The organism is Bacillus sp. N6, assembly GCF_052805735.1.
Window position 1 is genome coordinate 4,475,347 of sequence record NZ_CM127843.1, and the last position, 57,671, is coordinate 4,533,017.

The following is a 57,671-nucleotide window of genomic DNA, read 5'->3' on the forward strand; positions in this document are numbered from 1 at the left end:
AACAACGCCTCCAGCCGGTGTATATACGATCGCGTTATTTATTAAATTAATAAAGATTTGTTTCAAACGACTTGGATCTCCAATAACAGAAGCACGTTTTAATACATTCACTTGTAAAGAGATTTCTTTTTCTCCTGCTTTATTATCAAGCACCATATGAATATCTTCAAGCAGCCCCTTCATGTCAACGGTTCCCATATTTAATTTAAATCCTTGTTGTTCGATCTTTGACAAATCTAATAAATCTTCAATTAATCCTTGCATGCGCTCACTTTCTTTTAAAATAATGTGCAAGAAATGTTCGCAGAATTTTTTATTATCCATCGCTCCGTCTAAGAGTGTTTCTGAAAAACCTTTAATAGAAGTAATCGGTGTCTTTAATTCATGAGAAACATTCGCTAAAAAGTCTTTTCTCATTTGTTCTAATTTCTTTAACTCTGTTATGTCATGGAATACGAGAACAATCCCTTTCCATTCATGGTTTGTCCCGATAATCGGCGCTCCATATACTTCGAAATGCTTCCGCTCAATTCCAAGTGGCAATAACATTTGTTTACGCACTTTCACTTCTGTCATAAAGATTTCTTCTACAAGCTCAATAATTTCTGTATGATGAAACGATTCATAATATAAGCGATCTAAATATTCTTCATCTGTTACGTGGAAAGTTTCCTTATAAGAGCGGTTTACAAGGTTTATATACCCGCGGCTATCAATTAAAATCATTCCGCTTCCCATATTTTCAATTAACGTATGCAGACGATCTTGCTGCATTTCTTGTTCAAGTGTCATCTCTTGTAAGTTACGAGCTAAAATATTAATTGCTTTACTCAGCATTCCTGTTTCATCCGAATGACTTTCGTATGCACGTGCTTTATAATTACCCTTTGCCAATTCAATTGCAACTTTTGTAACCGATTCAATCGGCCTAATATATTGCCCTGTAATTTTCATACCTAAAAATACAACTACGAGACAAGCAATAACAAATCCGATAATTAATAATCCCCACGTTTTTTGATGTACGTCTTTTAAAGGATCGATTGTACTTTTCACCAAAACGTATCCTTGTTTTCCTTCTACATCTTGAACGAACACCGCATGATAAAATTCATTCTTTCGATCTGTCTCTTTCGTAATCACTTTACTTCGTTGTTTTGCCACTTCCGAAGAAAGTTCTTTAATCGTTTCTGGACTAAATGCCAATTCTTGTCCTTTTCTATATTGAACTTTCTTTTTTTCATCCACAAATACGATAGAAGCTGGTATTTTTTCTTCTAACTTTTCAAATACGTATGGATTTTTTAAGACATTATCAAAACCTTGCTCTTCTGCTAACGCCGCGACATACTCCGTCTCTTTTACCATTCTCTCTTTAGCATGATCTATATAGTAGTTTTCAAACACAGTTTCTAGCAATAAACCTAGTCCAACTAAAATAAATACAATAAGAGAAACAAATGTAAAAAGAAGCCTGGAACGAAATTTATTCATTCCCTTTTGGCTCCTCTAATTTATATCCTAAACCACGTATCGTTTTAATGTACGTCGGTTTTTTCGTATTTTGTTCAATTTTATCGCGCAAATGGCTAATATGAACATCAACAATTCGTGTATCACCAGCAAAATCGTAATTCCATACAGCACTTAATAATTGATCACGCGTCAACACGCGACTTTTATTTTTCGCAAGATACACAAGTAGTTCAAATTCTTTTGGTGTTAATTCAAGCTTTCTTCCTTGGAAATAAGCCTCATAAAACTCCGGTAAAATTTTAAGTTCTGCAATTGTGATGCTATCTTCATCTGGCGCTTCTGCAACTTGTTCTTCTTGTTGTAATTTCGTGCGGCGCAAAATCGCCTTCACACGAGCAACAACTTCCCTTGGACTAAATGGCTTCGTCATATAATCATCTGCCCCAAGTTCAAGGCCTAGCACCTTATCAAACTCATCATCTTTTGCCGTTAACATTAAAATCGGCGTCATAACGCGCTGCAATCGTAATTCTTTACACACTTCCATACCATCCATTTTCGGAAGCATTAAATCTAATATAATTAAATCTGGGCGTTCTGTTGTCGCTTTTTGAAGCGCCATTTCTCCATCCATCGCTGTTATAACTTCAAACCCAGCTTGTTGTAAATTAAATTCGATTAAAGTTAAGATAAATTCCTCATCATCAACTACTAAAATACGATTGTTCATTCTTTTCCTCCAAGTTATAGACTTGAAACCTTCTTCATCCTAGTATTTTCCCCGTTATTCTCATCATACTAGAAAACAAGGTCCCTCTCAATATAATTGTCTATTCATGGAGATCGTTTGTGTAGAATTGAGAAAATAGAAGTAATTACGATTCACCTGCAACTACACAGGATTTTGCCAAACTTTATAGATTACTCTCTCTTCTTTAAAGCTCACTTCCGTATGAACTATAAAATCTTGATTTTGTGCTAGGAAAAACGAAAGAGCATACGCTATTTTATAATCCGGTGTTTCATATCCATCAAATACTCTCCCGTACATTTCATTCGCAACCCCGTCTGCCCACACTTCAGCTTCTCTTACCGTTTCAAAGATAACGTTTTCTCCTTTCCACCTCACCTTAAAGAATCACTCCTTCCATTGACTTAAATTATCAAATTATAATATAGTAAATATTGTTAATCCGATAATCCGAATATAAAAAGAGGTCTATTATGCGACTATTACTACCTATTTTAACTTTAGTAGTAACATGTTTCCTTACTTTTAACGTACCGAGCTGGGATACGATTAAAACGGGATGCTCAGAATTTGCTGAAGGGTTCAAAGAAGGATTTTTCAACTAAAAATAGCGCTAGCATCCTTATTCAAGGGATGCTAGCGCTATTCATATTTTCATCTTTTAAAAATTATCTAATGCTTTTTCCATAATGGAAACAGATTTAAAAGGCGGCGTGACTGTTAATGAACCTTTTACAACAGTTTCTCCTTTTTCATCATGAGCAGATACAAGCATATCAATTGTATGTTCCTCCTCAGAAACAGCCACAACTTCAAAGTGGATTTGTAACGTTTCATAATGGTGAACATGCTTCACGAACGTAAGGTCCTTCCTAGTAATATGACTTCCTGGACCCGGTAAATATTTCGTAACTGCCGTTGTAATCATTCCCGTTAGCATAATGCTTGGTACAATCGGCTTTTCATACGGAGTTTGGGATGCGTAATCATGCTGAATATATAATGGATTGGCATCATTCGTTAACCCTAAGTACAATAACAAATCTTTATCCTCAATTTTTTCAGTGATAGATAATTTCTCTCCTACTGTAATTTCATCCATTTTACGACCAATTTGAACTTTTTTCTTTAACATGTTACAACCCCCTCCGATTTTTTCACCTTATTATCCTACTAAAAGCGATACCTTATCCGAAATTTACTATGATGAGGGCAATGTATAGTATAAATCTATAGTTTCATTATAGGATACTACAAATGATAGCGTTTTCATATTATTTCAAAAAAACAATTCGGTAAATAGTAGAAAAAGATTCGGAATCCCGAATCTTTTTCACTACTATTCAATTATTAAACAAGAACTTTCATTACGTTACGTACAGATTCTACAGAGCGATCTAACGCTTCTTTTTCATCTGCAAGAAGTTCTAATTCAATAATTTTTTCAATTCCGTTACCACCTAGAATTACTGGTACCCCTAAGTAAAGGTCACTATAACCATACTCACCTTCAAGGTACGCAATAGCTGGTAATACACGGCGTTGATCTTTTAAGATTGCTTCTGTCATTTCAACTAAAGAAGCTGCTGGTGCGTAATATGCACTACCGTTTCCTAATAAGCCTACAATCTCACCGCCACCTTTACGTGTACGTTCTACGATTGCTTCTAAACGCTCTTTCGGAATTAACGTTTCTAACGGAATACCGCCTGCATAAGAATAACGCACAAGAGGTACCATGTCGTCACCGTGTCCACCAAGAACAAATCCTGTAATGTCTTTCACAGAAAGATTTAATTCTTGTGCGATGAATGTACGGAAACGAGCTGTATCTAATACGCCCGATTGGCCAATTACACGCTCTTTCGGGAATCCTGCTTCTTTAAATACAGAATATGTCATTGCATCAACTGGATTTGTTAACACAACAATAATTGCATTTGGTGAATGTTTTGCAATGTCGCGCGTAATACTTTTCATAATTTTAGAGTTCGTTGCTACTAAGTCATCACGGCTCATACCAGGCTTACGTGCAATACCTGCTGTAATAACGACAACGTCAGAATCAGCAGTATCTGCGTAATCAGATGTTCCAATAATGTTAGCATCAAAACCTTGTACTGGGCTCGCTTCTAACATATCTAACGCTTTCCCTTTTGTTGGATTTTCCAGTTGTGGAATGTCCACTAATACAACATCTGCAAGTTCTTTTTGTGCTAATAAGAATGCCGTTGTTGCTCCTGTAAATCCTGCACCGATGACTGAAACTTTCTTGCGTTTGATTGTCATAATTTACCCCCCGCTTTAATTATGCGTTTTTGATTATCGCTACATCCATGTTTTTAATAAGCTCATTAGCAAACTCAGAACACTTCACTTCTGTTGCGCCTTCCATTAGGCGAGCGAAGTCATATGTTACTACTTTTGATGCAATTGTTTTCTCAACTGAATCTGTTACTAATTTCGCTGCTTCATTCCATCCTAAGTGTTCTAATAATAATACACCTGAAAGAAGAACTGAAGATGGGTTTACTTTATCTAAACCTGCATATTTTGGAGCTGTACCGTGTGTAGCTTCAAAGATAGCATGTCCAGTCACATAGTTAATGTTTGCACCAGGTGCAATACCAATTCCACCTACTTGTGCAGCAAGTGCATCAGAGATATAGTCACCATTTAAGTTCATTGTTGCAACAACATCGAACTCACGTGGACGAGTTAAAATTTGTTGTAAGAAGATGTCTGCAATAGAATCTTTTACGATGATTTTTCCAGCCACTTCAGCGTCTGCCATCGCTTTATTTGCTGCATCTTTACCATCTTTTTCAACAATGCGATCATATTCAGCCCAAGTAAATACTTTGTCGCCGAATTCTTGTTCCGCTACTTCGTAACCCCAGTTTTTGAAAGCACCTTCTGTAAATTTCATAATGTTTCCTTTATGAACTAATGTAACAGAAGAGCGTTTTTCATTAATTGCATATTGAATTGCAGCACGAACAAGACGCTTTGTCCCTTCTTCTGAGATTGGTTTAATACCAATACCAGATGTTTCTGGGAAGCGGATTTTATTAACACCCATTGCTTCTTTTAAGAAAGCAAGAACTTTTTCTGCTTCTGGAGATCCTTGTGCATATTCAATTCCAGCATAAATGTCTTCTGTATTTTCACGGAAAATAACCATATCAGTATCTTCCGGACGTTTTACAGGTGAAGGAACACCTTCAAAATAACGAACTGGACGTAGACATACATATAGATCTAATTCTTGACGAAGTGCTACGTTTAGAGAACGAATACCACCGCCAACTGGAGTTGTAAGTGGACCCTTAATTGCGATTAAATATTCGCGAATTAAATTTAAAGTTTCTTCTGGTAACCACTCGCCTGTTTGGTTGAATGCTTTTTCCCCTGCAAGCACTTCTTTCCAAACGATTTTCTTCTCACCATCATAAGCTTTTTCAACTGCTGCTTCTATTACGCGAGATGCAGCTGCCCAAATATCAGGACCAATTCCATCTCCTTCAATAAATGGAATAATCGGATTGTTTGGTACATTCATAACACCATTAGTTACAGTAATTTTTTCACCTGTCGTCAATGTGATAACCCCCATGTTTGAAATTTCATATGTATGAAACTGAGGGAATAACCCCTCAGTTCAAACCGTTAGTCAAATTAAAATATTCTAATCATTACATCTTTCCGAAAAAATCAGACTTTTGAAAGCGTATTTTCACTATCGAAATAGTGTTTTTCGCTTATCTTTGTGCGATTGGAACATACACTTGATGCGTTGGTCCATTATAATCAGCACGCGGACGGATTAAACGGTTGTTTTCATATTGTTCTAGAATATGAGCTAACCAGCCTGACATACGGCTAATTGCAAAAATAGGTGTAAATAAGTCATGGTCAATTCCTAAACAATGGTATACAGAAGCTGAATAGAAATCGACATTTGGTGGAAGACCTTTTTCTTTTGTTACAATGTCTTCAATTTTGATAGACATATTATACCATTTGTCTTCTCCTAAAAGCACGCATAATCTCTTAGACATTTCACGTAAGTGTTTTGCACGTGGATCACCTTGCTCATACACACGGTGGCCAAAGCCCATGATTTTCACTTTATTTTGAAGAGCATTATGAATATATGACTCTACATTTTCTTCTTCGCCAATTTCAGTTAACATCTTCATTACATTTTCATTTGCCCCACCGTGAAGAGGACCTTTTAATGCACCGATTGCTGCTGTAATACCAGAATATACATCTGACAGTGTAGCTACACAAACACGTGCAGTAAATGTAGAAGCGTTTAACTCATGATCTGCATGAAGTACAAGTGCCTTATCAAAAGCTTCAATTTCAACTTCATTTGGCTCGCGATCATTTAACATGTACAAGAAGTTTGCAGCTAATGATAAATCTTTTCTTGGCTCAACAATATCTAAACCTTTACGGATTCTCGCGTAAGCAGCAACTAAAGTTCCCACTTGAGCCTGTAATTTAACCGCTTTCAAATAATTGGACTTTTCATCCATAATTTCAGCGCTCTCATCGTATAATGATAGCATGGAAATTGCAGTTCGTAAAACAGACATCGGATGTGCAATTTTTAAATCTACTTGTTTCAAATATGTTAAAATCTCACCTGGAACTTTATAGTATTCAGATACAATTTCATTAAATTCCGCTAGTTCTTTTTCATTAGGAAGCTTGCGGTGCCATAATAAGTACACTACTTCTTCAAACGTAGCATTCTCAGCTAAATCATCAATATTATACCCAACATAAGTTAATGTATCATCAATAATAGAGCTCACAGATGATGTTGTTGCTACTACCCCTTCTAAACCTCGAATAACAGTCATGACATTCTCTCCTTTTCCTGAAAATTCTCCCAACCTTGCTCCTTATATCTATTTGCTCCCCTTATGAATTATGAACGCCCGTTCACTCTTTAGGCAAGCAAAATGCACGATCATGCAAATTTGTTGCGATGTTCCCCTCTTATTGTCCACTGTTTACATGGAAAGCATGAGCGTGAATGTCTCCCCGAATCCTCACGCTCAAAACAACAAGTTAGTGAGGAAAATACATTCCGAAGAGTTTTATGATAAAAACAACATAAAACAATATCATTATAAAATTGTTTTATGTTGTTTTTATTTTATCTGGTGTAAAGTCTCTGCTGTTATGTAACTTTTCAAAGTTTCTAATCCTATTATAAACAATTATCTGACTTTTGTGAACAGAAAGAATTCAAAAATTTTATATTACTATAAAATTCCTTATTTAAACATTTGTATAATACTCATAACCGCATAGGCAATTCCAGCCCCAATTAACGGACCAACAGCAACCCCATTAAATAGCGCAACCGCTATAATTGTCCCAAAAACAAGCGCAGTTGTAATGTGAGGATCCGTTGTCAACAATTGTACGCCGCCTTTCGCTAACAAAGCGACCGCTACACCTGAAGCTAAAGCAATCCACGCATAATAAGATTTTGCCGCTTCTCCAAGTTGTTTAAAACCTATTTCCCCCGTCGCAATCGGTACGAGCACCGCTATTGTAATGACCGTTACACCTAGGTTAATTCCTTTCGTTTGTAGATAAGGAAAGACCTTATCTCCTAAAAACGTAAACTTCAATAAAAATAACACACCAATAGCCACAGTAAGCGATTGGTTTTTCGCAATAAGTCCTATAATAAGTAGTATGAATAAAAATAACGTCGACTGACTAATCATGTTTGCACTTCCTTTCTGAAAATAATGAACTCATTTCCAAACAAAAATACCTTTAAACCTATCGTTATACATGATATATCGATGCCTATTCAACATGAATCACTTCATTTTTTATGTATTTTAAAATGATAAATTGAGACTTTCACCATAAAAATTTAAGCATGTATACATTTTAAAAAACAGGCGTCTCTTCTTTCTTTTCTAATTAGAAACAGGTAAAATAAAAAGAAGAGAAAATGAAGTTTTTACCATATAGTAGAAGCATCAACACCAAGCTTTCACAGTCACTCACATACTGAAAAAGCAGGAAAAATCCATCATTCCACTATAACATAAAGTGAAACTTTAATCAGTGGGGCATTTTCCACTGATTATTAGTTGAACCAATCGGGCTTTTACGGGCAGTTTATCTCCATCTAACTCCTTTGATCCAGCCGCACTTCGGGTAGGAGATTTACTGCCCGTTAATGCGGGGTAAAGTGAAACTTTAATCAGTGGGGCACACTCGTTATAAGTTGAACGAATTAGGATAATCCAAATTGGAATGGGAGGTATACATCTTTGAACCGAAACTTACTATATATGATATTGCGACTCATATTTGTCATTGTAGCAACGGTAGCTGGGTTCTATGTATTACTATACATGTCAGGGCTTATCTATCCTTTTATTATCGCTTTTGCATTTGCTTATTTGATTAATCCTGTCGTCAATTTCCTTAATCAAAAACTACAATTTCCTCGCGCACTAGCAGTACTCGTTAGCTTAATTCTCGTATTTGGAGCTATCGTTGGACTTGTTACATATCTTGTGACTGAAGCAATATCTGCCACAACATACTTACTACAACTTGTTACAGTAAAGTTTCCAGATATCGTTACATTCGCTCAGCAATTTGCACTTAATCATATTATGCCTCTCTACGATGATTTAATCTCTAAATTTAATCATCTTGGAGAACCACAGCGCTATACAATTACACAAAACATTCAAAACTTAGGAACAGAGGCAACAACACAAATGAAAGAACTTTTAACCGCCATTATAAGCGGGTTAACGAATTTCATTAGTGCACTGCCAACAACTTTAACTGTCCTTGTATTCATTTTATTAGCCACTTTCTTCATTAGTTACGATTGGCACCGTCTTGCTCAAAAAGCAAGAAAATTACTACCAAATCGTGTACATGGCTACGGAAAAACTATTTTTGTCGACTTAAAAAAAGCTTTATTCGGTTTTGTGAAAGCACAACTTACACTCGTATCTATGACAACCGTTATTGTACTGATCGGACTTTTAATATTACGCGTACCATACGCCATTACTATTGCGATTATTACAGGAGTTGTAGATTTACTACCATATTTAGGAACAGGCGCAGTCTTCGTTCCATGGGTTATATACGTATTTTTCACTGGCGATACCGCATTCGCCATTGGTCTTCTCATTTTATACATCGTCGTGATTGTCCAAAGACAAATTATGGAACCGAAAGTACTTTCATCTAACATCGGTCTCGATCCACTAGCAACACTCGTCGCTCTATTTGTCGGCTTTAAACTTTTTGGCTTTTTAGGATTAATCATCGGTCCAGTCACCTTAGTACTACTTAATACATTACACAAAGCTAATGTCTTCCATGACTTGTGGAAATATATTAAAGGTTCACCTTCAAAATAACAGTTTCTAATTCATACAAAAAATCAAGCTATAATCAGTGGGAAATTCCTACTGATTATTCCTTTTACCTATTTTTCACACTACTCACACGCAACAAGAGCATTACCCAGAAACAGGATAATCCTCTTGTTTTTTTGTATAAAAAAACACATATTCTAGCTAAAAATACATTTTTATTCTATTTTCTCTATAATTATTACTTACATTTATTACTTTTTATGTAAATGAATAAATATACAAAATAGCATAAAATAAGGCTTCAAGTAACAATCACCACCTTTTATATGAATTCTTTACACCAATCGCTCCTTTATATGCAAAAGCAAAACTTTAATTTGGCTGCATTTCGCACCATCTTATTCATCCAAATTAATAGCACTAAAAAATCACACGTTTAATCGAAGCACAACAAGAGTTCAAACGAAAATTATATAGCAAATATAATAAGCGGACGTTTTGTTCATCCCCACTCATCATTCGCCCCCCACAAATAGCGCGGTAAAGCAAAGCCTCAATCAGAAAGCTCCCCTCCTCTTACAAGACAAAAAAATAGCACTTAGATCGTTATAATCTAAGTGCTACTTCTGAATGATAATAGTAGAATTCTTTCTAAATTTCCATTCCATCCACTTCATAATAAGTGGCTTCAATAAAGCTCTCGTAATAGGGATCACGCAGATAAACCCTAGCACATCCGTCACATACCCAGGAAGCACCAAGAGAATACCTCCTACAAATACAAAAATGCCATCTAGTACTGCCTCACCTGGCATTTCCCCTCTATTCAACTTAGATTGAATCTCTCCAAGCACTTTAAATCCTTGTCTTTTCGCCAAATACACACCTACTACACCTGTAAATACAATCATAGCGAACGTAGACCATAAACCTATTACATGACTTGATCCGATTAAGACCGTAATCTCAATCGCCGGTATTAAAATAAACAAGAATAGTAACCACTTCATAGTTCTACACCTCTCTCTCAACTCACTTTTAACGCCCTCACAACGCCTATATACATCATATGCAATATAAATACCCTTTCATATTAAAACCCATAACAAACAGCTTTTAAAAGCAATTCTAGGCGTTTTAAGCTAATTCCATCTCGTTTTTGTGTAAAAAAAAGAGAAGGACTCCGATCCTTCTCTCCGTATTACTTATAGCACTTCCGCATGTCCATTATAAACAATTCCGCGTGCTGCATCAACTGTTACTTCTTGGCCATTTTTTAAAGTTGCTGTTACGCCGTTTACACCAACGATAACAGGAATACCGATTGATACGCCTACAACAGCTGCATGGCTTGTTAAGCCACCTTCTTCTACAACTAAAGCAGCAGCTTTTTCGATTGCAGGAATCATATCTTTATCAGTGCTTGTTGTAACAAGGATATCACCTTCGTTTACGTTCGCTACAGCTTCAGCAGCTGTTTTTGCTACAACTACTTTACCTTTTGCAGCTTTACGACCGATCCCTTGTCCTTTAGCAACTTCTTCACCAACAACGTGGATTTTCATTAAGTTTGTTGTACCAGTTTCAGCAACTGGTACACCAGCAGTAATTACTACAGTATCTCCAAGGCCGATTAGACCTGCATCCATACCTGTTTGAATTGCTGTATCTAACATTTCGTCAGTTGAAGCTGCGCGCTTCTCAGCCATAAATGCTTGTACACCCCAAACAAGTGCAAGACGACGTCCTACTTGCTCGTCAGATGTTACAGCTACGATTGGAGATTTTGGACGGTATTTAGAGATCATTTTCGCAGTATGTCCACTTTCTGTTGGAGCTACGATTGCAGCTACATCAAGAGCAAGTGCTGTATGCGCAACAGATTGGCTAATTGCATCTGTAATTGTTGGAGTGAACTCTTTAATACGTTTTTTGAACATATCTTCGTATTGTAATGATTTTTCAACACGTACTGCAATGTTAGCCATCATTGTTACTGCTTCTACCGGATATTGACCAGCAGCTGTTTCACCTGAAAGCATGATTGCATCTGTACCATCGAAGATTGCGTTAGCTACGTCACTTGCTTCCGCACGAGTTGGACGTGGGTTACGTTGCATAGAGTCTAACATTTGTGTCGCAGTAATAACTGGTTTACCTAACACGTTACATTTTTTGATTAGACGTTTTTGTACTAATGGTACTTCTTCTGGTGGAATTTCTACACCCATATCACCACGAGCTACCATTAAACCGTCAGAAACTTCTAAGATTGAATCGATGTTGTCGATACCTTCTTGGTTTTCGATTTTCGGTACGATTTGGATGTATTGAGCGCCATGCTCTTCTAATAATTCACGGATTTCTAATACGTCAGACGCTTTACGTACAAATGAAGCTGCGATGAAATCAACTTTTTGCTCGATACCGAAGATGATATCTTTTACGTCTTTTTCAGTGATACCAGGAAGCTTAATGCTTACGTTTGGTACGTTAACACCTTTTTTATTTTTTACAGTTCCGCTGTTAAGAACTTTTGTACGGATGTTTCCATCAGCTTTTTCGATTACTTCTAGTTCGATAAGACCGTCATCGATTAGAATGCGAGAACCTGGGTCTACATCGTCATAAAGACCAGCATAAGATACAGAGAACTTCTCTGCAGTACCTAATACTTGCTCAGTAGAAAGAACTACTTCTGCACCTGTTACAAGCTCAGCTTGTCCGTCTACGAAGTCGTGAGTACGGATTTCTGGACCTTTTGTATCAAGTAAGATACCAACTGTTTTACCAGTTTTCTTTGAAGCTTCACGAATGTTTTTAATACGAGCTCCGTGCTCTTCATGGCTACCATGAGAGAAGTTTAAACGAGCAACGTTCATACCTGCTTCGATTAATTGCTCTAATTTTTCAATACTTTCACTAGCAGGACCTATAGTACATACAATTTTAGTTTTACGCATATTGCACCTCCGAAAATTATGAAACCGTTCCCAAATATCTGACATTACGCCGATTAGATGGATAATTCTTTAGATAATTGATACATATCTTTATCGATTGTATGCTTTTGAGCTAACGCTTCGATAATATCATGATCAACAAGTTTGTTATCTTGAATACCTACACAACGTCCACCTCTACCAGCAATTAATAATTCAACTGCTCTTGCGCCAAGACGACTTGCTAATACACGGTCTTGTGCACTTGGTGATCCGCCACGTTGTACGTGACCTAATACAGTTACACGAGTATCAAAGTTTGTTGCTTCTTCAATGTGCTTACCGATGTCAATTGCACTTCCAACACCTTCAGCTACAACGATAATACTGTGTTTTTTACCACGTTCACTACCGCGCTTCAGACGAGCGATAACATCATCCATGTCATACTCTTCTTCTGGAATTAAGATTGTTTCTGCACCATCAGCTAAACCAGCCCATAATGCGATATCACCAGCGTGACGTCCCATTACTTCGATAACATATGTACGTTCATGAGATGTAGCTGTGTCACGGATTTTATCAATTGCATCAATAACAGTGTTTAAAGCTGTATCGAAACCAATTGTGAAGTCTGTTCCAGGGATATCATTGTCGATTGTACCTGGTACACCAACACATGGGAATCCTTGTTCAGTTAATTTTTTAGCGCCTTGGTAAGAACCATCTCCACCAATAACAACAAGTCCTTCGATACCATGTTTCTTTAATTGCTCGATACCTTTTAGTCGTACTTCTGGGTCTTTAAACTCAGGACATCTTGCTGTATATAATTTCGTACCACCGCGGTGGATAATATCGCCAACAGAACCAAGTTCTAATTTTTCAATGTGACCAGAAATTAATCCAGCGTATCCATGGTAAATACCATATACTTCAATATCATGGAAAATCGCTTTACGAACAACTGCACGAATGGCAGCATTCATACCAGGTGAATCTCCACCACTTGTTAATACACCAATACGTTTCATTTGTACTCACCTCATAAAGATTATTTGCCTTATAATAAAATAACACGAAAAAATATAAAAACACAATGGAGAAGATGTGTCTTTTCATAATAAAAACGTGCATTCGCGAAGAGGAACGCACGCTTTTCTTATTTTATCCCAATGGAAGCGTTTGAAAACGAAACTTGCCCAATTTTCATATATTTTTCATAACGTTTTTCGATTAATTCATCTTTCGAAATTCCGTTTAATTGTTCAAAAGTTTTTCTAATCATTAAGTCTATATTTTCTGACTGTTTTAAAAGATTACGGTGAGCTCCACCTTTTGCCTCTGGAATAATTTCATCAATTACACCTAATTCTTTCAAATCTGCTGCTGTAATTTTCATTGCTTCTGCAGCTTCCTTTGCTTTTCCTGCATCTTTCCAAAGAATTGCCGCTGCACCCTCTGGTGTAATAACAGAATAAGTGGAATTTTCTAGCATATGAATGTAATCTCCTACTCCAAGACCTAGCGCACCACCACTACCGCCTTCACCGATAACGATACAAATAACTGGTACCGTTAAACCTGCCATCTCAAATAGGTTGCGGGCAATAGCTTCACTTTGTCCACGTTCTTCAGCTGCTTTACCAGGATAAGCTCCCTTCGTATCGATGAAACAAATAATAGGACGATTAAACTTTTCCGCTTGTTTCATGAGACGCAGTGCTTTTCGATATCCTTCTGGATGAGGCATTCCAAAGTTACGGCGAATATTTTCTTTCGTATCTTTTCCGCGCTGATGCCCAATTACAGTTACAGGCATCCCTTTATATTTCGCAATGCCGCCGACAATCGCTGCATCATCGCCAAATAGACGATCTCCATGACATTCGAAAAAATCAGTAAATAAGTGCTCAATATAATCGAGCGTTGTCGGTCGTTCTGCATGACGAGCAATTTGAACACGGTCCCATACTTTTAGATTGCCGTATATATCTTCCTCTAAATTTTCTAGCTTTTCTTCCAAAATACGAATCTCCTCACTGAAGTCCATCTGGCTGTTTTTCGTATAGTCTTTCAGTTCACGAATCTTATTTCTTAGCTCAACAACTGGTTTTTCAAATTCTAGCTCTGCCATACAGCCATTTCCCCTCCTTGATGAACTTCTAAAATCTTGCGAAGCGATTCTCTCATATCATCACGATGCACCACCGCATCTAATTGACCATGATCTAGTAAGAATTCTGCCGTTTGGAAATCTTCCGGTAGTTTCTCACGCACCGTTTGTTCAATTACACGTCTACCAGCAAATCCGATAAGTGCACCTGGTTCTGCAAGATTATAATCACCAAGTGAAGCGAAACTCGCTGAAACCCCGCCCGTCGTTGGGTGAGTCATAACAGAAATAAATAACCCTCCTGCATTACTATGCTTTTTCAAAGCTACGCTTGTTTTTGCCATTTGCATTAAACTTAATATCCCTTCTTGCATACGGGCACCACCCGAAGCAGTAAAGATAATAAATGGAACTTGTAAGTCGTACGCCTTTTCAACCGCACGGGCGATTTTTTCTCCTACTACAGAGCCCATGCTCCCCATTCGAAAACGAGAATCCATTACTGCAACAACAACAAGCATGTCATCAATTGTTCCTTCACCAGTTACAACCGCTTCGTTCAATTCAGTCTTCTTACGATCGCTCTCTAGTTTCTCTTCATAACCTGGAAACTCGAGTGGATTTAATGAAACCATTTCTTTGTCATACTCACGGAATGACCCTTCGTCCAATATACTATCAAGACGTTCCCATGCATTCATAGGATGATGATATCCACAATTCACACATACTTTTAAATTTTTTAGAAGTTCTTTCGTATACATGATTTTTTTACATTCCGGACATTTTGTCATAACGCCATCTGGCACATCTTTTCGTACTTGTTCTGAAGGTATTGCAGCGTACTTTTTCTTTTTCACGAATAAATCTCTTAGCACAATTTGACCCCCTTCGTTGAGAGCTAAGGTTAGCGTAAGAAGAAAATGGGGCTAACACCAAAGTTTGATGTTAGCCTTATCTTCTCAATCTGTCTAATAACCTCACTCTTTACGTTTAACTTTAACCGCTATGCGGTAGAATGTTTGTCATAACGTGTCATGGTCATTTCGACAAATTTTATACATTACGAGTGAAACTGTATATTCTCTACTAATTCATCGTAAATTTTTAGTGCATCATTTTCTTGTTTTTCTTCCAAAGTAGCATAAAGCTTTCTATACATATCGATAGAATCTCTTGAAACTTTACAAGAAAGAGTTGCTACGTAATCATTTACGATCATCCAAATGCGATATAGTAAATAATTATCGACTTGTTCAATAAGTGTTTTAAAGAACGTTTGATGAAGCGTTGGGATTGAGCTTTCATTTTCTTCAAGTACTTGGTGTAATCTACTTAGTACTTTAGAAAACGTTTCTTTCGGTAAATTACATACAATTCGAATCATATCTTTCTCAAGCAATCGTTTTGTTTGTAATAAATCACGAATTGTTTTCTCATCTTGCAGTAAGAACGGAGCAATTAATTGTACAAGACCGTTATCATAAAAGTTTCGAATAAACGTCCCTTCACCACGTCTCGTTTCAATCAATCCTACCAGTTCTAAAGCACGCAATGCTTCTCTTACAGAGGAACGTCCTACGTTTAAACGTGAACTTAACTCGCGCTCAGACGGCAAACGATCCCCCGCTACCAATCCATCCTCTTCCATAATGGAACGAATTTTTTTTACAATTTCGAGATATACTTTTGTATTTGATGATGTCAATGGAAATTCCTCGCTTATTCTTTACCAATCAGCGCTAATTGTTTTGTTTTTTCAGCGATCTCATTTGGATCTACTTGACGGCGAGCTACTCCTGTCTCCATTGCTGCTTTTGCAACGTAAGCCGCTACTTGAGGCGCTACACGCGCGTCAAATGGTGCCGGAATGATATAGTCTGCATTTAACTCGTCTTCTGCTACAAGCTCAGCAATAGCCTGTACAGCTGCCATCTTCATTTCTTCGTTAATTTGTGTCGCATGTACGTCAAGTGCACCGCGGAAAATACCAGGGAACGCCAGTACATTATTTACTTGGTTCGGGAAGTCAGAACGACCTGTTCCAACAACAGCTGCGCCCGCTGCTTTTGCCAATTCTGGCATAATTTCTGGAACTGGATTTGCCATTGCAAAAATAATCGCATTGTCATTCATTGTACGAACCATCTCTTCCGTTAATGCACCTTCTGCAGATACACCAATGAATACGTCCGCACCTTGTACAACATCAGCTAAAGAACCTTCTATACGATTCTTATTTGTATATTTTGCAACTTCATCCTTCACCGGATTCATACCTGTAGGACGACCATCATAGATTGCCCCTTTACGGTCACACATAATAATGTCGCGTACACCATAGCGATATAAAAGTTTAATAATTGCAATACCTGCTGCACCTGCGCCATTTGCGACAACTTTAATGTCAGACATTTTCTTTCCAACTAATTTCAGTGCATTTACAAGACCTGCTACTGTTACGATAGCTGTTCCGTGTTGATCATCATGGAAGATAGGAATATTTGTTTCTTTTTTCAAACGCTCTTCAATAATGAAGCAGTTTGGTGCTGCGATATCTTCTAAGTTAACGCCGCCAAAAGTTGGCTCCATTAATTTTACAGTTTCAACAATTTTATCTACATCGTTTGTATTTAAGGCAATCGGGAATGCATCTACACCAGCAAAGCTCTTGAATAATACAGCTTTACCTTCCATTACTGGAAGAGATGCTTCAGGTCCAATGTTACCAAGACCAAGTACAGCTGTTCCGTCTGTCACAACTGCTACCATATTTCCCTTCATCGTATATTCATATACCTTACTTTTATCGTCATAAATTTCTTTACAAGGTTCTGCAACCCCTGGAGAATATGCAAGACTTAAATCTTTTGCATTTTCTACTTTTACTTTTGATACAGTTTCTAATTTTCCTTGATGCACTTTATGCATGTGAAGTGCTTCTTCACGAAGTGTTGACAAACTATCCACTCTCCTCAAATTATTCTTGCTGATATCAATTTCTCCAAGTGGTCTGACCACGAACACTACTACTATAATAATCGAAGTGTAGGGAAATTGTCCATTATATTTTCACAACTACATTTTCTTCCCCGACAATTTCACGAAGTGCTCCTAAACATTCTTCACTTGGATGAATCGATAAACTTCGAGATAATTGTACCATTTTATGTTCCTTTTCATAATAAATTAGTACTTTCGCAAAACCTGAATAGTCGAACAATATTTTCGTAACCTGATTTAAAAGCTTTTTCTCATACTGAGACGGCAATTTCACGTAAACAGATGCGTCTTTCTTTTCTTTATAAACATCCATTTCCTCTAGCGGATATAGTCCATTTACAATCCATTGCAGCTTATGATTTCTTAGCTCAATCATGCCGTCAACTAAAACAATTGCTCCTTCTTGTAACTTATCCGAGAAATGTATATATGTTTCCGGGAAGAGGACCGCTTCCATTTCATCATTTTGATCACAAAATGTAATAAATGCCATCTTTTGAAACTTTTTCGTACGAATCACTCTCACACTTGTTATATACACAATAGCTCTTTGTACTTTTTTCTTGTGTCGCATCGCCTGAGCGAGAGATGGAATTTCTAATTCTTTTGCTAACTTTACATACTGCGCAGTCGGATAACTTGATAAATAAAAGCCAAGTGCTTCTTTCTCTTTATTTAGTTGTTCAATAAAAGATAGCTCTTCTCCTTGTACGTATTTTGATTTTGGAACAGCATCTCCTAAATCACGCGCGAGATTTGCGTACTCCAACGCCCCTTTAAGACTTTTCCATAAATTTGTTCTCGAAACACCAAAATCATCAAAACATCCCGACCAGACGAAAGCTTCTAAATTGCGCTCTGTTACAAACTTGGACGGCATACGGAGACAAAATTCAAATAAATCTTCGAACATTTTTTTCTCTCGTTCTTCTAATAATGCCGTCACTGTAGCCATTCCAATATTTCGAATCGAAAGTAAACTGTAACGTATCGCATTCCCCTCTATTTGGAAGTTGTAACCACTTTTTTGAAGAGACGGCGGCAAAACATGAAAACCCTTTCGCTTCGTTTCTCGTATATACTGTACAATTTTATCTTCATTTCCAATTGCACTTGATAATAGTGCCGTCATAAATTCCAGCGTATAGTTCGCTTTTAAGTAGGCAAGCTGATATCCGATCATACTGTAAGCTACAGCGTGACTTCGGTTAAAACCGTAATTCGCAAATCTTACAATTAAATCATAAATTTTCTCAGCAGACGTCTCATCGTAACCGTTTTGCAAACAACCTTGGACAAAATGCTTACGTTCCTGATCTAAAATATCACGATTCTTTTTACTCACTGCACGGCGCAATAAATCTGCTTCACCAAGCGAAAACCCTGCTAACTTCGATGCAATTTGCATAATTTGTTCTTGGTATACAATGACGCCGTATGTTCTTTCTAAAATTGGCTTTAAATCCGGATGTAAATATGCAATTTTTCTTTTTCCATGTTTCGATTCAATAAAGGTCGGTATCTGTTCCATCGGTCCCGGTCTGTATAATGAGTTAACAGCTACGATATCTTCAAACTCATTCGGTTTTAACCCGCGAAGTACATTTCGCATACCACCTGACTCAAGCTGGAATACACCTGTTGTATCCCCTCTCCCTAATAATTGGAACGTCTTTTCATCTTGAAGAGGTAAGTTTCTTATATCGATTTCTTTCCCTGTTTTGTTCGCGATAAATTTTATAATATTTTCAAGTAACGTTAAATTACGTAATCCTAAAAAGTCCATCTTAAGCAACCCAAGTTCTTCTAGCGCATCGGCTGGATATTGCGTAACATAAACATCGTTATGTCCTTCTTGAATTGCTACACTGCCTGTTAGCGGTTCTTGACTCATAATAACGCCAGCCGCATGAATAGACGTATGACGTGGTAAACCTTCTACACGTTTTGCGATTTCAAACACACGCTCATGCAGAAGATTCCCTTGTATAAACTCACGAAGTGATTGTGATTCTTCATATGCATCTTTTAACGTTATACCAAGCTTTGATGGGATAAGTTTTGAAAATATATCAATATCTCGCGGCGGAAGCCCCATTACGCGGGCAATGTCTCTAATTGCCGCTTTTGCTGCAAGCGTACCAAACGTTACAATTTGCGCAACACGGAGCTGACCGTATTTATCTTTCACATAGCGAATCATCTCATCACGTCTTACGTCTGGAAAATCAATATCAATATCGGGAAGCGTCACACGTTCAGGATTTAAAAACCTTTCAAATAATAGATCGTATTCAATCGGATCAATATCTGTAATTTCTAATACGTATGAGACGAGTGAACCAGCTGCCGATCCACGACCTGGTCCTGTTAAAATATGATTTTCATGTGCATACTTCATAAAATCCCATACGATGAGGAAATAATCACTAAATCCCATACGAGAAATAACATTTAATTCATGATTTAAACGCTTTATATGCACTTCTTTCGGCGCACCATATCGTTTCCGCAAACCTTCTTCACAAACACGACGCAAGTATATATCACTCGTTTCATTAGACGAAACAGGAAACTTCGGAAGTTGATTTACATGGAACGGTATTTCTACTTGGCAACGCTCTGCAATTTTCATTGTATTTTGGATTGCTTCCGGCGCATGGGAAAATAGTGCTTCCATTTCATCCGATGACTTTAAATAATATTGATCTGTTTTCAGCCTCGGCCTATCTGGATCAGTCATTTTCGTTCCACTTTCAACAGATAGTAAACATTCGTGAACAAGTGCGTCACTTTGATTGATATAGCGCACATCGTTTGTTGCAACGACTGGAATATTAACCCTACTAATAAATTCAGGTAGTTTCTCTTGTAAAAGCAACTCATCTTGAATCGCATGATGCTGCAAACTCATATAAAAATGGCCGAACATATTTTGATATGTGCGAGCTACTTCTTCAGCCTGACTCTCATTGTCTTCTAGTAATAATTGCTCAATTTCGCCATCTTTACCTGGTGAAATAGCAATTAATCCTTTCGCATAATGCGCAAGCCACTTCTTAGGAATACCTTCTTTGGATTTTGTCATAATACTGCTAGAAATCTTTAATAAATTTTGGTAGCCTATTTCATTCTCAGCAAGTAATACAAGCGGATAAGACCTTTCTTCTTCTTCACTAAAAATAGAAGCGGTTAATCCAATAACAGGCTGTATACCATGTTTCTTACATGCTTTATAAAACGGAATAACGCCATACATAACATTTTCATCCGTAATAGCCAGCGATGAAAAACCAAGTTCTTTCGCCCTGACTACAAGCTCATCAATTTTACAAGCACTTTTTAATAAACTAAAAACGGTTTGACATTGTAAATGCACAAACTTCACTGTTGTACCCTCTCTTTACCTATTTGACTACTTTTATTATAGGTGATGAGGAAAGCGGAAATCAAAACATACTTCTTATACTTTGTCCATATATATGAAGAAGAAAGGGGAATGACGATGGATGTAAGAGAACATACTTTTTTCTCTCTGCTTATTATTAGTTATTTTATTGCCTTTGGGGTTATACTTGGCGGTTCATTAATTGGTGGATTTGGTGCGTTTCTTATCGGAAAACCAGCTCTAACTTACATTAATCAATTCGCCCAAAATTTAAGAATTTGGGCACTCGTTGCAGCAATCGGTGGAACATTCGATACCTTTTATAGCTTTGAAAGAAGTTTCTTTGGCGGAGATATGAAAGATATCGTAAAACAAATTCTCCTTATTTTTTTCGCAACTGGTGGTATGCAAACAGGTCTCATTATTATTAAATGGCTAACGCAGGAACATGTATGAGAGTACCAAGTGCCAATACAGCAAAAAGATGGTACTTAGTATTAGCTGGTGCTGCTGTTGGAGGCGTGTTGAGCTGGTTTATTTTTTTGTACATATACGGTGTTTTTCAAGAAGAACAAGCTAGTAAAATAGCAGAACAAAGAGAAATTATAGAAAAACAAGAAGCAAAACTCCACGTCCTTCTCGAAGATCAAGAAAAATTGAACACTGAAAATAAACGGCTCTTAACCATTCAAGAGATTAAAATAAAACTTATCAATCGAGAAAAATACGATTTAGACAATCTTACACTCGAAAATATGACTACATCTATCCATAATGATCTCCAGCATCTTTTAACGAAAAACATTCAAAGTATCGCAAAAAATAAAGACCTACTCAAAAAGGTAATCGAAAACAAAACGTACAAACATTACGATCGACTATACCGTTTTAAAGTCGATACAATATCTTTTGATACAGTGCTTGAAATTAGCATTACTATAGAAAAGGAAAAATAAAGAAGGAGGGCTTTAGCGCCGCTCCTTCTTTTCGTTCTAACATATAGTCCCTTATTTACAAATCTCACGTAAATCAGCAAAAAGACGATCCGCTTCTTCCCAAGAAGATGCCTTGGCACCAGAAGCCATCGGATGTCCTCCGCCGTTATATTGCATTGCCAATTTGTTTATAACTGGTCCTTTTGAACGAAGACGAACACGAATTACGTCGTCTTCCTCTAAAAATAGAACCCACGCCTTTAATCCATCAATATTGCCAAGCGCTCCAACAACACCAGATGCTTCAGAAGGAAGTACATCAAATTCTTCTAATACTTCTTTCGTTAATTTAATGTAAGCTGCTCCTTCTTCTACCATTGTAAAGTTTTGTAAAATATAACCGTTTAAACGAGCAATTTTTTCTTTTGTCTTATACATTTCATTGTATAAATCTGTGAATTTCACACCCATGTCAACAAGCTCACTTACGTAACGAAGTGTTTTTGCTGTCGTATTTGGGAATAAGAAACGACCTGTATCTCCAACAATTCCTGCTAAAATAAGGCGAGCTGCTTCTTTTGTTATTTTTAATCCTTTATCTTTTCCATAGTTATAAAACTCATAAATCATTTCACTTGTCGAACTCGCTGTCGTATCTACCCACGTAATATCTCCATATGGATCTTCATTTGGATGATGATCAATTTTAATTAACATCTTCCCTTTTGTATAGCGTTGATCATCAACACGTTCTTGATTCGCAGTATCACAAACAATAACAAGCGCATTTTCGTATACACTATCTTCAATATCATCCATTACTCGTAAGTATGCTAACGACGGTTCATTGTACCCAACCGTATAAATATTTTTCTCTGGAAATGATTCTTTTAGAATTGTACCAAGGCCACCCTGTGAACCTAATGCATCTGGATCCGGACGCACGTGGCGATGAATAATAATTGTATCAAACTCTTTAATTGCTCCTAAAATTTGCTCATGCATATGTATAATCTCCTTTTTAATCAACTTCTTCACTTTATCTCTCATTATAACGGAAAGTATTTCATACATGCGAACAATTGCTTTATAATAAAAGTTAGAAAGTTTAGATATTTCTTTTTTCTCCACTATTTTTTTCATAAAACGATGGGAGTGTTCATTATGCCAGTATTAGTCTTCTGTATTATCGTCTCATTTATGTTGTATCTCTTCTACAAAACAAAATACTTTCGTACAAACCGCCCAATGGAGAAAGGTTGGCTCTCTGGAAAATCCGCAATGGCACTCGGTTCATTCGTCTTATTCTTCGGGATAAACCAATTCTTTTTAGAACTTTCAACCGCTCGTATTATCGTTGGTATCTTATTCGTTCTATTTGGTAGTGCAAGTGTATTTAATGGATTTCGCCAATACAAACATTTCTTACCATTAGCAGTTAAAGAAGCAGAAGTCTATGAAACAACGTAAAAAAGCATCAAAATTGTGATGCTTTTTTACGTCCTCTAACTTTTAAAATCATATATGCGACAAACGCAGATGGTATATTAAATGGGTTACCTTGTACGTGAAAATGTAATTGTTCTTCTCCAAAAGACATTTTTTCATATAGCTCTCGCTGAGATAATCCTGTCTTTTCCTTTTTTTCATGTAAACCTTGTAAATATAAATATTGGATCGGTATCATTACAAGAAAGTAAAATAGTGCGATACTACCAAAAAAGAGTACGGCTGACGACATAATGTATACCACCTTCCATAAATCCATTTTCTTACAATATAATCATAACACAATATACAACCAAATTGAATTACTATTCTGTCTTTTCTTGCGTTACTTTTCCACTCCACCCCATACATATTTCACTAAAACTCTCATCTAAAATCATGCCTTTCAAATTTAAAACAACAAAAAAGATGGAACAAATCAAAACGATTTGTTCCATCTTTTTATTTATCGATTAACTGCACCATAAGTAATGCTTTTCCAACAACATTACCTTCATGATGCACTTCTACATCAACCTTACCAAATTTACGTCCAATTTCTAATACTTTCGGATGAACGGATACAACATTATCAATTTGAACTGGTTTTACGAAATAAATCGTTAAGTTTTCAACAATTAAATCGCTTTTCTTTTGCGCACGAATGACGCGATTTGTCGCTTCTGTTACAATTGTTGCAAATACACCGTACGATAACGTTCCGATTGAGTTCGTCATTTGCGGCGTCACTGAAAATTGATATAGATGCTCATTTTTCGCTTCTTTTGGCGTCATAAATTGATTCGTTACAATATCATCAATTGTTTCTCCAACTTGTGGCTGACGTTGAATCATTTGCAGTGCCTGAAGTACATCTTGACGGCTAATGATACCTTGCAGTTTATTTCCTTCCTCAACGACAGGAAGTAATTCAATTCCTTCCCACACCATCATACGTGCCGCAGCTGCGACAGACATTTTACCATTCACTGTAATTGGGTGTTTTGTCATTACTTTATCAATTGGTGTTTCTTTCGCTACACCGATCATATCTTTTGAAGTTACGATTCCTAGCACTTTTTTATTTTCATCGACAATTGGATATCTTCCGTGCATTGTCTCTTCATTATATGCATGCCATTGCTGTACTGTATCATGTGGCTTTAAATATAACGTTTCTTCAATTGGTGTTAAAATATCCTCAACAAGTACAATTTCTTTCTTAATCAGTTGATCATAAATTGCACGGTTAATTAACGTTGCGACCGTAAATGTATCGTAGCTACTTGAAATAATCGGCAGCTTTAATTCGTCTGCTAATTTCTTCACATGATCTTCCGTATCAAATCCACCCGTAATTAATACAGCGGCTCCAGTTTCTAGCGCTAATTGATGTGCATTCGTACGGTTACCAATAATGAGTAAATTCCCAGCTTCTGTATAGCGCATCATCGCTTCTAATTTCATAGCTCCGATTACGAATTTATTTAATGTTTTATGTAGTCCTTCTCTGCCCCCAAGTACTTGACCGTCGACAATGTTAACGACTTCTGCATATGTCAGTTTTTCGATATTCTCTTTCTTCTTTTGTTCAATTCGAATTGTTCCGACACGTTCAATTGTACTAACATATCCTTTATTTTCTGCATCTTTAATTGCACGGTAAGCTGTCCCTTCACTTACACTCAAATCTTTCGCAATTTGTCTTACAGAAATTTTATGGCCTACTGGCAGGCTATTAATATGTTCTAAAATTTGGTTATGCTTGGTAGCCAAATGGTTTCACCATACTTTCTTTTCCCTAAATTCTTCATGTGTTGTACTTTCAGTATACTATATTTTCAAAACTGTTACACTCTCTCTTTGCATACCTGTACTATTTTTTTTATAACAAAATGACTCTTACATTCCACCAGTCATTCTATGACAACAATGTAATGCTTTTGTCATCTCATTCGATAGTTCGCCCACTTGATTCCCTATACAATGAAGACAAGAAATAAAACAAAGGAGCGAACACATGATGAAAAAACTTTTAGAGGTTGTAGGTGCTGTATTTTTAGCTTTCGTAGATGGGAAAAAAGTTGCAATGGAATTGAATGAAACACCTGAACAACCACGTACCAAAAGAAAAGAATCACCAAAACAAATACAAGCATTAAAAGCTGTCCTACACACGTAAAAACCCTTCACTTTTCTTTTCAAATGAAGGGTTTCTTTTCTATAGTGTAATACTTTCTCCAGCTTCTAATACTTTCCCTGTACAATTTTGTAGCTTTTCTACAAATTGATATGGATCTTGTTCAATAACTGGGAACGTATTGTAATGCATCGGTACAACAGTTTTCGCATTAATCCATTTTGCCGCTAGTACAGCATCTTCTGGTCCCATTGTGAAATTATCACCAATTGGTAAAAATGCTAGATCAACTTTATTTAATTCCCCAATTAACTTCATATCAGAGAATAGTGCAGTATCTCCTGCGTGGTACACTGTTTTCTCTTCTGCTGTAAATAAAATACCTGCTGGCATACCTGTATATGTAATCGTCTTATTTGCTTCATCAATATAACTAGAGCCGTGGAATGCTTGTGTAAACTTCACTTTTCCGAAGTCAAATTCATGTGAACCACCAATATGCATCGGATGTGTATTTACACCTTGCCAACTTAAAAATGTTGCTAGTTCAAATGGCGCTACAACAACTGCATTATTTTTCTTCGCAAGTTCTACTGTATCTCCAACATGATCACCGTGTCCATGCGATAAAAGGATTGCATCCACTTTTACATCTTCAGCTTTTAAATCTGTTTTCGGATTACCTGTTAAAAACGGGTCAATTAAAATAACTTTTCCATTCGCCTCAATTTTCACAACTGAATGTCCATGATAAGATACTTTCATTATTACATTCCTCCCCTATTCACATTCTCACTTTTTATTCTACATGATTTTTCAATTCCCTGTCTTTTCTAACATCTATTTACTTGTCATAACGCTTTCTTCCGAGTTAAAGTTATATTTGTAATTAAATATCTCGGGGGTGCCAATCGATGAATGCTAGATTAGAAAATTTAATGCAATGGCTAAAAGAAAAAAACGTAGAAGCTGCGTTCTTAACTTCTACACCGAACGTCTTCTACATGACGAACTTCCACTGTGAACCGCATGAAAGATTACTTGGTATGTTTGTATTCCAAGAAAAAGAACCTATTTTAATTTGTCCTAAAATGGAAGAAGGTCAAGCACGTAACGCTGGCTGGGCACATGAAATTATCGGATTTACTGATACTGACAGACCATGGGATATGATTGCAAAAGCAATTAAAGACCGCGGCATCAATGCAAATGCAGTTGCAATTGAAAAAGAACATTTAAACGTAGAGCGCTACGAAGAATTAACGAAATTATTCCCAAATGCAGCTTTCAAATCAGCTGAGGAGAAAGTTCGCGAACTTCGTTTAATTAAAGATGAAAAAGAACTTTCTATTTTACGCGAAGCAGCTAAAATGGCGGACTACGCTGTTGAAGTTGGTGTAAATGCAATTAAAGAAAACCGTAGCGAGCTAGAAGTATTAGCAATTATTGAACACGAATTAAAAACAAAAGGCATACATAAGATGTCATTTGATACGATGGTATTAGCGGGTGCAAACTCTGCTCTTCCACACGGTATTCCTGGCGCAAACAAAATGAAGCGCGGTGATTTCGTACTATTTGATTTAGGTGTAATCATTGAAGGTTATTGCTCTGATATTACACGTACAGTAGCATTCGGTGAGATTTCTGAAGAGCAAACTCACATTTACAACACTGTACTTGCTGGACAACTACAAGCAGTTGAAGCATGTAAACCAGGTGTTACACTTGGCGCAATCGATAACGCTGCTCGTTCTGTTATCGCAGATGCAGGTTACGGAGACTTCTTCCCGCACCGACTTGGTCATGGACTTGGAATTAGCGTACACGAATATCCAGATGTAAAAGCTGGTAACGAGTCTCCATTAAAAGAAGGTATGGTCTTCACAATCGAACCTGGTATTTACGTACCAAACGTAGGTGGCGTTCGTATTGAAGATGATATTTACATTACAAAAGACGGATCAGAAATTTTAACGAAATTCCCGAAAGAATTACAATTTGTAAAATAATAAAAAGGCAGCGTGAATGCTGCCTTTTTTTATTCCTCTACTATTTCAAATTTCTCTACAATCATTCTTGCTGGATAGCTTTCAAGTATTTGAGAAAACCATACTTTTATTTTATCCCCTGTTTTTAACTGTTTACATGCGTCTTTGTCCTTAAAGCTCAAGACTATATGTGATGGATGCTCTTTATTCATTTGTTGTTCTATATAATTTTGCAACTCTACTTTTGTTTCAAACGTTTTATCATCGGCAAAAAATACCGTGTCATTTCTTAATATGATATACCCTTCTTTAGGGACTTCTTTTACCGTTACCTGCTCTACTTGTTTTGTAGTACAAGCTGATAATATGACTAGAAATACACTTAAAAACATAACAATTTTCACATGCCTATTCATTTTTAACTCCTTACTTTAGGCTATTTCAAATTTAACACCATCTTCTCCTCATACTTATCATCCCATTTAATTACAACTTCTATCGGTTCATCTTTAGATAGAGGTGCACAACTTACACAAGAAGATTTTATTTCAACCCTTGCTCCTTTATGAACTTCTGACGTTTGTGTCATTGTACTAAAGGCTCCATTAATAGCAATCTCTAAGTTTTTAAATTCTGTCTTTCCATCCCCACCCTTATATTGAAACGTAAACATTCCATCTTCACTGTCATCCTTAATATGCCCTTTATATTGTCCAGTCCAACTTTTGCTCTCGCTAGAAAAATTAACATACGAAATGGAACAGCTTCCTAAAAAGAAAATACTAATAAAAAAGAATAATGCTCTCTTCATAATGCCCTCTCCATTCAAATGCACTTATTTATTGTCTATTTCTTCCTCTTATTATATTATAAAAATACAGAATTTTCTAAAACAGGAGGTTTATATGTTACAACAACAGTTAGAAAAAATTCGTAATAATAATTACATCATAGATAACACACTTCATATTGATTCTTTAAGTTCCAGTATGCTTGAACATATCGGTGTTACTGATAACTACTTAAGGGACAAACTCATCTACTCTACTTTTTATCATCTCATCAAAAATCGCTATCTTTCACACACACAATTACAGAAACTATTATTAGAAAGCATCGGTGAAAAATATTTATTGTATAAGATTCATTCAGATGATGAAGATGCTGTATTTACTCGTGCATTTACAACCTTATTAATTGCGCTCATTATAGATGCAGATACAACTCATAATTTCTTATCACAGAATGATATTTTAACTGTAAAAGATCAATTAATTCTATATATGAACAATGAACATGATTTCCGCGGATATGTGCAAGACCACGGATGGGCACATAGTATCGCACATGCTTCCGATACATTTGAGGCGCTTGTTCATAGTCCTAAACTAGAAACTTTACATTACGAAGAGATATTAAAAACTTTGTTAAACAAAGTTTTTGTCCATTCTATTTACTATAAATACGAAGAAGACGAGCGTCTCGTTTATCCGATTGTCGCAATGCTGCAAAATGGTCTGAAAGAAGAAATACTCATATTAGCCCTTCGTGACTTAGTAGCTCAATTACCGGTCCAAAAACAAGCACTACCTATTGAATCGTACGAGTTTTTATATGGAAATACAAAATCTTTCTTACGTAGCTTATTTTTCAGACTACGCACACTTTCTATATGTGAAGAAACCGAATTCGAAATTGAAAAATTGCTACAAGAGCTTCCAAAATATTATTAAAAAAGAAGGCCACTCAAAAAGTGCCTTCTTCTATTTCACTAATATTTAATTGAAATTTCACGATCCAAACTGAGAAAAGGTGGACAAGAAGCGCAAACGTCATACATGCTCCACTTAAAAAAGTTAGTATAGGATGCGAATACACGTGCCCCAACCCATAGGATATCGCCACGAAAAACATTGTTATGTAAATATAAATTGCTCCATGTATTTGCCTCATATAAACCTCCTTTTCCCATATTATAACATAAATTTTCTGATTATTCACATTAATTACTTGTAATCAATATTTCTCAACTGTTACACCTCTTACAGCAGCCTTAATATACGGTGACCCTTGTAAACTTTGTAAATCCTCTGTTTTTCCTGTTACGACTATACCGTATATTGGTAGGTCTTTTGGTTTGGTGTTTTTTATTTCTTTATAATATTGTTCAAAATAATCACTTGGTATACCTTCACTATTTTTTGTTAAATACTTCATTTGGTACAGAAACTCTTTTGAGTTTATTGTTAAATCGTTTTTCACATCTTCTTTTACTTTTGCATAACTTCCTTCAAATCCAAAAACATTTCTAGCCATTTCCGCATTTAATACTGCGCCATTTTTAGGATCTTTTAACCCTACATAAGAATCACTTTTCTTTTCATTATATGTATCTACCCAAAACCAAACTGGCTGTACACTTTTCGGAAGCATCTCAATAATTTGTTCAGCTGTATAAGATTTATCAAAAGATAGGGCTACTTCTGCAACTTTATTTTGCAAATCTCCAATATTTTTCAGGTCATCCACATAATTTTTATAAGTAACGAAAGGTAAATAAAACCTCATTTCCCTCTGCATTGTTTGCACATTATAATCTGGTATCGTAACAGCCTCTTCACCCCTTTTTTCCTCATCTAGACTAACAAGTTCACCATTGTAATGCTTCATACTATAACTCCATATACCAGATTCGTATATATCATTTACCCATTTCACTGGTTGACCAGCTATATTTTTATAAGAGTTATATATTACTGTACTTCCTGTCATACCAAGACTTAAATACATGCTTCCGCTGAAACGGATATTAGGCCCTTGAACCATATGTAGTGCATTCATTTCTCTTTCCATTTTTCTAAATGTTTGCTGAGAAAAGTAAGTTGCACCCAAAAACAAAGTTACTATAACCATAATGGACGCACAAATAGAAATAAGCCAGTTTCTCCAAAACTGCTTCCTCTTCGCTCTCTTCATCAAAGTCTTCATCTGCTTATCATTCATATTCAAATCAAAGTCCTTCCGACTCATCATTTCTCCTCCTATACAGTTTCTTAAATTGATTTCTTGCACGGTACAAGCTTGTTTTTACTGTATCTTCTTTCATACTTAATAAAATGGCAATTTCCTTATAAGATAGTTCATACTCATATTTCAACAGTAAAATATGACGATAATCCTCCGTCATCGTCTCCAATATTTCTTGTACTTCTCCTTGTAACTCCCTTGTTAAAAGCACTTCATCTAATGACTTTTGCCCAATAAGAACGACTGATTCAATTGCGATTGGATTTAGTCTTTTTTCTTTCCGGTGCAAATCTCGGTGCTGGTTGATTGCAACTCTAAATAGCCACGGTGCTAAATGTCCTAACGGTATTTCCTCCATAAGCAATAAAGCTTTATACAACGTATCTTGCACAATATCTTCTGCTTCTTTTCTATCTGCTCCAATCTTAATCAAGTATCCAAAGACAGCTTTTGATTTCTCTACTAATAACGATTCAAACGTATCATGACTCATTCGGCTCTCCTCTCTATATACTCAACGTTTGAGAGCGTAAAATGTATACAGCTTTTCTAAAAAAAAATTCCATAATAAAAAGCACATCCATTTTGATGCGCTTCTCTGAAATACTATTCTATTATTTCATCGCTTCCTTCACAACATCTTGAATCATAACAACTTCTGTTTTCATATCAATAGACGGTGCTTCTTCATCGATACATTCATACCAAAATGCTAAGTGCTTTTTATCAATTTCATGATGCGAATTTTCGACAAAAATACCACCTTCTCCTTGCACAGAATACCAATATAAGTACTCTTCTCCATCTCTTATTTCCCGGAAAATTGTCTCAACGTACATTTTTTCGTCGTTTAATGTCAAAAGCACTTCTTTCAAATTGTCATTAAGAAGCTGCATCCATTCATCTACTCGATGACTCTTACCAGGCTTAACTTTAAATCTTGTTAATTCTACATTCATTTTTATTCCCCCATTTTCTTACGTACAAACAAACTATATTCTATTGGATGATAAAAACTTAATTTACTAGCTAATTTTCGCGAAGGAATATTGTCTACATAACAATCCCAGCTCGGTATAATGTCATTTTGCATGCAATGTTCAATGAACCTTGTTGCAACAGCTTGAGCTAATCCTTTCCCTTGATGCGCTTCATGTGTTGCAATATCTATTTCAGCAAAACCATTCCCGCTAAATATTGAGACACATTCAGCTACAATTATCCCATCTTGTTCTATACAAAATCCAAAACCACTGTTCAAAAACGTTTCTTTTGATCCCCAATACTCTTTGTAGTACTCCTCTTTAAATTCACTGCTGCGCTCTATATCTCTTCTATCAATACGCTTCACTTCATATGTATTTTTGTTAAAATCTCGTTGACTCTCTTCAAAGGTTACGCTTTGAAATTTCATTCGCGGAATGTCCCGAAGTACATTACTAAAACGCTCTTCTATCATCATTTCCCACTCTTCACTCGAAGTGAACAGTGTAAATCTCTTCTCTGTTTTTTCAATAGCCGTTTTTAAATATGAAAATAACTCTTCGTTATAATTTTGATCATCCGTATCACCAAATAAATAATAGATACCGTTAGCTGTAATAATTAATCCTGCTGTTAATTGCCCGTTTATAAAAACCTCGCCATCTATCATTTGATCACATACCGCATAAGCAAACGTCGTCGTTCTTGTATTACCTTCTAAAACCGGAAGAACTTTTCTATAATCGGCTACAGATATTTTTTTCATAATTGCTCCACTTTAATCGTATCAGCCTCTATATGTTCAAAACAAAGATTTACCGTTCTCTTTAATGCTCTCGTTCTATGAATCGTACATGCTGGAATTAAAATAGAATCATTTGGCTTTAAAACCGCTGTTTCTCCATCTTCAAAATCAATAAGTAATTCTCCCTCTAGCACAATAAATAATTCATCCGAATTAGAATGATAGTGCCAATCATATTCACCAGTAAATACAGCGATTCGTAAACAATGACTGTTTATATTTGAAACGACGAAGTTTTTATGTTGATCTTGAATGTCTTTTGTTAATTCTATTAAGTTCACAGTTTCCATATTTCATCCCATCCTTTCGTTAGTCGTTCTTCTGAAAAATTAACTTAATCTCCACCACCTCCGCAATCTCCTCCACCATCACTTGAGCTACTACAATCACTGCTACTGTAGTGACCGAATCCACTTGATGAGCTTGAAGCGTATGAAGATTTTTTGCTTCTTTTTCTATCTTTTTTACTTTCATGACTAGGCCATACTGTAGCAAAGAGTATAACGAATAAGGCTAATTCTATTACAACAAGTATAAATTCTAGAATGCTCTCAATAATATTGGGAGTTATCCCAAAACTGTAAAACACTCCAAATGAATACATACACAAAATTACATACAGAGCCATACAAATATACCGGAATGTTTTTTCTATCATAATGACTACTTTTTGTGAAAAAGGTATGTTCTGTTCCTGTTTTTTCTTTATGTACTTTTGTCTTTTAGCTTGCTTTTGCTTCCTTTTTTTACTCCCCATTGAATCCCCTCTTTTATTATATAATTCTAAATTATCATAATAAAAATCGATTTACACCAATAAATAACAATTATTCACATATTATTTCCCCATATAAAAAAGACCCTCCTTATGAAAAGGAAGGTCTCAAATGTATTTCTATTATGATAAAGCAGGAGCTTTTTCAAGTAGCTCTTTCGCATCAGCGTATTGTAAGCCGTGAGCTTCTGCAACTGCTTCGAATGTTACATATCCATCTAGTGTGTTAATACCTTTTAATAATGCAGAGTTGCCTAGGCAAGCATCTTTATAGCCTTTGTTAGCAATTTGTACTGCATATGGTACTGTTACGTTTGTTAATGCAAGAGTTGACGTACGTGGAACCGCACCTGGCATATTAGCAACTGCATAATGAACAACGCCATGTTTTTCGTAAGTTGGGTTGTCATGAGTTGTAATACGATCAGTTGTTTCGAAAATACCACCTTGGTCAATCGCAATATCTACAACGACAGAACCTGGTTCCATTGATTGAATCATTTCTTCAGTTACAAGTTTTGGCGCTTTTGCACCTGGAATTAATACTGCTCCAATAACAAGGTCAGATTCTTTAACAGCTTCTGCAATGTTGTATGGATTAGACATTAATGTTTTTACTTGGTTACCGAAAATATCATCTAATTGACGAAGACGTTCTGCACTTAAGTCAATGATTGTTACATCTGCACCTAAACCTACTGCAATCTTAGCTGCGTTTGTACCAGCTTGACCACCGCCGATGATTGTTACTTTGCCGCGTTTTACCCCTGGAACGCCTGCAAGTAAAATACCTTTACCGCCTTTGTTTTTCTCAAGGAATTGTGCACCGATTTGTGCAGACATACGACCAGCTACTTCACTCATAGGTGCAAGTAATGGTAAAGAACGATTGTCTAATTGTACTGTTTCGTATGCAATTGATGCAACTTTGTTATCGATTAATGCTTTCGTTAATTCTGGTTCTGGAGCTAAGTGTAAGTATGTGAATAAAATTAAACCTTCACGGAAATAGCCGTATTCACTTGCTACTGGCTCTTTTACCTTCATAACCATATCTTGATTCCATGCTTCTTCAGCAGTTTCTACAAGTTTCGCACCAGCTTGTACGTATTCTTCATCCGTAAAACCAGATCCTAAACCTGCTCCTTTTTGAACAAAAACTTCATGACCATTTTGTACTAAATGTACTGCTCCCGCTGGCGTCATTGCCACACGGTTTTCATTGTTTTTAATTTCTGTTGGAATACCGATACGCATGATTAGTTCCCCCTTGAGTTATGAAATGACCCCTGAATCATTTTTTAAAGCGCTTTCTACGCTCTTATATTTTAACATAATATCTCAATATTTGACAAAAAATAATACAAGTTTTCCGATAGATTTAATTTTATATTAAAAGACAGTATTATCCGCACCTCTCAGCACAATGGATAAACTGTCCAATTATTTGAAACTTCATCTTATTTTATTCTATCGATGTCTATGAATAACATCCACTGCACCAGTCACTTCAATAATTGTACCGGTAATCATATCGGAATCGTCCTCACATAAAAACGAAATGGTTCTTGCAATATCTTCACCTGTTCCAGATCTACCAATCGGTGTGTTATGCTCTTTTAGCTGACGTGCTTCTTGAATAGTCGCCTCTTTCATATCGCCAATAATATCACCAGGACATACCATGTTCGCAGTAATACCATACTCCGCTTCTTCATAAGCAACTGTTTTCGTTAATGAAACAAGTCCTACTTTCGCCGCTGCAAAAGCTGAACGATAAATCCATCCCGGTGCACTATCCGCCCCTTGAAATCCGTAATTAATAATACGGCCAAAGTTCTGTTTTCTCATGACCGGAACAACAAGTTTTAATAAATGAAATACCGCTGTTAAATTTCCCTGAATCATTTCATTCCATTCATCTTCTTCATAATCAACTAACTTTTTTCGTTCAAATACATATGGACCAGCATTATTAATTAAAAAGTCAATTTTGCCAAAACGGCTCATCGCTTCTTCTACTATTTTATGTAAATCTTCCTTCTTCGTGACATCTGCTTGCACGAATTGTAGACGCTCTTCCACATCTTTATATGTTTCTTTCATCGTTTCCATAGCCGTGATATCGCTATGGTACGTTACTGTTACTGAATAGCCTTTAGCCAATAACTTTTCTGTTACTTGCTTTCCTAAACCTTTCGTACCGGCTGTAATGAGCGCATGTCTCACAAAACTGCCCCCTTTTAAATTGCTATACTTCATATGTAACAAGTTCTCGCTCCAATTACAACTAAAATGAATTGAAACAGAGTTTTCAAAATTCTGTAACGTTTCTGGCAAGCACGTTACCAAAATTTGTTTTATAATTAAGTTGTAAACAGTTATAAAACAGATTGGGAGGAATTGACTATGAATAATACATATACAAATATTTTAATCGCGGTGGATGGTTCTAAAGAAGCAGAAAAAGCCTTTAAAAAAGCAATTCAAGTCGCAAAGCGCAACAATGCAACATTAACAATCGCTCATATCGTTGATGTAAAAGCATACTCAGCAGTAGAGGCTTATAGCCGTGCAATTGCTGAACGTGCAAATCTATTTGCAGAAGACTTATTAGAAGACTACAAAAAAACTGCGCTTGAAGCTGGTCTTGAAAAAATTGAAACTGTATTAGAATTTGGTAATCCTAAATCTAAAATTTCAAAAGAAATCGCTCCAAACCATAAAGTAGATTTAATTATGTGTGGTGCGACTGGTTTAAATGCTGTTGAACGCTTCCTAATCGGTAGCGTCTCTGAACATATTATTCGCTATGCGAAATGCGATGTCCTTGTTGTTCGTGGTGATGAGGAGCAAGGTGATCTTTAATTTATAGATAAAACACCAAGTCCACATATTTTACCGAAGGATAAGGAAAATTAAGTTCGAGGCTCGAATGAACAATAAACACATATTGTTAAACAATGATAATAAACTAAAAAAGGGGTGGGAAATCCACTCCTTTTTTCACGACATGCCTTTATTTTTATTCATAGGAATAAATCTTCTCTGTTTTTCTCTACTCTTGTATGGATTTTAAAATATCAATCCACTCCACAAAATCAAAGAACACTTCAAAATCCCCATTTTCCAATTGATTATTTAATAAACTTTAAACTGTATTCTACTTAATTCTTTGAGCGATTGGATGGTCATCTTTTAATTGTAACAAATCCCATAAATTCCCGTATAAATCTTTGAATACTGCAACTGTTCCATATTCTTGCTCTTGCGGTTCTCTCACAAATTCTATTCCTCTTGAGATCATTTCATTATAATCTCTCCAAAAATCGTCAGTATTTAAGAAAAGAAAAACTCTACCGCCTGATTGGTTACCGATAAAAGAATCTTGCTCAGGTTTAGATGCTCTAGCCAGTAGTATTGTCGTGCCGACTGAACCAGGAGGAGATACCACTACCCATCTTTTATTTTGCTCTGGCTGATATATATCTTGGACCAATGTAAAATTTAGTTTCTTTGTATAAAACTCTATTGCCTCATCGTAGTCTTTTACTACTAATGCGATATGAACTATTGATTGAACCATTATTATTCCTCCTATTATTACTAAACAAATTATAGTATAACATTTCTTACTTTAATCTATCTGTTAGTTTAATAACACTGGCCCTTGTTTTTCTTCTTATAACAATACATGAAAGACTGTATTCAGTAGCATGTAGTTATTAAATAGGTTATTCCTTTCTTAAATCATTACAGAAACGACTTTATTGTTACTTTGATGAATGTAGTGATAAAAAACAAGCGTATCAAACTAAGTGTTTCTACACTTTAAAACTACATTGTTAAACAACATGTGTCGTCGTGTAGTATATCTTATATATTTTTAACTATTTTAAATTCAGTGTTACATATTAGACTTCGTGTTTTCATTTTATAAACTTCACTATAAACACAAGACATGCTACGACAACAACGGTAATTGCCAATACATAAGGCGGCAGAAACTTCAAAGACCATAATGCCATCATGATTGTCGCAACTGTTAAATACGTTTGCTTTGCATCTTCTGTCATTTTTTTACGAAGTAAGAAGACGTACAAATAGCCAATTGGCGGCGTAATGAAACAAAGAACATATATGATTTTTGATTTTAAATACCATTTTTGTTCTCCAAGTTTCTTTATATCCCCTTCTATTCTCTTATGCTCTTGTTCTCTCGCTTCTTCTACAAGTGGGTCTTCCTCTTCTCCTCGCTTTTCTTTCATATAAGGAAGAAAGTGCATAAAAAAATAGTATGCGAATACGAACGCTCCAAATCCAATATTTAATCTTTCTAATGGAATATGCTCACTAAAAAAAGCAGCAGTAAGCACTAAAGACAAACAGTACGTCATCATCCAAAATGAACGTTTTCTCTTTTTCCGTTCCATTTCTTTTTTACCTTGTATATCTTTTCTTTTCGAAAGCCATATAGAAATAAAGCAATCTACTACAAATAGAGAAAAGATAAATATCGCAACATGTACTGTTTCTACATTTCCAAATGAAAATACGTTTGGGAATGCAACATGCAATACAATTAGCGTGTACAAAATTAGCCCTATAAAATAAATACGTCTCATTTTTCATCCCTTTCTTATTTCCTAACATTACGTTAACATACATTTTTTAGAAATAGACGGACAAAATATATATGTGTAAAAAAGGAGGATGCTATATGGATGATTCTGAACGCATTATTTTAGACGTGAACGGAAAAGAAATTGAAATGCTAGATACGATTCGCACTCATTTTAAAGAGAAACATGGCGTTGAACTAAGTAATGGTGCATTGCTTCGTGATTTGATGGATATTGAGTATATTCGAATTACAGAAGATCGACATAAGTATGATTAATTTTGGGCTATAAAAAAAAGAAGGTAAGCTTCTCTCCATCAAGATTAGCGTACCTTCTTCCCTATAAAATCAATCAACTTCTAACAAACTCTCCAACTAACCCCTTCGCCTTCTCCAAAGCGTTTTTAATTTGTTCAAACCCTGTCCCACCAGCACTGTTACGACGCTTTACAGCCGCATATGGTGAAAGAACTTCATACAAATCTTCTTCAAATAAAGAGCTCATTTCTTGATATGTTTCAAGCGGGACATCTAATAAATAAATTCCTTTTTGTGTGCAATGTAGCACTAACTTCCCAACAATTTCATGAGCTTGACGGAATGGTAGTCCTTTGTTTGCTAAGTAGTCGGCAATTTCTGTTGCGTTGGAGAAATCTTGCGTCACAGCTTGCCCCATTTTTTCTTTGTTTACAGTCATCGTTTCAAGCATGCCCGCCATAATATGAAGGCATCCTTCTACTGTTTTGACTGTATCAAACATTCCTTCTTTATCTTCTTGTAAGTCTTTATTGTAAGCGAGTGGTAATCCTTTCATTACTGTAAGTAAACTGAATAAATTACCGTATACTCTGCCTGTTTTACCACGGATTAGTTCCGCCATATCCGGATTTTTCTTTTGCGGCATAATGCTGCTTCCTGTCGCGTATTGATCGCTCATTTCAATAAATTGAAACTCTTGGCTACTCCATAAAATAAGTTCTTCACAAAAGCGTGATAAGTGCATCATAAGCATAGATGAGTTACTTAAAAACTCCAGTATGAAATCACGATCACTTACTGCATCTAAACTATTTTCATAGATTCCATTAAACCTAAGAAGTTCCGCACTATATTCTCGGTCGATCGGGAATGTCGTCCCAGCTAGCGCTCCTGCTCCTAATGGGGAGATATTAATACGCTTTAATGAATCTTCATAACGATTCACATCACGCTCTAACATCCAAAAGTAAGCAAGAATATGATGAGCAAATGAAATCGGCTGGGCACGCTGTAAATGCGTATAGCCAGGCATAATTGTCTCAATGTTATTTTCTGCTTGATGTACAAGAACAGTTTGCAATTGTTTTGTAGCTTTTATAATATGTTCTACCTTTTCTTTTAAATACAAATGCATATCTGTCGCCACTTGATCGTTACGACTTCGGCCTGTATGAAGTTTCCCTCCTACTTCACCGATTTTTTCAATTAACATCTTTTCAATATTTAAATGAATATCTTCAGCTTCAACCGAAAAATGCAATTTATTTTGTTTCGCTTCTTCTAATAAATATTGAAGACCTATCTTTATTTTCTCTGCCTCTTCTTTCGTAACGATGCCTTGCTTTGCTAGCATCGTTACGTGCGCAATACTTCCTTTTATATCTTGATTTACTAATTGTTGATCGAAGGAGATGGATGCTCCGAACTCTTCAACCCATGCTTCCGCTTCTTCTGTAAAACGTCCGCCCCAAAGTTTGCTCACGCTTCCACCTTCTTTTGATTCACTTGGCTGTATACTTTCGTCGGTAAACCGAATAATGAAATGAATCCAACTGCTGCATCATGATTAAATTCATCTTGAGCAGTATATGTTGCTAATTTTTCATCGTATAAAGAGTATTCAGATTTACGTCCTTCTACAATCGCATGACCTTTAAATAATTTCACACGCACTGTACCTGTTACATTCTTTTGCGTTTCTTTTAAAAATGCATGAAGCGCTTGTTTTAAAGGCGAGAACCATAAACCATTATAAATAAGTTCTGTTATTTTCTGTTCAATCACTGGTTTAAAATGTGCTACTTCTTTTACGTGTGTTAAATCTTCCAACTCTTTATGCGCAGTGATTAACGTCATTGCTGCTGGGCATTCGTATACTTCACGAGATTTAATACCGACAAGACGATTTTCTACGTGATCAATACGTCCAACGCCGTGTTTTCCAGCAAGCGCATTTAACGTTTTAATTAATTCTGCAAGTGAATATGCAGTGCCATTTAAAGTAGTCGGTACTCCTGCTTCAAATCCGATTTCTACAAACTCTGGTTTATTCGGTGTATCTTCTAATGCCAATGTCATCTCATATGCATCTTCTGGCGGCGCTGCCCATGGATCTTCTAAAATTCCACATTCGTTGCTGCGTCCCCATAAGTTTTGATCGATTGAAAACGGGCTATCTAAATTAATCGGAATTGGTACATCGTTTTCTTTTGCATATGCAATTTCTTCTTCACGTGACCATTTCCATTCACGTACAGGCGCAATCACTTCTAAGTAAGGATTTAATGCTTGGATAGAAACTTCAAAACGAACTTGGTCATTTCCTTTCCCTGTACATCCGTGTGCAACTGCAGTTGCGCCTTCTTGTTCTGCGATTTCTACTAATTTCTTCGCAATAAGCGGACGAGATAATGCAGAGACAAGAGGGTATTTCCCTTCGTATAATGTGTGTGCTTGCATCGCCATCAATGCATATTCATTCGCGAATTCTTCTTGAACATCAATCATATATGATTTAATTGCACCTACTGAAAGTGCCTTTTCTTTTACAAATGCTAAGTCTTTACCTTCCCCTAAGTCTAAACAAAGCGCGATAATATCATAATTCTTCTCTTGTAACCATTTAATTGCAACGGAAGTATCAAGACCTCCGGAATATGCTAATACAACTTTTTTCTTCTCCATTTTGCATCCCCCTAAAGAATAAATATTCATTTTCTTTTATAATAATTCACACTTTACCACCTTTCACAAAATGTATCAAGAGTCATTTTCAAATTTTTTCAAACAATTTCGTCGAACTTCTTTCTGTTTTTCTGTACAATATAAGCAGGACAACGGGGGTGAACTTATGGAAAAGTATTTCTTATACGATGATCATCTAGGAATTGAAATTCCTCATTTACAAGAAGATTGGGAAGATATCCCCGAAAAAATGCAGCATGCTATTTTACTAAAATGGGAACAAGTTCGCGGAAAGATTCCTGATCGAATAAAAGAACTCGAGCACTCTATTAATGCAAAACAGCATCATTTAAATAACGAAGAAGACTTCGAAATTTCTTGCAAATTGAATTCAGAAATTGCCGATCTCGCTTCCATCATTAATGACCTTTGGCTTTGGTATCGACTCACTCAAAATGTATCTGAGGGGAAAGCACACCAATGAAAAAAGCATGCCCCTCAATTACTTTGGGTCATGCTTTTTTGTCGTAACATGATTTACAATATATTTCTTGTGCTGTTTTCGCCAAACATACATCGAATGGACCAACTAATATACTTCTTTCTTCCGGCAACTTTACAAAAGCAACAAGCTCTTCTTCATATTGAATTTTTTTCTGACATGAAATGCATATTAATTCTTTTCTTTTGAACATGTCTTTTAGCATACCTTCACTCTCCCCTTCATCTATCTATATTAATATACTCTCATAATAGTTAAGACTTGTAAAAAAATGACACATTCTGAATCGAATGATTCATATACTATGTAAAAAAGGAGGTTTAAAGCTTATGCGTGCTTTCGTTATTATCGCTTTAACTTTTTTAAGTGTGATTAGTTGGGATGCGTTTTTTAAAGATAAAAGTGATGAAAAGAACACAACGGAATAAAACCTTTTTTTCTTACTTATTGGACAAACCGTTATAAACTGTCCAATCCTCTGAAATAACTTAGGCTTTTCTACAAAAATATTTAAACATAACATTTTTTGTAGATTCCCTCCGTTTATTGTCGGTTTCCATCCGCATACATTTTTTAAAAGTATGATATAATAGTATAAATCTTGAAGGAAGGGATTTTGATATCATGATCGCTCGAAGGAGCATGTGGCATCGTATTGACGAATCATACACGTAGCGTATTTTTCAGCTCAGATACTTTAGTCTAGCGAAAAAAATACGAGAGTGGGGAAATTATGATTGCCCGAAGGATAATTTGGCAAAAAAAAGACTCTTCTTACACATAGCGTTTTGTTTAGGACTTAATTGTTACTAACTAAACAAAACAAAGAAGAGCAGGATTGCTAAATGAAGAATCCTACTCCACGTTTTGTTTAGTCGTTTTAAGACTTAAACTAAAACGAAGGTAGGGAGAATTGATGGACGAGAGGATTATTCGTTATTTCTTCAGCGACATATAGCGTAGTTAGTTTTTTCGTAAACTAACTGAAAGCTACATGTGAGCTCGTAGTTAGTTTACAACACAAAAAGGACTACTAACTACGGAAAGAAGGAATAACGATGAGGAACATCCAAAGTCGGCAAATTATTAAAGAAATTTTTATGGTTTTAATCGGTTCATTTATTTTAGCAGCAGCGCTATATCACATTCACTTCCAAAACCACTTAACAGAAGGTGGCTTTGTAGGAATTGCACTATTCATTCAAAACTTTTATGATATTTCACCATCTATTTCAACTGTATTAATGGATATCCCAATTATTTTACTGTGTGCTTCATTTTTAGGTAGAAAAATGGTTGGCTATTCATTCCTAGGTTCAATTTCATTCGGAGTATTTTATTCCTTTATGGAAAATTATTCTCCATTTACGGTAGATTTATCAAATAACTTATTTATAGCTGCAGTAGTTGGCGGTGCGTTAGCTGGTATTGGACTCGGTTTTATATTGCGATTTGGCGGTGCAACCGGTGGAGACGATATTTTAACAATTGTATTAAGTAAACGAACTCGTTTTACAATTGGGCAAATTTTCTTCGTCTTTGACGCGATTGTTCTTGCGCTTTCATTATATTATTTAAATTGGACAGAAATTGCTTTTACTATTCTTTCGATTGCCGTACAGGCAAAAACATTGGATTTAATTTATTATCCAAAAACAGAAAAAACAGCAGAAAAGCAGCCAGTATCTGTTCCAATGTCCAAAAAACATGCAACAAATTAAAAAAGCGAAAGGCTTCGGCCTCTCGCTTTTTTTATGCTCTTTTTTCTTTCTCGACTATATGGCGCACTTGATAAAATCTATTTGCAAATTCAGTAACGTTTCTTGTTAAACGATAATTCACTGTAGATCCAATTGCCATTCCAATTACCGGTATACCTTGGAATAATTTACGACGAAGAGCATAAATCGAAAATGTCTTCAAAATTTGTTTTAACACAACCTCAGTAGAAGCTGTTTGTAGCACCGCTTCGTCTCCTTCGTAGAAGAACGAATCTTCTTGCTCCAGCTCTTGCAATAAATTGTACCATGCGTATTGCTGAAGTCGTCCTGGTAGTAATGACGCATGAAACACCTTTAACGCAAGCATCATTTCATACGGCTTGTTCACATCATGTCCAAATGATGTTGCAATAAGTTGGACTGCCTTCACATTTAATGCGATCATAACCGGAAAATCCGCCGTTAATAATAATAAACCTCCAGCACCTGTTGCCCCGCCTTGTACAAATGAATATAGACGATGACGTGCTGTTTGCTGCTCTGCTATGTATGTTAATTGATCAATAGATAATGCTTTCAAATCTTCAAGCTGTTCAATCGATTCATCAAATAATCTTGATGTTCCTAAAATCCGATTACGTGCATCTAACTGTGCTTGTGAACTTTGAATAAATGCATGCAAATGAAAGAGCCATCCATCTGCTTTCGTGAAGAATTCTTTTCGCTTTTTCTCAGGTAATTTCGCAACTGTAGTATGTAACCATTTATCAAACACTTTTTGAAAATCGGTCGCTTCTTGCTCAACTAATTGCGCTTCCCATTCTTTTATATTGTCTAAAATGGCTTGTTCTCGCTTCGATCGCATCGTAACAACCACCTCGTTCGATTTTTTTCTATTGTAACATATTTCTGCTTATTCTTTGCAAATATGCTTGTCTATCTTTATTCACATACCATTTTCGAATGGCATAAAATATTAACAAAAAGGATGAGATAAATCACATGAATCTATCCGATATAAAAAAAGAATATAATGCGGTATTCAGCTTAGGACAAAACTGCTGGCCTGCTTGGGCATTATATCAATTAGAATTATCACCATTTTTTGGCGTTATTGATTTTATGCTAAGCCCCTCATTAGAAAAAGTGAATGTATTATTACAAAATCGATTTGACCGCTTTTTAAATTTCGAAAATTTATCCTTCATCTCATTTTGGGATGATGTTGCAAAATTAAGATTAAGGGACAACCTTTATGAAATTGACTCCTGTCATGACTTTAAAACAGATGTAAACACACCAACTTCTTGGCCTTCTTATACAGAAATTAAGTTAAATTATGAACATCGTATTAATCGTTTTCTAGCTACAATTGAAACGGCAGAATCCATATTATTTATTCGAACTGGAGGAACATATGAAGAAGCATGTTCCCTAGAACAAATTTTATCTCAAATCGTTACACATACATTCTCTGTCCTGTTACTAATTCCTGCCGATATACCAACTATCACCCAAGAAGATTGGGGATTACAACGTGTTTGCGTTATGAAATGTCCTATTATGGATGTATACCAATACAATGAAGCATTTTGGAAAGACTTATTTGATGGAATTACGATTAGACCATATTCTTAAATACATGACACCTTTACTACAAAACATATTATAATCTTCCTTATACAAAAAAATAAGGAGTGATTGTATATGTATCCACGTGCAAAGGCTTTTGGCATTGCTATACATCACGGGCGTCTTCTCGTACAAGAATATCATTCAGCCGATGAAACATTTTACCGACCTCTTGGTGGTTCAATTGAACTTGGTGAACAATCAGCACATACCGTTATTCGTGAATTTAGGGAAGAGCTTCATACAGAAGTGGAAATCACCAATTATTTAGGTTGTTTAGAAAATGTCTTTCATCTAGATGGAGACATTGGTCATGAAATTATTCAACTATATTCTTTGCGTTTATTAGACACGTCACTATATGAAATGAAAATATTAAATATACAAGATGAGGAAACAGTAGCATATGCGAAATGGATTCCTATTACGGCATTCATTCAGAAAGAAAAAATATTATATCCGGATGGAGTTTTAAAATACATCCAAAAGAAAAAAGACGAAATCCTATAGGATCTCGTCTTTTTTTTCATATATTAACCAATATCTCCAAGACGTAGTACGTCACGAGCAATCATAACTTCTTCGTCAGTTGGAATTACGATAATTTTTACTGGAGAGTGTGGGAAGCTGATGAATGCTTCTTCACCGAATACGTTATTACGTTTTGCATCGAAGTATACGCCCATGTACTCAAGGCCTTCTAATACACGCTCACGAATAATCGCACTGTTTTCACCTACACCAGCTGTGAAGATGATTGCGTCTACACCTTTCATACGAGCTGTGTAAGAACCGATGTATTTGTGGATACGGCTTACGAATACATCAAGTGCTACTTTCGCACGGTGGTCGCCTTCTTCTTCTTTCGCAATGATGTCACGTAGGTCACTAGAGTAACCAGTAAGACCTAACATACCACTCTTCTTGTTTAATACGTTAACTACTTCTTCTACTGTTTGGCCTGTTTTTTCCATGATGTATGGAATTAACGCAGGGTCAAGGTTACCAGAACGTGTACCCATTGTTACACCAGCAAGTGGAGTGAAGCCCATAGAAGTATCGATAGATTTACCGCCTTCTACTGCTGCGATACTTGCACCGTTACCTAAGTGACAAGAAAGTAAGCTTAAGCTTTCAATTGGACGACCTAATAATTCAGCCGCACGCTCAGTTACATATTTATGAGAAGTTCCGTGGAAACCGTATTTACGGATGCCGAATTTTTCATAGTACTCATATGGTAAGCTGTATAGGAATGCAGATTCTGGCATTGTTTGGTGGAATGCTGTATCGAATACTGCTACTGCTGGTACGTTTGGTAATACTTCTTGGAATGCTTTAATACCAACAACGTTTGCTGGGTTATGAAGTGGTGCTAAATCGCTTAATTCTTCGATATCAGCTAATACTTCATCAGTAATTAAAACAGAGTCAGCAAATTTTTCGCCGCCGTGAACAACACGGTGACCGATACCGCCAATCTCATCTAGAGATTTAACGATTCCGTTTTCAGTTAATTTTTTAAGAAGCATATTAACTGCTACTGCGTGATCTGGAATGTTTGTAATTTCTTTTTGTTTTTCGCCATCTACAGTAATAGTGAAGATACTATCTTCTAAACCGATACGTTCTACTAAACCTTTTGTTAATACTGTTTCACTTGGCATTTCAAATAATTGGAATTTTAAGGAAGAGCTTCCTGCGTTAATCGCGATGATTTTTGACATCTAGTCTTTCGCCCCTTTTTCTCTTGGTAGTTGTGTGGATGTTTCCACAAACCGCTCGATTTTATCTAATCAAATTTACTAAATATGAAAACGTTTCATCATTAGCAAATTTTATACTCACGATTTTAATTTAAACATCGTCCGACATATATTTCAAGTGAAAAAATTGTAACACCAAGAAAAAATATATATTACAGATTTCAAAAAAATTCAGTTAAATCTAGTATATATTTAAAAATATGACATATTATATAAAACTGTACTACATGAATCACTAACTCTGTTACATATACCCAGCTTTATTTATGTGTTGCAAACCAAGTATTTAATTGATCCATAATGTTCTCCATCGCCTTCATGTTAGAGAATTTAGGCAACTCCACTAATAACGCCTGTTTTGGCATTGTTACATTAGAGCCTTTCTTTTGGAGAACAAATATACTTTTTGCATTTTTCTCGTTTTTAAACATGGAAACAGGTAGCTGTAATAACCCTTGAATAAAGCATGTTTCTTTAATAAATGCATGTAATTTTGGTGCCTGTTCACTTTCAAAAATAAAGTTTGGTACTAAGAAGAATAAGTACCCGCCCTCTTTCGTATGTTTCACACTTTGTTCAATAAATAAGTGATGAGCATACGACATTCCTTCATCTGCTTTTAATTTATATTCACTGGCACCGATTTCGTTTGGATAGTAACCAATCGGTAAGTCTGAAACGACTGCATCAACTGGATCGATATAAAGTGGTGCTAGTCCATCTTGATGGAAGAATTCGATTGCATGCTTTTGTAAATTTGCATTTACTAAAGCAAGTTTAATTAGCACTTCATCCACTTCTACACCAAATCCACTCATTGTTAGTCCTTCTTTGGCGCTATTAAACACTGTAGTCATTAAATTTCCTGTTCCAATTGCAGGATCTAAAACTGTAATTTCGTTTTGACCTTGCATAAATTTATGGAATAAGTAACTCATGAACATCCCAACTGCATCAGGCGTCATTTCATGATTCGCTTGTACGCCTTCTTTCATTCCTTTTAAGATGGCTAACTGAAATGCTTTACGAATTTCTTCACCTTTATATGTTTCTTCATTAAACGTACTATATTCACGATTCAGCCTTTCAATTGCTGATTCGGATAATTCCTCTTGTAAAATCGCTCCCTCAAACAAGTTATCACCTGTTTCTACAAGCGCCTCTAAATATGTCACATCTAATTCTTTACGTAAAACTACCGCAGAAGAATCAAAAATAGAAAATAATGTTTCCACTGTCTGACTCACGTACATTCCTCCTTCTCTCTTTTACACATAACTTATATCATACCACAAAGTGATTTTTTCCAAAAAGAAAAAGCGACCTCCTGTAAAGAGCTCCCTCTCAAGTTATATATGATATAACGTTTTTTCTCATATATCGGCACCGTGACGCAGCGGTATATGAGAAAAAACGACCTCTTTATAAGAGGTCATTTCCTTCACATTACTTTGCAGATTTAGCTGCTTCTAATGCTGCTTCATAGTTTGGATGGCTTGTACCTTCGCCTACGTATTCTACGTAAACTACTTTGTCGTTGCTATCTACTACGAATACTGCACGAGCAAGTAAACGAAGTTCTTTCATTACTAAGCCGTAAGCTTCACCGAATGAAAGGTCACGGTGGTCAGAAAGTGTTACAACATTTTCTAAACCGTTTGCTGCACACCAGCGTTTTTGAGCGAATGGTAAATCAGCGCTAATTGTTAATACTTTTGCGTTTTCAATACCTGCTGCATCTTGGTTAAAACGACGTGTTTGTGCATCACACACACCTGTGTCGATTGAAGGTACAACACTAATTAATTTTACTTCGCCTTTGTATGTTTCTAAACTTACTGGAGATAAGTCGTTTGCTAATACTTGGAAGTTTGGCGCTTGATCGCCAACTTTAACTTCTGTTCCAACTAAAGTCATTGGATTACCTTTAAAAGTTACGTTTGCCACTTGAAAATCCTCCCTTATTTAAACAAAATATGTACAATGTAAATGATAGTTTGTCCCTATCGATAATGCAAATAAAATCGCTTTATTTACAAAAAAATAAAAGAAGCTAACCTATTGATTAGCTTCTTTATTCGTTAAATTTGAAATTCAGGATCATCTTCTTTTCGTTTATCCATCATTTCTTTCACTTTATCAACAGCTTGTGGCGCTAATTCAATTATTTTATCGATGACATGCGTTTGCTTATCTAAATGTAATACTTTCACACCATCTCCATTTATAACAAGAAAGGCAACAGGATTAATAGAAACTCCTCCTCCACTTCCTCCGCCAAATGGATGACGGCCTGAATGTTCTACCCTACCAAATTCACTTCCACCAGCAGCAAATCCGAAACTTACTTTCGAAACAGTAAGAATTACACTTCCATCTGCCGCTTTAATTGGGTCACCAACAATTGTATTTACATCAGTCATTTGTTTTAAATGCTGCATTGCGGTTGTCATTAAACCTTGAATTGGATGGTCCATTCTATATCCCCCCTATGCTTGAACAGATTTTTCTGTCATACCAGATTTTTGCTGCCTCATAAATATGAGCAATTTCACCGCTGTTTTTATAGTACGAAATATACGAAAAGATGCTGTTAACTCGCATCTCGATGCAAATCCTTTCCCTTGAAAAACAGGAGTAATTTCAAATTCTGGTACATCGACAATATGCATATATTGTCCGACAACTCCAGCAGCCATTCCTTTTGTCCCCCATGCATATCCAGTGACAATTCCAGTACTAGCTGCGTCGCCTGCTCCAATTTGCGTATGCCATTTCCAACCATTGATTTTCACTCGTTTGAGAAAATCTTTAACGATAGTATGAACTTTTTGAAGCCTTTTTATCAGTTCCCCAATACTGTCAAGTTGCGCCATAATTTTATTATCTAGTCCGCCGTCCTCTTCAGCTTTTTCGATTTTCTGTCCTGTTTTTTTCTGCTGTTTTTCAATTCTTTCCAATACATCAAATGTATATCGAATCATCCATATTTTCACTTGAAATAAACATTGCTTTTCCATTTCTGAATATAAAAATGTCACCTTAAGCGATATTTTCGACAATAGTATAAGCAAAATAAAAAGGAGAAGAATTATTATTCCAATTACGAGCCACTTCATACGTATCATCCTTTCACTCCGTACCCATTATCGACAAGTTTATTCATCATTAAACAGAGTTCCATAAGATTGAATATAAAAATTTTTCTAAAAATAAAAAGGTATTTTGACAATTTGTATCGAAATATATTATTTGAACATATCATCAGGGAACGGACTCTAATGATATGTAGCACGAAAAACAGAAAATTTAACTGCAGTGGAGGGATACATAATGGCAGATCGTCGCAATTTATTTTTCTTTTATGGTGATGACAAAGCAACGCTCGTTGAAAAAATGAAACCAATCTATCGTATTTTAGAAGAGAATGGATTTACCATATTAGATCATCCAAAAAATGCAAACGCTATCGTCAGTGTTGGAGATGATGCAACCTTCTTACAAGCCGTTCGTAAAACTGGTTTTAGAGAAGATTGCTTATACGCAGGGATTTCTACGAAAGATGAAACTTCGTTCTACTGCGATTTCCACATTGATCACGTTGATACAGCCCTTCAAGAAATTACAAAAAATGAAATTGAAGTGCGAAAATATCCAACAATTCAGGTAGATGTAGATCACAGTACATCTTTCCATTGTTTAAATGAGTTCTCATTACGTTCTAGCATTATTAAAACATTCGTTGTAGATGTTCACGTTGATGATTTATATTTCGAAACATTTAGAGGAGACGGTTTAGTAGTTTCTACCCCAACAGGAAGTACTGCTTACAATAAATCATTGCATGGTGCAGTTGTTGACCCACTTATTCCATGTTTCCAAGTAAGCGAACTAGCATCTTTAAACAACAACACTTACCGTACGCTCGGTTCACCGTTCATTTTAAATCACGAACGTACATTAACTTTAAAACTAAGACCAGACGGTAACGATTATCCTGTTATTGGCATGGATAACGAAGCGCTTAGCATTAAACAAGTGGAAAAAGCTGTTGTACGCTTAAGCGATAAACAAATTAAAACAGTTAAATTAAAAAATAATTCGTTCTGGGAAAAAGTACAGAGAACGTTTTTATAGGATTAAAATAACCGCAGAATTATGGAATTCCATAATTCTGCGGTTATTTATTTACCCCGATTGACGCGAACAATAATCTCTTACTATCCGGCCGTTATTCTTGTCAGTTTTTGTCGGTAAGTCGATATATTCCGAAAATCGCTGATATATTTTTACACATCTTTTCTATAGACAACTCGGCCATCTATTACAGTCATTTCTGCTTGTACTTCTTTTATTTCTTCTGCCTCAATTTCAAAAATATTGCGGTCTAATATTGTAAAGTCTGCTTCATATCCTTTTGTAATTTGCCCTCGTTTCGCTTCTTTTCCGATTGCATAGGCACTTCCTGTTGTAAATAAAGAAACAGCCTCATATACCGTTAATCTTTCCTCAGGCATATAGCATACACCGTCAATAAAACTTCTACGTGTAACAGCGCTATATATGCCTAGAAACGGATTTACTTGTTCAATAGGAGCATCTGAACCACCATTACAATGTAGTCCTGCTTCCAGTAATGTCTTCCAAGCATACGCATAACGAAGACGGTGTTCTCCCAGTTTTTCAATGACTGATGGAAAATCTGATGAAAGAAAGACTGGCTGTATATCGATAATGGCTTGCAAGTTTTTCATTCTTTCTATCAACTCTTCACGAGCAAGCTGACAATGAATAATACGGTCACGTAACCCTTCTGCTGGTGGATATAATTCGAGTGCATCAATAACATATTCAAGCGACAAGTCACCGATAGTATGAATCGCAACTGGCATATGTAAGTCTCGTGCTTTCTTCACTAATTCTGCAAGTTCTTCACGCGTGAAAATTGCAACCCCATTCGTTTTCTTTGCATCTTCATACGGTTCACTTAATAATGCTGTTCTTCCTCCAAAAGAACCGTCAGAAAAAATTTTCATTGCCCCAAATTCAATATAATGTTCATTTTCATATTCTTTTCGTTCATGTGCTACTTCATGGTGAACGAGCAAATGTGCTTTAAATGGCATTTCTTTTATAACGTGAGAAAACGCATTATATGTTTTTCTAAAACCACCGTAGTAATTTAAATCTTCCGTATGCCCGCCTACAAGTCCGTATTTCCAGCAATCTTTAATCGCTGTTTGCAAAGCTCTTTGTAAATACGCTTCATCAATTTCAGGCTGAACATGTTTAATTAATTCTTGTCCTTGTTCATATAAAAGTCCTGTTAACTTATTTGATGAATCCCTACCGATTTTCCCGCCTTTTGGATTTTGCGTCGCTTCTGTTATGTTCGCTTCTTGCAATATGTATGAATTCACCCATGTAACGTGACGACAAACTCGCTTTAATAAAATGGGGTGTTCTTTCGAAATTTCATCTAAATCACGCGCGTGAACATCTTTCGTATCTGTAAAGTTATTTTCATTCCATCCTTCTCCAATAATCCAAGAGCCCTTTGGAGCTTCTTTCACTCGCTTCTGAACAAGAGTAAGCACTTCACCATAAGATGTACAATTTGATAAATCTAGACGGAGTAATCTCTCTCCATGCCCAATAAGATGCATATGGCTATCAACGAGGCCTGGGATCATTGTTTTGCCTTTTAAATCGTGCAATGTAACCGCGGCATATTGGTTTTCTAACTCTTCTTTACTTCCAAAATCAACGATCGTACCGTTTTCAACGTAAACAGCGTCCACTTTTTCATTTTCTTCTCTCATTGTGTAAATGGTACCGCCATACCAAATTTCTCCCATATATCCCATCTCCTTTATTTTTTATTGTATAAAAAAAAGCACCATTTCAAAACATGGTGCTTTTCTAAAAATTACTTTTGTTCAGTAGTAGACGTTGTAACTTGCCATTCAATATTAAATTTATCTTTTACTTGTCCGTATGCTGGGCTCCAGAATGTTTCTTGAAGTGGCATGATAACTTCTCCACCTTCTTGTAACTTATCGAATACTTCTTTTGCTTTTTCTGCATTACTAATTTGAATTGCGATTGTTACTTGAGATCCGATTGCATGCCCTTGACCTGGGAATGTATCAGAAATCATAAGATCCGTATTACCAACTTTTAAAGTAGCGTGTAAAACGCGCTCTTTCGCTTCAGCTGGAATCGGGTATTCTGGATTTTCAGGCATGTCACCAAAAGTTTGCATGACTTCTACTTTTGCATCTAAAGCCTCTTTATAAAACTGTACAGCTTCTTGCCCACTACCATCTAAAACTAAGTACGGATTAATACCTAAAATCATACGGACACCTCTTTTTTAAATTTATAAAATCGAACTTGTGTTCGTTTTTATATTATCATTGTTTTGCATTTCATTCAACTATTTACTTCACTGTTTTCAAAATTATTTTGACGGAATCTCCATCTCTTGTTTTCTAAGTTCAATACGGCGAATTTTTCCAGAAATCGTTTTTGGTAGTTCATCTACAAATTCAATTTTGCGAGGGTATTTATATGGTGCAGTGAGTTCTTTGACGTGTTGTTGGAGTGTTGGAATTAATATTTCTTCGTTCTTTTCTATATTCTCTCTTAATACGATAAACGCCTTCACGACACTTCCGCGAATTTCATCAGGACTTGCAACAACCGCACATTCTCTTACGTAAGGATGTTTTACAAGCGCATCCTCTACTTCAAACGGCCCGATTGTATAACCAGAGCTAATAATGATATCATCACCGCGCCCTTCAAACCAGAAGTAGCCGTCTTCATCTTTCTTCGCTTTATCACCTGTAATATAATAATCACCGCGGAATTGCATCGCTGTACGTTCATCGTCTTTATAATATTGTTTAAAGAGTGCTGGCGTTTCAATGTGAACTGCAATATCACCAACTTCGCCTACTTTAACTGGAATACCTTCCTCATTTACGATATCGACGTGGTTACCTGGCGTTGGTTTCCCCATTGATCCTGGTCTAATATCCATCCCTTTCATTACACCAACAAGTAGTGTATTTTCCGTTTGCCCATAGCCGTCTCTTACTGTAATATCAAAGTGCTTTTGGAATGTTCCAATGACTTCTCTATTTAACGGCTCACCTGCGGATACAGCGCTATGTAACGCCTCTAAATTGTACTCGCTTAAATCTTCTACCTTTGCCATTAATCTATACTCAGTCGGTGTACAACAAAGCACATTCACCTTATTATCGCCTAATAAATTTAAATACGTTTTCGGTTCAAACTTACCGTTGTATACAAATCCTGTTGCCCCTGAACCGAGAGTTGCTAAAAACGGGCTCCAAATCCACTTTTGCCACCCTGGACTAGCCGTTGCCCATACAACATCATTCTCTTCAATTCCGAGCCAATTTGGGGCGCTTGTACGTAAATGAGCGTATGCCCACGCGTGCGTATGAACGACACCTTTCGGGTTTCCTGTCGTCCCTGACGTGTAAGATAAAAAGACCATATCTTCTTTATCTGTTTTCGCCATTTCTAACATGTCACTTTCTGTTTCTAATGCTGTTTTTAAATTGATCCATCCGTCTACTGACTGCTCGCTCAGGACGAATTTTTGAAGAGATTCCATTGCTTCTATATCATCAAACTGTCCAATGTACGGCTCATAGCTTACTATCGCTTTTACTTCGCCATGTCCAATTCGATATTCGATATCTTTTTTACGCAACATTTCCGAACTCGGAATTACAACAAATCCTGCTTTAATCGCAGCGATATACGTCATGTACGCTTCAATTAAGCGCGGCATCATAATAAGGAGCTTGTCCCCTTTTTGTAAGCCACTTTTTATAAAAGCGTTTCCAATTTTATTTGCACCTTGCATTAATTCAAAATATGTAACTTCTCGTCTATTCCCTTTATCATCTTGCCAAATTAAAGCAAGCTTCTCTTTATCGTCTGTATATTTCTCTATTTCTGAAACTAAATTATAAGATGGTGGTGCCAACAATTCCTCTCTCTTCATAAACATCCTCCTTTTTCTTTATGCCTCCCTTATATAATAAAGAATTTTCAGTAAATTTTGAACCCTCTTCTTTTGACAATTTTTTTATGCTTTTGTCGAAATGAATTTATACTAATTTGAACAACAAAAAGAAAGAGCGGGAAAACCCGCTCTTTCTAAGCCATCGTATATGGGATTATTTTTGGAAACCGCCTAATTGTTGCTCAGCTAGTGAAACTAGACGTTTTGTAATTTCGCCACCAACAGAACCGTTAGCGCGAGATGTTGCATCCGCTCCAAGTTGAACACCAAACTCTTGAGCGATTTCGTATTTCATTTGGTCTAATGCTGATTCAGCACCAGGAACCGCTAATTTATTTGTGCTACGTGCCATGTTATATCACCTCCTTGTGAGTATAGAGTGTGATAAATAACATGACTTCATACACATTTTAGATATGGTAATTTATGGTTTTAGAAAAGTTCTTCGAATTTTTCTTCTTCCGCCACTACTTCAACTGTTTGTAATACCATTGTTTCTTTGTTCGCTACAGCTTGTTCGATTAACGGTGTGAAATCGTATTTCGCTTCAAATCGATTTGCTTTTTCACGCTTCGGCTTCGTCGCCGGGCTAGCTGGTGTGAATACTGTACAGCAATCTTCGTATGGACGAATTGAAATATCATACGTGCCGATTTCTTCAGCAATTTTAATAATTTCTAATTTATCCATCGTAATAAGCGGACGAATAACTGGGTAGTTTGTTACTTCGTTAATCGTATGCATGCTATCTAATGTTTGGCTTGCCACTTGTCCAAGACTTTCACCAGTTGTGATTGCAAGTGCATTACGCTCCTCAGCAATCTGTTCTGTAATACGCATCATCATACGGCGCATAACCGTCATTGAATAGCTAGATGGGATTTCTTTATTAATCGTTTTTTGCACTTCTGTAAACGGAATAAGGTGAAGCGTTACACGTTTACAGTATTTCGTTAACTCTTGTGCTAAATCGATTACTTTTTGTTTTGCACGCTCACTTGTGAAAGGTGGGCTATGGAAGTGAACTGCTTCCACAGATACGCCGCGTTTCATCGTTAAGTACGCTGCTACTGGGCTATCAATACCACCAGAAAGAAGTACCATTACTTTTCCGCCAACGCCAACTGGTAAACCGCCAGCTCCCATATGCTCACCACACATAATATAGCTGTAACCACTGCGAATTTCTACACGTACATTCACATCTGGATTATGGACGTCTACTGTGATATCCTCTGTATTTTCTAAAATGTGCCCACCGATTTCTGGAAGTAACTCCATCGTCTTCATTGGGAAGCGCTTATCAGAACGGTGCACTGTAATTTTAAATGTTTTCACATCATCTTTTACTTGTAAGAAAGCTGCTAATGCACCTTTTTTAATATCTTCTAATTCTGATGGTACTTTCATCGCTAAGTTAAACTTATGAATACCAAATACGTCTTTCAATCTTTCCGAGATTGCTTCATGATCTTCACCATTTAACTGGATGTACATACGGTCATGCGTTGCATCAATTTTAATATTTGGGAACTTTTTCAGTTTGAACTTCACGTTATCTTTTAATGTGCTTACAAATTTAGAACGGTTTTTACCTTTTGTCGTCATTTCTCCGTAACGCACTAAAATATATTCATATGTCATCATATTTCTTTACCTCATCACTTCATATAATTTTGGCATCGTCTCTTTTACAATACCTTCAAATTGTTTTACTTCTTCCATCGTGTTGTCTGGTGCCAAACTAATACGAATAGCACTTGCAGCTGCTGCATGCGGCACTCCCATCGACACTAACACTCTGCTCACTTCATTTGCTTTTGAAGAACAAGCAGACTTCGTCGATACATATACACCGTGCTCTTCTAAAGCATGAACGACTACTTCTGGTTTTAAACCAACAAATGATACATTTAAAATGTGCGGTGCTGCATATGCAAGCGATGTATTAATTGTCACATCTTCCATCTCTTTAAAGAAGCTGACAAGCTCTGCTTGTAAACTTTGCAAATGAGCTACCTTTTCTTTCACTTGTTCCATTGTCATGCGAAGTGCTTTCACCATCGCTACAATGCCAGGTAAATTCTCTGTACCAGAGCGATACTTAAGCTCTTGTTGACCACCTGATAAAATCGGATCTAATCTTACACCATCGCGTACATATAGAAGACCCGTTCCTTTTACACTGTGGAATTTATGTCCAGATATTGAGCAAAGATCAATATGAGAAGCATATAAATCAAGCGGTACTTTTCCTATCCCTTGTACATGATCTACATGGAATCTTATTTTCGGATGATTCGATAATAACGTTCCAATTTCAGCAACGGGCTGAATTGCTCCAGTTTCGTTGTTCACATGAATAATTGATACAAGAATCGTATCTTCACGAAGTGCTCGTTTTACATCCTCTACCGATACAACACCATGCTCGTTAACCGGTAAATATGTTACATCAAATCCGAGTTCTTCTAATTGCTTATATGCCTCAAACACAGACGCGTGTTCAATATTTGTTGTAATGATATGTTTGCCGCGCGAACGATTCCTCATCGCTATCCCTTTAATCGCAAGGTTGTTCCCTTCCGTTCCACCTGATGTGAAAATAATTTCAGAAGGTTTAACGTGAAGAAGCTGCGCTGCAATCGTTCTTGATTGTGTTAATAGACGCTCTGCCTCTCCTCCAAGCGAATGAATAGAAGAAGGATTACCAAAATATTTCCCAGCAACCGTCACGTACGATTGAAGAGCTTCTGGATATGGCTTCGTCGTCGCACTATTATCAAAATAGATCATCGTTCTTCCCCTTTCAGCGCTATCACATCATATAATCATATCATAAATACGTGTCATTACGCTAAGACTACACAAAGGTTCCGTTTTATCCCGATTAGTGAATAATAATAATTAGTGAGATACCCCCACTGATTACAGTTCCACTTTATTTTGAAACGAATAACCTTACTGTATTCCGCTATTCATTATAGCAACATCGCCTGCAAAATTACACAAAAAAACAAACCCTTTTATGAAAGGGTTTGTTCATTGTCTACATATTCAGCTATTTTTTGAACAACACCAGGTTCAAGTTGCTCTAGTACAGAAGCGGCTTGTTCTAAAGCTGCATCGTATTGATATTCACGGAATAATTTCTCCGCATAATTTAAGCTTTCTGCAAGGCTTTCATCATGACTGCG

At 36.3% G+C, this 57,671-nt stretch carries 65 protein-coding genes (2 of these 65 only partly in view); 15 read left to right on the forward strand and 50 right to left on the reverse strand.

The features are described from left to right. From phoR to ACUXVC_RS23050, 3 genes are all read right to left on the reverse strand, one after another. Window positions 1-1,494, reverse strand: partial view of a sensory box histidine kinase PhoR gene (phoR, locus tag ACUXVC_RS23040; RefSeq protein WP_144465111.1) — the 5' portion only. The gene continues 270 nt to the left of window position 1, outside the view; 1,494 of the gene's 1,764 nt are visible here — the first part of the coding sequence; the start codon lies at window positions 1,492-1,494; the stop codon falls past the left edge of the window. Then, window positions 1,487-2,206 (reverse strand): two-component system response regulator PhoP, encoded by a 720-nt coding sequence (gene phoP / locus ACUXVC_RS23045; protein WP_001065220.1) that lies wholly within the window; start codon window positions 2,204-2,206, stop codon window positions 1,487-1,489. Before phoP ends, phoR begins: the two co-directional genes overlap by 8 nt. A 162-nt stretch (window positions 2,207-2,368) precedes the next feature. Then, a complete protein-coding gene (locus ACUXVC_RS23050) occupies window positions 2,369-2,605 on the reverse strand; it encodes a hypothetical protein (protein WP_053563568.1) in 237 nt (78 codons plus the stop codon). A gap of 95 nt (window positions 2,606-2,700) precedes the next feature. Here ACUXVC_RS23050 and ACUXVC_RS23055 point away from each other — a divergent pair, with 95 nt between their 5' ends. Continuing rightward, window positions 2,701-2,832, forward strand: coding sequence for a hypothetical protein (locus tag ACUXVC_RS23055; protein ID WP_001238014.1), 132 nt, complete (start codon window positions 2,701-2,703; stop codon window positions 2,830-2,832). A 56-nt stretch (window positions 2,833-2,888) separates the two neighbouring features. Here the strand turns inward: ACUXVC_RS23055 and ACUXVC_RS23060 are convergent, their stop codons facing one another. The 5 genes from ACUXVC_RS23060 to ACUXVC_RS23080 form a co-directional block, all read right to left on the reverse strand. Beyond that, on the reverse strand, window positions 2,889-3,362 hold the full coding sequence (locus ACUXVC_RS23060; RefSeq protein ID WP_000914180.1) for a MaoC family dehydratase: 474 nt from the start codon (window positions 3,360-3,362) through the stop codon (window positions 2,889-2,891). A gap of 215 nt (window positions 3,363-3,577) precedes the next feature. Then, window positions 3,578-4,516 (reverse strand): malate dehydrogenase, encoded by a 939-nt coding sequence (gene mdh, locus ACUXVC_RS23065; protein ID WP_000153232.1) that lies wholly within the window; start codon window positions 4,514-4,516, stop codon window positions 3,578-3,580. Between the two features lie 19 nt (window positions 4,517-4,535). Further along, window positions 4,536-5,828, reverse strand: a complete 1,293-nt coding sequence (gene icd, locus ACUXVC_RS23070) for an NADP-dependent isocitrate dehydrogenase (RefSeq protein ID WP_000206893.1) — start codon at window positions 5,826-5,828, stop codon at window positions 4,536-4,538. 160 nt (window positions 5,829-5,988) lie between these two features. Next, window positions 5,989-7,137: a citrate synthase gene (citZ, locus tag ACUXVC_RS23075; protein ID WP_000503651.1), complete on the reverse strand. Its 1,149-nt coding sequence runs from the start codon at window positions 7,135-7,137 to the stop codon at window positions 5,989-5,991. A 387-nt stretch (window positions 7,138-7,524) separates the two neighbouring features. Beyond that, the gene (locus ACUXVC_RS23080; RefSeq protein WP_000625507.1) at window positions 7,525-7,986 is read right to left on the reverse strand and encodes a DUF441 domain-containing protein; all 462 of its coding nucleotides are present in this window, start codon (window positions 7,984-7,986) and stop codon (window positions 7,525-7,527) included. A 561-nt stretch (window positions 7,987-8,547) separates the two neighbouring features. On the opposite strand from ACUXVC_RS23080, the gene ytvI reads away from it, so the two are divergent. Beyond that, window positions 8,548-9,666: a sporulation integral membrane protein YtvI gene (gene ytvI, locus ACUXVC_RS23085; RefSeq protein ID WP_006926492.1), complete on the forward strand. Its 1,119-nt coding sequence runs from the start codon at window positions 8,548-8,550 to the stop codon at window positions 9,664-9,666. A gap of 578 nt (window positions 9,667-10,244) precedes the next feature. Here the strand turns inward: ytvI and ACUXVC_RS23090 are convergent. The 8 genes from ACUXVC_RS23090 to dnaE all read right to left on the reverse strand — a co-directional run bounded on the left by ACUXVC_RS23090 (window position 10,245) and on the right by dnaE (window position 21,073). Then, complete coding sequence (locus tag ACUXVC_RS23090) at window positions 10,245-10,634, reverse strand: FxsA family protein (RefSeq protein ID WP_088024387.1); 390 nt, start codon at window positions 10,632-10,634, stop codon at window positions 10,245-10,247. Window positions 10,635-10,829: 195 nt separating this feature from the next. Then, window positions 10,830-12,587, reverse strand: coding sequence for a pyruvate kinase (gene pyk, locus ACUXVC_RS23095; protein ID WP_001232667.1), 1,758 nt, complete (start codon window positions 12,585-12,587; stop codon window positions 10,830-10,832). A 53-nt stretch (window positions 12,588-12,640) separates the two neighbouring features. Beyond that, window positions 12,641-13,600, reverse strand: a complete 960-nt coding sequence (pfkA, locus tag ACUXVC_RS23100; RefSeq protein WP_000821158.1) for a 6-phosphofructokinase — start codon at window positions 13,598-13,600, stop codon at window positions 12,641-12,643. Window positions 13,601-13,728: 128 nt separating this feature from the next. Further along, window positions 13,729-14,703 (reverse strand): acetyl-CoA carboxylase carboxyl transferase subunit alpha, encoded by a 975-nt coding sequence (accA, locus tag ACUXVC_RS23105; protein ID WP_000818801.1) that lies wholly within the window; start codon window positions 14,701-14,703, stop codon window positions 13,729-13,731. After that, window positions 14,691-15,560 carry an acetyl-CoA carboxylase, carboxyltransferase subunit beta gene (accD, locus tag ACUXVC_RS23110; RefSeq protein ID WP_000942856.1) on the reverse strand — a complete coding sequence of 290 codons (870 nt, stop codon included), beginning with the start codon at window positions 15,558-15,560 and terminating at the stop codon, window positions 14,691-14,693. The genes accA and accD overlap by 13 nt, the downstream gene beginning before the upstream one ends. 185 nt (window positions 15,561-15,745) lie before the next feature. Continuing rightward, window positions 15,746-16,390, reverse strand: a complete 645-nt coding sequence (locus ACUXVC_RS23115) for a FadR/GntR family transcriptional regulator (protein WP_000204444.1) — start codon at window positions 16,388-16,390, stop codon at window positions 15,746-15,748. A gap of 14 nt (window positions 16,391-16,404) precedes the next feature. Beyond that, a complete protein-coding gene (locus tag ACUXVC_RS23120) occupies window positions 16,405-17,613 on the reverse strand; it encodes an NAD(P)-dependent malic enzyme (RefSeq protein WP_161114790.1) in 1,209 nt (402 codons plus the stop codon). 133 nt (window positions 17,614-17,746) lie between these two features. After that, on the reverse strand, window positions 17,747-21,073 hold the full coding sequence (gene dnaE, locus ACUXVC_RS23125; protein WP_095690148.1) for a DNA polymerase III subunit alpha: 3,327 nt from the start codon (window positions 21,071-21,073) through the stop codon (window positions 17,747-17,749). Window positions 21,074-21,115: 42 nt separating this feature from the next. Here dnaE and ACUXVC_RS23130 point away from each other — a divergent pair, with 42 nt between their 5' ends. Together ACUXVC_RS23130 and ytrI are read left to right on the forward strand one after the other, a co-directional pair. Next, window positions 21,116-21,529, forward strand: a complete 414-nt coding sequence (locus ACUXVC_RS23130; protein ID WP_002005839.1) for a YtrH family sporulation protein — start codon at window positions 21,116-21,118, stop codon at window positions 21,527-21,529. Next, complete coding sequence (gene ytrI, locus ACUXVC_RS23135) at window positions 21,526-22,029, forward strand: sporulation membrane protein YtrI (RefSeq protein WP_001265736.1); 504 nt, start codon at window positions 21,526-21,528, stop codon at window positions 22,027-22,029. The genes ACUXVC_RS23130 and ytrI overlap by 4 nt, the downstream gene beginning before the upstream one ends. A 51-nt stretch (window positions 22,030-22,080) precedes the next feature. On the opposite strand, the gene ACUXVC_RS23140 is transcribed toward ytrI, so the two are convergent. After that, on the reverse strand, window positions 22,081-23,013 hold the full coding sequence (locus tag ACUXVC_RS23140; RefSeq protein ID WP_000545129.1) for a DHH family phosphoesterase: 933 nt from the start codon (window positions 23,011-23,013) through the stop codon (window positions 22,081-22,083). A gap of 159 nt (window positions 23,014-23,172) precedes the next feature. Between ACUXVC_RS23140 and ACUXVC_RS23145 the strand changes: the two genes are divergently transcribed. Then, complete coding sequence (locus ACUXVC_RS23145; RefSeq protein ID WP_001144766.1) at window positions 23,173-23,478, forward strand: YtpI family protein; 306 nt, start codon at window positions 23,173-23,175, stop codon at window positions 23,476-23,478. Window positions 23,479-23,485: 7 nt separating this feature from the next. Here ACUXVC_RS23145 and ACUXVC_RS23150 read toward each other — a convergent pair whose 3' ends face one another. The 3 genes from ACUXVC_RS23150 to ACUXVC_RS23160 form a co-directional block, all read right to left on the reverse strand. After that, window positions 23,486-23,749, reverse strand: a complete 264-nt coding sequence (locus tag ACUXVC_RS23150; RefSeq protein WP_000093046.1) for a DUF3949 domain-containing protein — start codon at window positions 23,747-23,749, stop codon at window positions 23,486-23,488. Window positions 23,750-23,822: 73 nt separating this feature from the next. Then, a complete protein-coding gene (locus ACUXVC_RS23155) occupies window positions 23,823-23,954 on the reverse strand; it encodes a hypothetical protein (RefSeq protein WP_003271859.1) in 132 nt (43 codons plus the stop codon). A 4-nt stretch (window positions 23,955-23,958) separates the two neighbouring features. Then, complete coding sequence (locus tag ACUXVC_RS23160) at window positions 23,959-25,272, reverse strand: CBS domain-containing protein (protein WP_000201579.1); 1,314 nt, start codon at window positions 25,270-25,272, stop codon at window positions 23,959-23,961. Between the two features lie 244 nt (window positions 25,273-25,516). Here ACUXVC_RS23160 and ACUXVC_RS23165 point away from each other — a divergent pair, with 244 nt between their 5' ends. Beyond that, on the forward strand, window positions 25,517-25,678 hold the full coding sequence (locus tag ACUXVC_RS23165; protein ID WP_000976304.1) for a hypothetical protein: 162 nt from the start codon (window positions 25,517-25,519) through the stop codon (window positions 25,676-25,678). 39 nt (window positions 25,679-25,717) lie between these two features. Here the strand turns inward: ACUXVC_RS23165 and ACUXVC_RS23170 are convergent, their stop codons facing one another. Continuing rightward, window positions 25,718-26,401, reverse strand: a complete 684-nt coding sequence (locus ACUXVC_RS23170) for a metal-dependent hydrolase (RefSeq protein WP_000868922.1) — start codon at window positions 26,399-26,401, stop codon at window positions 25,718-25,720. A gap of 149 nt (window positions 26,402-26,550) precedes the next feature. On the opposite strand from ACUXVC_RS23170, the gene pepQ reads away from it, so the two are divergent. Then, window positions 26,551-27,648 carry a Xaa-Pro dipeptidase gene (pepQ, locus tag ACUXVC_RS23175; protein ID WP_098684194.1) on the forward strand — a complete coding sequence of 366 codons (1,098 nt, stop codon included), beginning with the start codon at window positions 26,551-26,553 and terminating at the stop codon, window positions 27,646-27,648. A 29-nt stretch (window positions 27,649-27,677) separates the two neighbouring features. Here the strand turns inward: pepQ and ACUXVC_RS23180 are convergent, their stop codons facing one another. Next, the gene (locus tag ACUXVC_RS23180; protein WP_089171829.1) at window positions 27,678-28,043 is read right to left on the reverse strand and encodes a DUF3221 domain-containing protein; all 366 of its coding nucleotides are present in this window, start codon (window positions 28,041-28,043) and stop codon (window positions 27,678-27,680) included. 20 nt (window positions 28,044-28,063) lie between these two features. Continuing rightward, window positions 28,064-28,438 carry a hypothetical protein gene (locus tag ACUXVC_RS23185; protein ID WP_000816700.1) on the reverse strand — a complete coding sequence of 125 codons (375 nt, stop codon included), beginning with the start codon at window positions 28,436-28,438 and terminating at the stop codon, window positions 28,064-28,066. Window positions 28,439-28,532: 94 nt separating this feature from the next. Between ACUXVC_RS23185 and ACUXVC_RS23190 the strand changes: the two genes are divergently transcribed. Next, the gene (locus tag ACUXVC_RS23190; RefSeq protein ID WP_071731421.1) at window positions 28,533-29,360 is read left to right on the forward strand and encodes a DUF2785 domain-containing protein; all 828 of its coding nucleotides are present in this window, start codon (window positions 28,533-28,535) and stop codon (window positions 29,358-29,360) included. Between the two features lie 13 nt (window positions 29,361-29,373). On the opposite strand, the gene ACUXVC_RS23195 is transcribed toward ACUXVC_RS23190, so the two are convergent. The 9 genes from ACUXVC_RS23195 to ACUXVC_RS23235 all read right to left on the reverse strand — a co-directional run bounded on the left by ACUXVC_RS23195 (window position 29,374) and on the right by ACUXVC_RS23235 (window position 35,480). Continuing rightward, window positions 29,374-29,580, reverse strand: coding sequence for a hypothetical protein (locus ACUXVC_RS23195; RefSeq protein ID WP_001248906.1), 207 nt, complete (start codon window positions 29,578-29,580; stop codon window positions 29,374-29,376). 63 nt (window positions 29,581-29,643) lie between these two features. Beyond that, a complete protein-coding gene (locus tag ACUXVC_RS23200; protein ID WP_071731420.1) occupies window positions 29,644-30,657 on the reverse strand; it encodes an anti sigma factor C-terminal domain-containing protein in 1,014 nt (337 codons plus the stop codon). Further along, a complete protein-coding gene (locus ACUXVC_RS23205; protein WP_071731419.1) occupies window positions 30,638-31,147 on the reverse strand; it encodes an RNA polymerase sigma factor in 510 nt (169 codons plus the stop codon). Before ACUXVC_RS23205 ends, ACUXVC_RS23200 begins: the two co-directional genes overlap by 20 nt. A 121-nt stretch (window positions 31,148-31,268) precedes the next feature. Next, window positions 31,269-31,613, reverse strand: a complete 345-nt coding sequence (locus ACUXVC_RS23210) for a DUF6176 family protein (RefSeq protein ID WP_001100204.1) — start codon at window positions 31,611-31,613, stop codon at window positions 31,269-31,271. Between the two features lie 2 nt (window positions 31,614-31,615). Continuing rightward, window positions 31,616-32,404: a GNAT family N-acetyltransferase gene (locus ACUXVC_RS23215; protein WP_144465112.1), complete on the reverse strand. Its 789-nt coding sequence runs from the start codon at window positions 32,402-32,404 to the stop codon at window positions 31,616-31,618. Next, the gene (locus tag ACUXVC_RS23220; protein WP_000450933.1) at window positions 32,401-32,733 is read right to left on the reverse strand and encodes a cupin domain-containing protein; all 333 of its coding nucleotides are present in this window, start codon (window positions 32,731-32,733) and stop codon (window positions 32,401-32,403) included. Before ACUXVC_RS23220 ends, ACUXVC_RS23215 begins: the two co-directional genes overlap by 4 nt. Before the next feature lie 44 nt (window positions 32,734-32,777). Continuing rightward, complete coding sequence (locus ACUXVC_RS23225; RefSeq protein WP_095690145.1) at window positions 32,778-33,200, reverse strand: hypothetical protein; 423 nt, start codon at window positions 33,198-33,200, stop codon at window positions 32,778-32,780. A gap of 141 nt (window positions 33,201-33,341) precedes the next feature. Then, entirely contained in the window at window positions 33,342-34,475 is a 1,134-nt protein-coding gene (gene ald / locus ACUXVC_RS23230) for an alanine dehydrogenase (RefSeq protein WP_001219401.1), read from the reverse strand. A gap of 213 nt (window positions 34,476-34,688) precedes the next feature. Continuing rightward, the gene (locus tag ACUXVC_RS23235; RefSeq protein ID WP_002024902.1) at window positions 34,689-35,480 is read right to left on the reverse strand and encodes an SDR family oxidoreductase; all 792 of its coding nucleotides are present in this window, start codon (window positions 35,478-35,480) and stop codon (window positions 34,689-34,691) included. Window positions 35,481-35,627: 147 nt separating this feature from the next. Between ACUXVC_RS23235 and ACUXVC_RS23240 the strand changes: the two genes are divergently transcribed. Next, a complete protein-coding gene (locus ACUXVC_RS23240) occupies window positions 35,628-36,086 on the forward strand; it encodes a universal stress protein (protein ID WP_001066672.1) in 459 nt (152 codons plus the stop codon). Between the two features lie 295 nt (window positions 36,087-36,381). On the opposite strand, the gene ACUXVC_RS23245 is transcribed toward ACUXVC_RS23240, so the two are convergent. Further along, window positions 36,382-36,804, reverse strand: coding sequence for a VOC family protein (locus tag ACUXVC_RS23245; protein ID WP_000250791.1), 423 nt, complete (start codon window positions 36,802-36,804; stop codon window positions 36,382-36,384). A gap of 343 nt (window positions 36,805-37,147) precedes the next feature. Further along, window positions 37,148-37,843: a hypothetical protein gene (locus ACUXVC_RS23250; RefSeq protein WP_071731418.1), complete on the reverse strand. Its 696-nt coding sequence runs from the start codon at window positions 37,841-37,843 to the stop codon at window positions 37,148-37,150. A gap of 95 nt (window positions 37,844-37,938) precedes the next feature. Here ACUXVC_RS23250 and ACUXVC_RS23255 point away from each other — a divergent pair, with 95 nt between their 5' ends. Further along, window positions 37,939-38,118, forward strand: coding sequence for a hypothetical protein (locus ACUXVC_RS23255; RefSeq protein WP_000342760.1), 180 nt, complete (start codon window positions 37,939-37,941; stop codon window positions 38,116-38,118). Window positions 38,119-38,191: 73 nt separating this feature from the next. On the opposite strand, the gene argH is transcribed toward ACUXVC_RS23255, so the two are convergent. Both argH and ACUXVC_RS23265 read right to left on the reverse strand, forming a co-directional pair. Next, window positions 38,192-39,580: an argininosuccinate lyase gene (gene argH, locus ACUXVC_RS23260; protein WP_089171836.1), complete on the reverse strand. Its 1,389-nt coding sequence runs from the start codon at window positions 39,578-39,580 to the stop codon at window positions 38,192-38,194. Further along, entirely contained in the window at window positions 39,577-40,782 is a 1,206-nt protein-coding gene (locus tag ACUXVC_RS23265; protein WP_144465113.1) for an argininosuccinate synthase, read from the reverse strand. The genes argH and ACUXVC_RS23265 overlap by 4 nt, the downstream gene beginning before the upstream one ends. 166 nt (window positions 40,783-40,948) lie before the next feature. On the opposite strand from ACUXVC_RS23265, the gene ACUXVC_RS23270 reads away from it, so the two are divergent. Continuing rightward, entirely contained in the window at window positions 40,949-41,266 is a 318-nt protein-coding gene (locus ACUXVC_RS23270; protein WP_063245305.1) for a hypothetical protein, read from the forward strand. Window positions 41,267-41,294: 28 nt separating this feature from the next. Here the strand turns inward: ACUXVC_RS23270 and ACUXVC_RS23275 are convergent, their stop codons facing one another. Continuing rightward, on the reverse strand, window positions 41,295-41,489 hold the full coding sequence (locus ACUXVC_RS23275; RefSeq protein WP_000910272.1) for a hypothetical protein: 195 nt from the start codon (window positions 41,487-41,489) through the stop codon (window positions 41,295-41,297). 853 nt (window positions 41,490-42,342) lie between these two features. On the opposite strand from ACUXVC_RS23275, the gene ACUXVC_RS23280 reads away from it, so the two are divergent. After that, entirely contained in the window at window positions 42,343-43,005 is a 663-nt protein-coding gene (locus tag ACUXVC_RS23280; RefSeq protein WP_001244515.1) for a YitT family protein, read from the forward strand. 31 nt (window positions 43,006-43,036) lie between these two features. Here ACUXVC_RS23280 and ACUXVC_RS23285 read toward each other — a convergent pair whose 3' ends face one another. Further along, complete coding sequence (locus ACUXVC_RS23285) at window positions 43,037-43,870, reverse strand: EcsC family protein (protein WP_001256853.1); 834 nt, start codon at window positions 43,868-43,870, stop codon at window positions 43,037-43,039. A 137-nt stretch (window positions 43,871-44,007) separates the two neighbouring features. Here ACUXVC_RS23285 and ACUXVC_RS23290 point away from each other — a divergent pair, with 137 nt between their 5' ends. Together ACUXVC_RS23290 and ACUXVC_RS23295 are read left to right on the forward strand one after the other, a co-directional pair. Then, complete coding sequence (locus ACUXVC_RS23290; RefSeq protein ID WP_144465114.1) at window positions 44,008-44,643, forward strand: DUF1796 family putative cysteine peptidase; 636 nt, start codon at window positions 44,008-44,010, stop codon at window positions 44,641-44,643. A 69-nt stretch (window positions 44,644-44,712) separates the two neighbouring features. After that, on the forward strand, window positions 44,713-45,147 hold the full coding sequence (locus ACUXVC_RS23295; RefSeq protein ID WP_000283468.1) for an NUDIX hydrolase: 435 nt from the start codon (window positions 44,713-44,715) through the stop codon (window positions 45,145-45,147). Window positions 45,148-45,170: 23 nt separating this feature from the next. On the opposite strand, the gene ackA is transcribed toward ACUXVC_RS23295, so the two are convergent. From ackA to ACUXVC_RS23320, 5 genes are all read right to left on the reverse strand, one after another. Continuing rightward, window positions 45,171-46,364, reverse strand: a complete 1,194-nt coding sequence (ackA, locus tag ACUXVC_RS23300) for an acetate kinase (protein WP_000034575.1) — start codon at window positions 46,362-46,364, stop codon at window positions 45,171-45,173. 299 nt (window positions 46,365-46,663) lie between these two features. Then, window positions 46,664-47,650, reverse strand: a complete 987-nt coding sequence (locus tag ACUXVC_RS23305) for a class I SAM-dependent methyltransferase (protein WP_016512246.1) — start codon at window positions 47,648-47,650, stop codon at window positions 46,664-46,666. 199 nt (window positions 47,651-47,849) lie between these two features. Further along, a complete protein-coding gene (gene tpx / locus ACUXVC_RS23310) occupies window positions 47,850-48,350 on the reverse strand; it encodes a thiol peroxidase (protein WP_000024527.1) in 501 nt (166 codons plus the stop codon). 134 nt (window positions 48,351-48,484) lie between these two features. Beyond that, window positions 48,485-48,880 carry a GerW family sporulation protein gene (gene ytfJ, locus ACUXVC_RS23315; RefSeq protein WP_000350007.1) on the reverse strand — a complete coding sequence of 132 codons (396 nt, stop codon included), beginning with the start codon at window positions 48,878-48,880 and terminating at the stop codon, window positions 48,485-48,487. A gap of 12 nt (window positions 48,881-48,892) precedes the next feature. Then, a complete protein-coding gene (locus tag ACUXVC_RS23320; RefSeq protein WP_002094156.1) occupies window positions 48,893-49,531 on the reverse strand; it encodes a DUF2953 domain-containing protein in 639 nt (212 codons plus the stop codon). Window positions 49,532-49,736: 205 nt separating this feature from the next. Here ACUXVC_RS23320 and ACUXVC_RS23325 point away from each other — a divergent pair, with 205 nt between their 5' ends. Further along, window positions 49,737-50,540: an NAD kinase gene (locus ACUXVC_RS23325; protein WP_000785186.1), complete on the forward strand. Its 804-nt coding sequence runs from the start codon at window positions 49,737-49,739 to the stop codon at window positions 50,538-50,540. A 152-nt stretch (window positions 50,541-50,692) separates the two neighbouring features. Here ACUXVC_RS23325 and ACUXVC_RS23330 read toward each other — a convergent pair whose 3' ends face one another. The 7 genes from ACUXVC_RS23330 to ezrA form a co-directional block, all read right to left on the reverse strand. Then, entirely contained in the window at window positions 50,693-52,261 is a 1,569-nt protein-coding gene (locus ACUXVC_RS23330; protein ID WP_144465115.1) for an amidohydrolase, read from the reverse strand. A 71-nt stretch (window positions 52,262-52,332) separates the two neighbouring features. Continuing rightward, entirely contained in the window at window positions 52,333-52,764 is a 432-nt protein-coding gene (locus ACUXVC_RS23335; protein ID WP_000600350.1) for a VOC family protein, read from the reverse strand. Between the two features lie 102 nt (window positions 52,765-52,866). Further along, entirely contained in the window at window positions 52,867-54,453 is a 1,587-nt protein-coding gene (gene mbcS / locus ACUXVC_RS23340) for an acyl-CoA synthetase MbcS (protein WP_063548764.1), read from the reverse strand. Between the two features lie 175 nt (window positions 54,454-54,628). After that, window positions 54,629-54,826, reverse strand: coding sequence for an alpha/beta-type small acid-soluble spore protein (locus ACUXVC_RS23345; RefSeq protein ID WP_000124490.1), 198 nt, complete (start codon window positions 54,824-54,826; stop codon window positions 54,629-54,631). 80 nt (window positions 54,827-54,906) lie between these two features. Beyond that, entirely contained in the window at window positions 54,907-56,121 is a 1,215-nt protein-coding gene (gene thiI, locus ACUXVC_RS23350; RefSeq protein WP_000989275.1) for a tRNA uracil 4-sulfurtransferase ThiI, read from the reverse strand. 6 nt (window positions 56,122-56,127) lie between these two features. After that, complete coding sequence (locus ACUXVC_RS23355; protein ID WP_144465116.1) at window positions 56,128-57,270, reverse strand: cysteine desulfurase family protein; 1,143 nt, start codon at window positions 57,268-57,270, stop codon at window positions 56,128-56,130. A 230-nt stretch (window positions 57,271-57,500) separates the two neighbouring features. After that, a protein-coding gene (ezrA, locus tag ACUXVC_RS23360; protein ID WP_098976333.1) for a septation ring formation regulator EzrA crosses the window boundary here: on the reverse strand, window positions 57,501-57,671 show its 3' end. 1,542 nt of this gene lie beyond the right edge of the window; only the last 171 of its 1,713 coding nucleotides appear in the window; its start codon lies beyond the right edge, outside the window; its stop codon occupies window positions 57,501-57,503.

Bases quoted from the DNA above. Each gene is read 5' to 3' on its own strand.
- phoP (WP_001065220.1), bottom strand. From the start codon at position 2,206: ATGAACAATCGTATTTTAGTAGTTGATGATGAGGAATTTATCTTAACT.
- ACUXVC_RS23055 (WP_001238014.1), top strand. From the start codon at position 2,701: ATGCGACTATTACTACCTATTTTAACTTTAGTAGTAACATGTTTCCTT.
- ACUXVC_RS23060 (WP_000914180.1), bottom strand. From the start codon at position 3,362: ATGTTAAAGAAAAAAGTTCAAATTGGTCGTAAAATGGATGAAATTACA.
- mdh (WP_000153232.1), bottom strand. From the start codon at position 4,516: ATGACAATCAAACGCAAGAAAGTTTCAGTCATCGGTGCAGGATTTACA.
- ACUXVC_RS23080 (WP_000625507.1), bottom strand. From the start codon at position 7,986: ATGATTAGTCAGTCGACGTTATTTTTATTCATACTACTTATTATAGGA.
- ACUXVC_RS23090 (WP_088024387.1), bottom strand. From the start codon at position 10,634: ATGAAGTGGTTACTATTCTTGTTTATTTTAATACCGGCGATTGAGATT.
- pyk (WP_001232667.1), bottom strand. From the start codon at position 12,587: ATGCGTAAAACTAAAATTGTATGTACTATAGGTCCTGCTAGTGAAAGT.
- pfkA (WP_000821158.1), bottom strand. From the start codon at position 13,600: ATGAAACGTATTGGTGTATTAACAAGTGGTGGAGATTCACCTGGTATG.
- accA (WP_000818801.1), bottom strand. From the start codon at position 14,703: ATGGCAGAGCTAGAATTTGAAAAACCAGTTGTTGAGCTAAGAAATAAG.
- ACUXVC_RS23120 (WP_161114790.1), bottom strand. From the start codon at position 17,613: ATGCATAAAGTGCATCAAGGAAAATTAGAAACTGTATCAAAAGTAAAA.
- ytrI (WP_001265736.1), top strand. From the start codon at position 21,526: ATGAGAGTACCAAGTGCCAATACAGCAAAAAGATGGTACTTAGTATTA.
- ACUXVC_RS23140 (WP_000545129.1), bottom strand. From the start codon at position 23,013: ATGCATGAGCAAATTTTAGGAGCAATTAAAGAGTTTGATACAATTATT.
- ACUXVC_RS23145 (WP_001144766.1), top strand. From the start codon at position 23,173: ATGCCAGTATTAGTCTTCTGTATTATCGTCTCATTTATGTTGTATCTC.
- ACUXVC_RS23150 (WP_000093046.1), bottom strand. From the start codon at position 23,749: ATGTCGTCAGCCGTACTCTTTTTTGGTAGTATCGCACTATTTTACTTT.
- ACUXVC_RS23155 (WP_003271859.1), bottom strand. From the start codon at position 23,954: ATGGAACAAATCGTTTTGATTTGTTCCATCTTTTTTGTTGTTTTAAAT.
- ACUXVC_RS23165 (WP_000976304.1), top strand. From the start codon at position 25,517: ATGATGAAAAAACTTTTAGAGGTTGTAGGTGCTGTATTTTTAGCTTTC.
- ACUXVC_RS23170 (WP_000868922.1), bottom strand. From the start codon at position 26,401: ATGAAAGTATCTTATCATGGACATTCAGTTGTGAAAATTGAGGCGAAT.
- pepQ (WP_098684194.1), top strand. From the start codon at position 26,551: ATGAATGCTAGATTAGAAAATTTAATGCAATGGCTAAAAGAAAAAAAC.
- ACUXVC_RS23180 (WP_089171829.1), bottom strand. From the start codon at position 28,043: ATGAATAGGCATGTGAAAATTGTTATGTTTTTAAGTGTATTTCTAGTC.
- ACUXVC_RS23185 (WP_000816700.1), bottom strand. From the start codon at position 28,438: ATGAAGAGAGCATTATTCTTTTTTATTAGTATTTTCTTTTTAGGAAGC.
- ACUXVC_RS23190 (WP_071731421.1), top strand. From the start codon at position 28,533: ATGTTACAACAACAGTTAGAAAAAATTCGTAATAATAATTACATCATA.
- ACUXVC_RS23195 (WP_001248906.1), bottom strand. From the start codon at position 29,580: ATGAGGCAAATACATGGAGCAATTTATATTTACATAACAATGTTTTTC.
- ACUXVC_RS23200 (WP_071731420.1), bottom strand. From the start codon at position 30,657: ATGAGTCGGAAGGACTTTGATTTGAATATGAATGATAAGCAGATGAAG.
- ACUXVC_RS23205 (WP_071731419.1), bottom strand. From the start codon at position 31,147: ATGAGTCATGATACGTTTGAATCGTTATTAGTAGAGAAATCAAAAGCT.
- ACUXVC_RS23210 (WP_001100204.1), bottom strand. From the start codon at position 31,613: ATGAATGTAGAATTAACAAGATTTAAAGTTAAGCCTGGTAAGAGTCAT.
- ACUXVC_RS23215 (WP_144465112.1), bottom strand. From the start codon at position 32,404: ATGAAAAAAATATCTGTAGCCGATTATAGAAAAGTTCTTCCGGTTTTA.
- ACUXVC_RS23220 (WP_000450933.1), bottom strand. From the start codon at position 32,733: ATGGAAACTGTGAACTTAATAGAATTAACAAAAGACATTCAAGATCAA.
- ACUXVC_RS23225 (WP_095690145.1), bottom strand. From the start codon at position 33,200: ATGGGGAGTAAAAAAAGGAAGCAAAAGCAAGCTAAAAGACAAAAGTAC.
- ald (WP_001219401.1), bottom strand. From the start codon at position 34,475: ATGCGTATCGGTATTCCAACAGAAATTAAAAACAATGAAAACCGTGTG.
- ACUXVC_RS23235 (WP_002024902.1), bottom strand. From the start codon at position 35,480: ATGAAGTATAGCAATTTAAAAGGGGGCAGTTTTGTGAGACATGCGCTC.
- ACUXVC_RS23240 (WP_001066672.1), top strand. From the start codon at position 35,628: ATGAATAATACATATACAAATATTTTAATCGCGGTGGATGGTTCTAAA.
- ACUXVC_RS23245 (WP_000250791.1), bottom strand. From the start codon at position 36,804: ATGGTTCAATCAATAGTTCATATCGCATTAGTAGTAAAAGACTACGAT.
- ACUXVC_RS23250 (WP_071731418.1), bottom strand. From the start codon at position 37,843: ATGAGACGTATTTATTTTATAGGGCTAATTTTGTACACGCTAATTGTA.
- ACUXVC_RS23255 (WP_000342760.1), top strand. From the start codon at position 37,939: ATGGATGATTCTGAACGCATTATTTTAGACGTGAACGGAAAAGAAATT.
- ACUXVC_RS23265 (WP_144465113.1), bottom strand. From the start codon at position 40,782: ATGGAGAAGAAAAAAGTTGTATTAGCATATTCCGGAGGTCTTGATACT.
- ACUXVC_RS23270 (WP_063245305.1), top strand. From the start codon at position 40,949: ATGGAAAAGTATTTCTTATACGATGATCATCTAGGAATTGAAATTCCT.
- ACUXVC_RS23275 (WP_000910272.1), bottom strand. From the start codon at position 41,489: ATGCTAAAAGACATGTTCAAAAGAAAAGAATTAATATGCATTTCATGT.
- ACUXVC_RS23280 (WP_001244515.1), top strand. From the start codon at position 42,343: ATGAGGAACATCCAAAGTCGGCAAATTATTAAAGAAATTTTTATGGTT.
- ACUXVC_RS23285 (WP_001256853.1), bottom strand. From the start codon at position 43,870: ATGCGATCGAAGCGAGAACAAGCCATTTTAGACAATATAAAAGAATGG.
- ACUXVC_RS23290 (WP_144465114.1), top strand. From the start codon at position 44,008: ATGAATCTATCCGATATAAAAAAAGAATATAATGCGGTATTCAGCTTA.
- ACUXVC_RS23295 (WP_000283468.1), top strand. From the start codon at position 44,713: ATGTATCCACGTGCAAAGGCTTTTGGCATTGCTATACATCACGGGCGT.
- ackA (WP_000034575.1), bottom strand. From the start codon at position 46,364: ATGTCAAAAATCATCGCGATTAACGCAGGAAGCTCTTCCTTAAAATTC.
- ytfJ (WP_000350007.1), bottom strand. From the start codon at position 48,880: ATGGACCATCCAATTCAAGGTTTAATGACAACCGCAATGCAGCATTTA.
- ACUXVC_RS23320 (WP_002094156.1), bottom strand. From the start codon at position 49,531: ATGATACGTATGAAGTGGCTCGTAATTGGAATAATAATTCTTCTCCTT.
- ACUXVC_RS23325 (WP_000785186.1), top strand. From the start codon at position 49,737: ATGGCAGATCGTCGCAATTTATTTTTCTTTTATGGTGATGACAAAGCA.
- ACUXVC_RS23330 (WP_144465115.1), bottom strand. From the start codon at position 52,261: ATGGGAGAAATTTGGTATGGCGGTACCATTTACACAATGAGAGAAGAA.
- ACUXVC_RS23335 (WP_000600350.1), bottom strand. From the start codon at position 52,764: ATGATTTTAGGTATTAATCCGTACTTAGTTTTAGATGGTAGTGGGCAA.
- mbcS (WP_063548764.1), bottom strand. From the start codon at position 54,453: ATGAAGAGAGAGGAATTGTTGGCACCACCATCTTATAATTTAGTTTCA.
- ACUXVC_RS23345 (WP_000124490.1), bottom strand. From the start codon at position 54,826: ATGGCACGTAGCACAAATAAATTAGCGGTTCCTGGTGCTGAATCAGCA.
- thiI (WP_000989275.1), bottom strand. From the start codon at position 56,121: ATGATGACATATGAATATATTTTAGTGCGTTACGGAGAAATGACGACA.
- ACUXVC_RS23355 (WP_144465116.1), bottom strand. From the start codon at position 57,270: ATGATCTATTTTGATAATAGTGCGACGACGAAGCCATATCCAGAAGCT.